Raw genomic sequence first — 57,671 nt, 5'->3', positions numbered from 1 at the left:
AGTGCATCTTCAAACTAAATGATTGGATAAAAAAACATCCGAAGTGGAAGCTTCGGATGTTTTTTTATGTATGTGTTTTGATTATAGGTCAGATAGAAAATCAGTTACATTCTTTTTAATGCGAGTTTGAATCGCATCAACGTCTGATTTTTGGAAGTTGTCGCCTGTGATTTTTTCAAATAGCTCAATGTATCGTTCCGACACCGAATTGACAAAAGCTGCATCCATCTCAGGAATTTGCTGTCCGTCTTTTCCCTGAAAGCCATTTTCAATCAGCCACTGGCGCACAAATTCTTTTGAAAGTTGCTTTTGTTTTTCACCTTTTTGCTGGCGTTCTTCGTAACCTTCAGCGTAAAAATAGCGACTCGAATCTGGCGTGTGAATTTCGTCAATCAAGTAGATTGTGCCATCTTTTTTACCAAATTCATATTTGGTGTCAACCAAAATTAATCCCTTTTCGGCGGCGATCTCAGTACCGCGTTGGAACAATTTACGGGTATAATCTTCAAGTAGTTCGTACTCCTCTTTATTCACTAATCCTTGCTCAATGATGTCTTCGCGCGAAATATCTTCGTCGTGGCCTTCGTCGGCTTTGGTGGTTGGGGTCAAAATTGGTTCAGCAAACTTTTGGTTTTCAATCATTCCTGCCGGCATTGGTACTCCACACAATGTGCGTTTGCCATCGCGGTATTCGCGCCAGGCATGCCCGGTCAGGTAGCCACGAATCACCATTTCTACTTTAAAAGGTTCGCAATGGTGCCCAACAGTCACATTCGGATCAGGAGTTGCAATCTTCCAGTTGGGAACAATGTCTGATGTCGCATCCAAAAATTTCTCGGCGATCTGATTTAGTACCTGACCTTTGAACGGAATTCCTTCAGGTAAAACCACATCGAAGGCTGAAATACGATCAGATACGATCATGACTAAATACTCGTCGTCGATATTATAAACATCTCTGACTTTTCCGTGGTATACACTTTTTTGCTTGGGAAAGTTAAAATCAGTTTTTGTTAATGCTTGCGTCATTTCCTGTTGTTTTTATCTTTTTTGAATTCTTCTTTTCTTGCTAGTTCTTTTTGATAATGCTGGTCGTAGGCATTGACAATGTCGCGTACCAATCGGTGTCTGACAATATCGCGGGTGTCAAATTGTACAAAAGAAATATCTTTAATATTTCGCAGTATCTTTTTTGCCTGAACCAGGCCTGATTGATGAACCGATGGCAAATCGATTTGTGTTTCGTCGCCGGTGATAATGAATTTTGCATTCATTCCCATTCTGGTTAAAAACATTTTGAGCTGGTTGAGGGTGGTGTTTTGAGCTTCATCCAAAATCACATAGGCATCGCTCAATGTGCGACCACGCATAAAGGCCAGTGGAGCAATTTGGATGATGCCGTCTTTCATGAATTCCTCCAGCTTTTTTGCCGGGATCATGTCTTGCAAAGCGTCGTACAGGGGTTGTAAATACGGATCAATTTTTTCCTTTAAATCACCGGGTAAAAAACCTAAACGTTCGCCGGCTTCCACGGCAGGGCGACTCAGAATAATCCGCTTTATTTCGCGATTCTTCAGTGCGCGGACGGCCAATGCAATTGCGGTGTAGGTTTTCCCCGTTCCGGCAGGGCCAATGGCAAAAACCAGGTCCGATGTTTTGCTTTCTTCTACCAACACGCGTTGGTTTGGTGTTTTTGCCCGGATGGGTTTCCCACTATTACCATGAAGTAAAACTTCTCTATCAATTCCTGTCTCAAGTTGGTTCAGATCATTATTCATGACCTGTTCAATTGTATCAACGCTCAGCACATTAAATTGGTGATAGTGATCAAGTAGTAGCTGAAACTTCTTTTCAAAAGCTTCACTTTCTTTCTCATCACCCTGAATAATTAATTGATTGCCGCGACTGACAATATTCAGTTTTGGGAAATACGTTTTGATCTGATCAATTTTGGTGTTGTTTACACCGTAAAACTCCAGAGGATCAATGCCTTCGAGATATATTTGTTTTTCGAACATAGACTAGTTTAATTCCGCTATTTGTAACAGCAAAAATAGCAAAATTGTTGGGAGTAGTTTGAAAATTATACCGCTGGGCTTTTCTTCTTTACAAAGAATAAAGATTGTGTGCGAGCTAGTTTTTAGAAATAGTCACCAATAAATCTTCAATGAGTTTGATGGCTTGCGATTGTTTACAATTGAAATTATTTAAAAAGATGGCGAATAGAATCGGCTGTTTATTATGGGTAATCAGCTCTCCTGCATAACACCTGACTCGGGTCATGCTGCCACTTTTAGCTCGCAGCGTTTTGCCGGTAAAATTCATTGGGTTGAAGTAATAAAGTGTGCCATTGGGAACATATGGAAGGGAGCTGAACCAGTTTTTACCTTCGGGACTTTGGGTTTTCATGTAATACATAGCTTGAACCATTTGTTTGGCGGTTAGGCAGTTGAAGTGTGACAAGCCACTTCCGTCGGCCATGAACAGGCCATCCATATCGATGCCTCGTTTTTCCCAAAAGTCAGTTATGACATCAATTCCTTTTTTTGTTGAACCTTGCCCGTGGATCATATACGCTAAATATTTCAGTAGGTGTTCGGCAAATAAATTTACACTTTCGTGATTGGTTACCCGAATGATGTCGATCAATGGGGGCGATGTTGTTTTTGCAATCAGGTGAGTTGATGAGTCTTTCAAATTGCTTTGCTGACTTTCAATTAAACCACCAATTGTTATCTGTGCGTCTGATAATCGGTTTCTAAAATCCCAAGCCAGCAAATAGGGTGGGTTTGGAACCGAGGCTTTTATAAAAAAGTCTTCCCGTCCTTTGGGAATGGTTCCGCGGATTGTTCGCTGGTTAATCATTGGTGCTCCAAATACATAAGCCTGATCGCGATTGATCGTTGATGATTTGACTTGGTTGATGAATTTCAAATCGGGGATAAAGGGTTTGGTGTATTTTAATGTCGTTAGTTCTCCGGCCACGGCTGGTGATGAAAAATGGATTTGATACATATTATCATATACAGAAAGTCCACTGGCACCGGCACCATAGTAATTCCCGAGATCTTCCCAAATCCAGGTGTTCGGAATCATCTGTTCTTCAAAAATAGTCGCATCGGTTATTAAGTTGCCGGTTACATGTTTAATATTTTGCTTTTTTACGGCCGAAGTCCATTCATCAAGAAAGTGTTTTTTGAAGTAATGTTCTTTAAAATATTTTGATCCCAAAGCGGGATCCGCGCCTCCGACAACAATCAAGTTTCCAAATAAAGTGTCATTCTTTACTTCACCGGTGTAGCAGAGTTTTGTTTCAAACCGATAACCAGCCCCTATCATTTCTATTGCCGTTGCCGTTGTTAATAGTTTTAATGTTGATCCGGGAACGAGGCTTAGTTGCGGATTGGTTTCGGCTAGAATTTCTCCCGTTTCAGCATTTTGAAGGTAAATGCCAATTCCGGCATGTTTCAGGTAATCGTTGTTTTTCCAGAGGGTTATTTCATCTTTCAACGACCATTCTTTTTGCTGGGCGATACTTATAACCGGATAAAGCAAGGTTAATATGACGACTAAATATTGTGTTGTTTTTTGCATAGAGCATTTCTGAAATTCGACTTAGCTTGCGAAAAAAGTCGATTATAATTATTAATTTGGACGGAAGGTATTCATTTCACCTGAAAATTATAAAAAAATCAATGTTAAAAACCATTTTCATTGTAGGCACAGGCGGATTTTTGGGCAGTGTTGGACGTTACCTGACAGAGCTTTTGGTTGAACGGTATTTGCATAGCTCATTTCCTTGGGGAACTTTGTTTGCAAATGTAGCCGGATGCTTTCTTATTGGATTGGTGTATGCTTTTTATGAACGCGGAAATTTACTCACTCCTGAATGGCGTTTGTTTATGGCAGTCGGGTTTTGTGGTGGTTTTACAACATTCTCTGCCTTTGCTTATAACAACCTTTCTATGCTTGCTGAAAATAACTTGCTTCAACTTTTAGGGAATATCAGTTTGAACGTGATTGTAGGAACGGGGGCAGTCTATTTAGGAATTGTTGCTATTCGTTTCATCTATAGTTAATTCTTTTCCTTTCAATTTCAATTTGTGGTTTAAAGCCAGGTTCTTTTTTAATGTTAGCAGGGTTTAATTATGTAGAAAGTTTCTACAATTACACGGGTAATCCCCATCTGCTAATTTTGTTCTTTGACCCACTTGACGTGTTTAAAATTGTTAGTAATCTGTTGTTTTTTAGTTGTTTATGCGTTGTTGTTGGCTCGAGTATACTTTGTGGCACACTTATCTCTATAAGGGAGGGGGTAGAGTTAATTATTACAAATTATTTAAATATTAAAATTAAAAAGTTATGAAAAAAGGAATGATAATTACAGCCGCAGTAGCAATTATGGGAATTAGTGTGCCAGCCGCAAGTGTTTTAGCTGGAAATGCAGTGAAAGCTAAAATCGTTGCTCAGCAGGACGTGAAATATGAGAAAATAGATAAGGAAGATTTGCCCGAAGCGGTAAGCAAATCAATTTCTGAAGGGTATGCTGACTACACAATTTCTGAAGCTTTTAAAGGTACCGATGGTAGTTTTAAAGTGAAACTTGAAAACGGAAGTGAAAAACTTGCTATCTTTTTCAACGAACAGGGTGAATTCCTGAAGATTAAAAAAGACGAGCAGGCAGCCCCAATGGAGTAAGGCTCATCACTTTAATAAAACATAAGAATTGCTTGGATGCTATAAAATAAGTGTCTTAACCTCTATCACGAAGATTAGATTCTGACTGATAGAGGTTTTCTATTAAACTTTTTCTCACCAGAAAACTTATACTATCAGAGATAGTTCAACGTTATTTTTAATCAACCAAAGAATATTAATACGATCGTGTTTTAACCCATATGATAAACATTCTAATTATAGACGACGATGTTACTTTTTGTTTAATGTTGCAAACTTTGCTAGAAAAGAATAAGTATCGCGTAACAACTGTTTTTTCCCCCATTGAAGCCAAACGGATTATTCAGGAAAAAGAGTTTGACATTGTCATGACTGATCTTCGGATGCCGGATATGAGTGGAATGGATCTGATTCGGTTAATCAAAAATCAGGCACCCGCTTCCCAGATTATCATGATGACAGGTTATGCTGATATCGCCACCGCTATTGAGTCAATCAAAAAAGGAGCATTTAATTATATCCCCAAGCCTTTGAATCCGGATGAAGTGTTGAACGTTATAAAAGAGGCATTACAGGCTTCAAAAAATGAAACAGCCACGTCGGTCAACGAAAGCAAAAGGGGAAAGACATCTGATTATAAAGAAGGAGTCAGCCGTCCATCACGAAAGTTAAATCAACATATTGAATTGGTGGCACCCACTCCCATGTCGGTGCTTATTACCGGGGAAAGTGGTACCGGGAAAGAATACGTTGCCCGATTGATTCACAATAAGAGCAAACGTTCTGACAAACCTTTTGTGGCGATTGATTGTGGCGCGATTCCCAAAGAGTTGGTTGCCAGCGAGTTTTTTGGGCATGTAAAAGGATCATTTACCGGCGCGATTGGCGATAAAGTAGGAAGTTTTGAAGCCGCCAGTGGAGGAACCTTATTTTTAGATGAAGTAGGAAATCTTCCGTATAACACGCAAATTCAGTTATTACGGGTATTGCAAGAGCGAAAGGTAAAACCCGTTGGAAGCAATAAGGACGTAATAGTGGATGTTCGGATTATTGCTGCAACCAACGAAAATCTGACCGGTGCGCAAGAGAGCGGAGATTTCCGCGAAGACCTTTATCATCGGTTGAACGAATTTCAGATTAATGTGCCCCCCTTGCGAGAACGAAAGCAAGATATTATGCTTTTTGCGCATTACTTTTTGGAGCAAGCAAATCACTATCTAGAAAAAGCTGTTGAGGGCTTTGACAAAAGTATGGAAGAGGTGTTCATGAATTACGGTTGGCCGGGTAACTTGCGAGAGATGAAAAATATAGTCAAACGAGCAACCTTGTTGGCTCATGGTAAGCAAATTACCCTGAAGGAAATTCCAGATGAATTGTATATCGGGCCGGAAAGTGACCAATTCGCCCTGTATCGCAAAGAAAATGAACACCAGGTTATTCGCCGGGCGCTGGAAGCGGCAAATTATAATAAAAGCCAAGCTGCACGATTGCTGAAGGTTGATCGGAAAACCTTGTACAATAAAATTAAGGCTTACCAGATTGAGCTTCCTGAAAAAGATAAAACCTAATTTCCTTTACTCAATGTCGTAGTCTTTTCGAATGGTGGCAATTAGCTGTTCTACTTTTTGAATGAGTTCTAGCGTTTTGCTGTTCCACTCTTCGGGTGCAAGTTTCTTTTCTTCCATTAGCTCCAAAATAGGGATGAGCTCATTCACCTCAAGACTTTTAAAAAGCGGTAGCATTTTATGAGCTACATTCGACAACATCCGGTGATTTTCCCGATCATGGTATAGTTTTAAATTGGCCAGATTTTGTTTTGTTGAAGCTACAAATGATTGCAAAATCATCCGGGTACTGCTGTCGTCACCCGATGTAAAGGCCGCTATCCGAGTGGTGGAATAGCTGGAGCCGGCGGTATATTTTTTATCAAATTCATATTTCATGATGGCGTACTCTTTCTGGTTTTAAAAAAATATAGCTGTTTTATTTTATAACAAGGGCTTCGGAAATTTGTTGTTTAATTGGGAAATGCTCTATGCTTATTTGGGGTGGTAACATGTTTCAATCCGAACCAGTATAACATAAATGAGTAGATACAAGAGTGAGAGGTGTTTTTGTGGTTGTGTATTTAAAGATGAATTTTAACGTTTAATAAAGCTACATCATGAAAGGAAAAGCAAGTGTTTTAAAAATTTACATTTCCGAATCAGATAAGATTGGATCATCACCATTGTACGAGGAAATTGTCAAAGAAGCCAGGAATGCTGGATTGGCCGGAGCAACTGTTCATCGAGGGATTTTATCATTTGGTGCAAGTCATTCCATTCATACCATGAAAATATTTGCGTTGTCCAGTCACCTCCCCATTGTTGTAGAGATTGTAGATGAAAAGAGTAAAATTGGTGCGTTTTCAAAGCAGGTAAGTGAATTAATTGGTGATTCGAAAAAGGGAGCATTGGTGACCATTCAGGATGTGGATGTGGTAGAATACAAGTCGGGAGAAAAATATAGTCATTTTAAAAAGGGCTAGAACGGTTTACGTGTTTCGATAATTCATTCAAAATAAATAAACTAATTGGTCAACTTTTAGCACATCTGTTTTAGGGTTTGTCGAATAAGCTTATTGGCTAAGCTGTATTTTTCAGCTCGTAAATAATAGCTTCTAATCGTGCTTATTAGGCGTTTCTTTTAATTGATTTAACGACGTTTCTCCCGTGGTTAAATTTAGGTTATCCCTTTGCTGTTGTGCTTATGATTTTCAGGGGGATTTCGTATATTTGCGATCGGTTTTTGAAAGTTTTTCAAAATCAGTGTATTAAGATAAATTACTAAGTTTAATTCAAAACCATAAATCATGTTAATTAATAACGTCGTTGGTAGAGAAATTTTAGATTCTCGCGGTAATCCTACAGTGGAAGTTGAAATCACTTTGGAATGTGGAGCTATTGGTTTGGCTGCTGTTCCTTCTGGTGCTTCAACAGGTGAAAATGAAGCTCTTGAATTGCGTGATGGCGATAAAGGCCGTTACCTTGGAAAAGGAGTTTTAAAAGCTGTAGAGAACGTAAACAACGCAATCGCCAAAGAAATTATTGGTATGGATGCTTCTAACCAAGTTGCTCTTGATAGCAAATTGTTGGAGCTTGACGGTACCAAAACAAAATCAAAATTAGGTGCTAACGCGATGTTGGGTGTTTCTTTAGCCGTTGCCAAAGCTGCTGCTAATGCACTTGACCTTCCATTATATCGTTACATCGGTGGAGCCAATGCAAAAACATTGCCTGTTCCAATGATGAACATCATTAACGGAGGATCTCACTCTGATGCTCCTATCGCTTTTCAGGAATTCATGATCCGCCCAATTGGTGCTCCTTCTTTCCGTGAAGGATTGCGTATGGGTGCTGAGATTTTCCACAGCTTGAAAAAAGTATTGTCAAAACGTAACTTGAGCACTGCTGTTGGTGACGAAGGTGGTTTTGCTCCAGCTTTGGACGGAACTGAAGATGCCTTGAACTCAATCATCGAAGCAATTAAAAACGCCGGATACAAACCAGGACGTGCCGAAGATGGTGGTGATGTTTCTATCGCATTAGACTGCGCTGCTTCTGAATTCTTCAGCGACGGCGTTTATGACTATAGCAAATTCGAAGGAAAAGACGGTGCAAAACGTAATTCAGAAGAACAAGCTGCTTACTTGGCTGAATTGGTTTCTAAATTCCCGATCGATTCAATCGAAGACGGAATGGACGAAGGTGACTGGGACGGTTGGGTTGCTTTGAACGCTGAATTAGGCGACAAATGCCAATTGGTTGGTGACGACTTGTTCGTAACTAACGTTGAATACCTGCAAAAAGGTATCGAATTGGGAGCTGCTAACTCAATCCTGATTAAAGTAAATCAAATTGGTACATTAACTGAAACATTGGATGCTATTGAAATGGCACACCGTGCAGGTTATACTTCAGTAACTTCTCACCGTTCAGGTGAAACTGAAGACTCTACGATTGCTGACATCGCTGTAGCGACTAACTCAGGACAAATCAAAACAGGTTCATTGAGCCGTTCGGATCGTATGGCAAAATACAACCAACTGCTTCGTATTGAAGAGCAATTGGGTGCTGCTGCTATCTACGGATACAAAAAAGTATACAAAAAGTAATTCTTACTACAAAATAATAAAAAGCCGCTTTCCGAAAGGAGAGCGGCTTTTTTGTTGTGGTAAAGTCATTCCGAACTTTGTATTTTTATTAAACGGGTTGATATCATTCTCTTTTAAAACCAATCTAAATTGAAACAATTTTAAACATAATTCTGATAAGTTTTGTAATTTGGCGATTGAGGCTCTATATAAAGTTAAATCATTGAAAGACCATTCAGATGCAACCCGTAATCGACCACATTCAAATTACCGTCAAGGATCTAAAAGTAGCTGAGAAGTTTTACGATAAATTTTTGCCAATAATCGGTTTTGATATCACGAATAAGGTGAGTGCATTTATCGAAGAGCACGAATTTCATGTCGTTGAGTATACGCATGAACAATTGGCTTTTGCAATTACTTCGCCGAGAGAGGCCTTTAAAAACGACCCGGTACATCGCAGGAAGCCCGGAGCGTTGCATCATTTAGCTTTTAAGGCTGAATCGCGAGCCGAAGTTGATCAGGCTTATTCGGACTTACAAAGGATTGGGGCTGTCATTGTTTCCGGACCCCAAATACACCCGGAGTATGGTGAAAACTATTACGCTGTTTACTTTAAAGATCTGGAAAATATGAAGTATGAAATTGTATGCAATTGCGTCATAAAAAAAGGGCTTCACAAATTGTAAAGCCCTTTTCTATGAATTTCTTTTATTGATCATTCGCTATTCATCGAAATCAAGAATTCTTCAATCGAATCTGTGCGCATCAGACGCGTTTTAATAAAATCCATTGCTTCCAATGAGTTCATATCAGCCAGATAGTTACGCAAGATCCATATTTTATCCATCATTCCTTTAGACATTAGCACGTCTTCGCGGCGTGTACTTGAAGAAACAATATCCACAGCTGGGAAGATGCGTTTGTTCGACAATCTGCGGTCGAGTTGCAGTTCCATGTTACCTGTTCCTTTAAATTCTTCAAAGATAACGTCATCCATTTTAGATCCGGTTTCGGTCAATGCTGTCGAAAGAATGGTTAATGAACCTCCTTCTTCAATATTTCGGGCCGCTCCAAAAAAGCGTTTCGGTTTGTGCAGGGCATTTGCATCAACACCACCCGACAATACTTTACCTGAAGCTGGCGCAACCGTGTTGTACGCACGAGCAAGACGGGTAATTGAGTCAAGTAAAATGACCACATCATGACCACATTCAACCATTCGTTTGGCTTTCTCCAAGACCATCCCGGCTACACGAACATGGCGGTCGGCTGGTTCGTCAAAAGTTGAAGCGATTACCTCTCCGTTCACGCTTCGTGACATGTCGGTAACTTCTTCCGGGCGCTCATCAATCAATAATACGATCATGAATACTTCCGGATGGTTAGCGGCAATTGCGTTGGCAATTTCTTTTAATAACATGGTTTTACCCGTTTTGGGTTGAGCCACAATTAAACCACGCTGTCCTTTTCCTATTGGAGCAAATAAATCGACAACCCGTGTTGAGATATTGTCGTGTCCATTTCCAGTGATATTGAATTTCTCAGTAGGGAAAAGCGGAGTCAAATGGTCGAATGGAACACGATCTCTAATGTAATCAGGAGTTCTTCCATTGATTTCGACTACTTTGATAAGCGGAAAATATTTTTCACCTTCTTTCGGAGGGCGAATTGTTCCGGTTACTGTATCTCCGGTTTTTAAGCCAAATAGTTTGATCTGAGATTGAGAAACATAGGTATCGTCCGGAGAGTTCAGATAATTATAGTCAGATGAGCGCAGGAAACCATAACCATCAGGCATAATCTCCAGAACGCCGGAATTGGTAATAATACCTTCAAATTCATATGATTTATCCGTCCCGGAATTTCCATGTTTACTCTTACCATGCGGTTGGTTATTGTCCCATTTGGATTGTTTGGGTTTCCGTTGCTGTGGTTGTTGTTGTGTGTCAGGAGCTTTTTTATGTTCCTTTGCACCTTGATCCTGAGATTTATCTATTTTTTTAACAACCGTAGGCTTAGACTGCTGATGTTTATCTTTCTTGACTTCTATTGTCTTATCCTTGGCAATGTCAGGTTGAGAGTCTGTGGGTGGTTTTCCTTGATCGCCTGTTTTCTTCGACTTGTCAAAGAATGAGGACGCCTTTACAACCGTTGCACGTTTGCGCTTTTTAGGCTCTGGATTTTCATTACTATCTTGATTCTGAGAGTCTTTATTGTCTTGCTTTGTAGGGGTGCCGGTATTGGCTTTACTTCTAGACCCTTTTTCTTTTTTTGATGGTTCTGATTTTTTTTCAGAAGCAATAATTGCCTGAGTATCTAGTATTTTATAAATCAGGTCTTGTTTTTTGTAGGATTCTACTTTCTTAATGTTAAGCTCTTTACCGATTTCCTTTAATTCGGGAACCAACTTTTTGCTTAATTCAATAATGTCATACATATATTTTGAAATTAATTACATCTATTCAATGTCTGGAGGAGAAAAGTAATAAAATGCCTTTGGGTAAAAATAGTCGGACAACGTTAAAATGTCGTTATATTCTGCAATTATAAGTAATATGAAACTATTACCCAAAAAAAGCGTTTAATTTCTATGAATATTTTAATAATTTGCAAATTCGATCCAAAACCAAAACCATTGCTTTTTGTTCATTCATATAGAAAAACAGCCTATTCATAACGAATTTCGTTTAACTCATGAAATAAATGTGTAGAATTGTAATAAATCATCTGAATTAACTATTTTCACTTCCGTAAATTAAGCGAGGACGATTTTCCTTGATTGGTGTTTTTATAATACTCAGCTCCCATGAGACAACTTAAAATTACAAAGCAAGTTACCAACAGAGAAACCTTATCTCTTGATAAGTATCTGCACGAGATTGGCAAAGTTGAACTGCTAACTGCCGAGAAGGAAGTTGAACTTGCTAAACGTATTCGGAAAGGTGATCGCGCCGCGTTAGAAAAATTAATAAAAGCGAATCTTCGTTTTGTCGTTTCAGTTTCGAAACAATACCAGAATCAAGGATTGAGTCTTCCTGATTTGATTAATGAAGGGAATTTGGGCTTGATTAAAGCTGCCGAACGCTTTGACGAAACCCGTGGGTTTAAATTTATTTCGTATGCGGTGTGGTGGATTCGCCAGTCGATATTGCAAGCACTTGCCGAGCAAGCCCGGATAGTCCGTCTGCCTTTAAATAAAATTGGATCGATTAATAAGATTAACCGCGCATTTTCGAAGTTGGAGCAAGAGTATCAGCGGGAACCCACGGCGGAGGAAGTGGCTAAAGTATTGGAAACAACTGCAGGAGTTGTGGAGAATGCTATGAAAGTGTCTAGTCATCATGTTTCAATGGATGCTCCAATGCGTGATGAGGATGGCAATAATCTTTACGATGTGATGCTGAATGACGAGTCTCCCAGCCCGGATAACAGCCTGCTCGATAACTCATTGAAAAAGGAAATTGAACGGACGTTGTTAACCTTAGGCGAACGAGAAGCCGAAATTTTAAAATATTATTTTGGGTTGAATGGCTATCGGCAACATACGCTGGAAGAAATAGGAGATATTTTTAGCCTTACTCGTGAGCGAGTTCGACAGATTAAAGAAAAGTCAATTAAACGGTTGAAAAACAACTATCGAAATCGCTTGCTGAAAGCTTATCTGGGACAGTAAAACTAAATTTCAACCCCAAAAATCAATTTTCATAAACGAGGAGAAAACCTACCTTTGTGTAAAAAGATATAGCATATGAGCACACAACTTGTCGCCCCTTCGATCTTAGCTGCTGACTTTTCCAAATTAGGTAGAGATATTGAAATGATTAATAGCAGTAATGCTGACTATATTCATTGCGATATTATGGATGGAGTTTTTGTTCCGAATATTTCATTTGGAATCCCTGTTGTAGAAAAGGTTGCTGAAGTGGCAAAGAAACCACTGGATGTGCACTTAATGATTACGAATCCTGATCATTTTATTGTTCCATTTCGTAAAGCCGGAGCTTCCATATTGACGGTGCATTACGAAACGTGTCCTCATTTGCATCGAACCGTTAGTTCAATTAAAAATGAAGGAATGAAAGCAAGTGTATGTTTAAATCCGCACACCCCCGTTCATTTACTCGACGATATTATTCATGATCTGGATATGGTGCTCATTATGTCAGTAAACCCGGGTTTTGGAGGACAAACATTTATTAAAAATACCTACCAAAAAATTCGTGAGTTAAAAGAGCTTATCATGGTTAAAAATCCAAAGTGTTTGATTGAGGTAGACGGTGGTGTGAACTTTGAAACAGGACGTAATCTTTATGAGGCCGGAGCGGATGTGCTTGTTTCAGGAAGTTTTATTTTTAAAACTGACGACCCAATTACTACGATCAACAAATTTAAGACACTATAACCAATTTACGTTGCCTGACCGGGAGGGCAGTCAGGGTTGCTTTTTAGCTCTTTTAAGCTGCAGCTTGTGGTGCAAATGCCACATTTGCCCTCGTCTGATGTTGAGTTCCTTTGCTTTTTTAGCGAACTCATCAGTTGGTAGATTTTCCAAACAACAAGCCCTAAAGTAATAGCCAAAATTGAGTATGTAATAATTTCCTGTACCATGCTGATTTCAATAAGGAATTGGATGCCGGAAATGTTTTCGATTAGAAGAAAAACCGGGATATGTGCAATACGAGAAACGATAGAACCCAGGCTAAGGCTGTGGTGTAGAACATCGTAAATATGGCCCAGAATAGTTTGCCTGATTCATTTCGAATAGCTGCAATTACTCCTATACAAGGGAAATACACCAAAATAAAAATTAAAAACGCCAGAGCCACCGGAACAGAAATGATGAGCTGTCCTTTTTTTGGACCTGTTGTATAACGTTCCTGCTGAAGTTTCTTGGTTAAGCTAACTTCCTGGTCATTCTCGACCTGGTATAGAACGCCCATGGTGCTGACAACAATTTCTTTGGCGGGCAATCCAGCTAGTAAGCTCACACTCATTTTCCAGTCGAAGCCTAGAGGGCGCATTGCCGGCTCAATAAATTGACCGATTCTTCCCAGGTAGGAATTCTGCAAACGTGTTGCTTCTTGCTTTAATTCAAGCTGATGAATTGTCTTTTGCTGAGCTTGCGTTTCCTGATTTGTTTGACGTTGTTCAATTTGAGTAGCAATTTGTTTTGTTGCATCGGTTTGGCGGGGGAAATAGCCCAATGCCCAGATAATAATTACTCCAATCAAGATTACACCACCAATTTTTTTCAGGTATTGCCAGGTTTTATCCCACATGTGTATCAATACATTTCGTGCTGTTGGGATCCGGTATGGGGGTAATTCTAAAACAAATGGAGTTTCCTTACTTTTAAAAATGGTTTTATTGAATAATTGGGCAATCAGGAAAGCAAGAAATATGCCTGTAAAATAGATTCCGACTAATACAAGTCCCGGGTTGTTTGGGAAGAATGCTGAGATAAACAACACATAAACCGGAAGCCGGGCACTGCACGACATAAATGGGATAATCAGCATGGTTAAAAGTCGGTCGGTTGGGCTGCGTAATGTGCGGGTAGCCATAATTGCCGGTACATTACATCCAAATCCCATCACCATCGGGATAAAAGATCGTCCGTGGAGACCAAAGAAGTGCATGATTTTGTCCATGATAAATGCAGCACGTGCCATGTAGCCGGAGTCTTCCATGATCGAAATAAAAAAGAAAAGGATCAGAATGTTGGGTAGAAAAACCAATACACTTCCAGTTCCATCAATGATTCCGTTGGTGATTAAATCGTGCAACATCCCGTCTTCCATGTGCGACGATACAAAACCACTCAGTGCACCTACCAGATTTTCAATCCAGGTCATGGGGTAACTGCCAAGCGTAAATGTGCTGTAAAATGCAACGAAGATGAGAACAATAAAAATTGGCATGCCCATTAACGGGTGCGTTAAAACTCCGTCAATCTTTTCTGATTTGGATTTTTCTTTTTTTAATTTCTGTTTGAAATTCTCTTTTAGTGCCCCTGATATAAAGCCATATTTGGCATCTGTAATTACCGTTTCGCTGTCTTCGTTAAAAAGCGTCTCAATCCGGTGCGACTCCTCTTTTGTAATTGCTTTTATCTGGTCGAAATTTGAATAACGCGACAGGTTGAAAAACGTTTCATTATCTTTTTCCAGCAATTTTAAAGCTAAAAAACGAGAGGAAATTTTGTCGGTAATGGGTTTGTTTTCCTTTATTTTAGCGCGTATCCTGCGAATCGATTTCTCAACTTCTTGCCCATAGTTGATATGGACATGCCGCACAATCGGATCGCGATCTTCATAGACTTCAATCGATTTTTTCAGTAGCTCGTCAATACCTTTGCCTTTCGAGCTAATTGTGGGAATGATAGGAATCCCCATCATTTCACCCATTTTCTCGTAATTGAAAATGCTTTTGTTTTTCAACAGCTCATCATACATGTTCAGTGCGCAAACTACTTTGATGTCCATATCAATGAGCTGGGTCGTTAAAAACAGGTTGCGTTCCAGATTTGATGAATCGAGAACGTTGATAACAAGATCCGGTGTTTCTTTCCAGATGTATTTGCGCACGTATATTTCTTCGGGCGAATAGGCTGTCAGAGAGTAAGTTCCCGGGAGGTCAATCAGGTTGAATAAATAGCCTTCTTTTTCGAATGAAGCTTTCTTAGCGCTGATGGTTACGCCACTGTAGTTGCCAACATGCTCTTTTGATCCCGAAAGAAAATTGAAAAGAGTGGTCTTTCCGCAATTTGGATTTCCTACCAAGGCAATGTTGATAATTTTGCCCTTTTCGTTAGCCGATTTCTTCAAAATCTCCTTATCAATGACTCCTTCATAATTAGCATTGATAACTTCTTTCGCTTCGTTAAACGACACCACCTCAATCAGGTTAGCCTCAGAACGACGCAAGGTAATATTGTAATCCAGAATTTTAAACTCAATGGGGCCTTTAAAGGGGGTGTTTTTTACAACTCTGACTTCTTTGCCCTTTACAAATCCCATTTCAGTGATTCTTTTTCGGAAAGAACCATGGCCCAGAACTTTTGTTATTATTACTGTTTCGTTATTTTTTATCTCTGAAAGCCTCACACAGGATCCCCTTTATGCTAATTTGATTTAAATTAAAATAGAGTTGCAAAGATATTTAAGTTTTTAAAAAAGATTGGAGAAATACAGTAAAAGCCATGCATGATTTTTGCATTAGCTTAACTTTGTAAACTGAAGGAACTAATATGAAAGATGAAAACCATTTAAAACACATACAAGACGCAATTAATGCTTTGCCCGAAGATTTCAATATCCTGGAGGAGCAAATCGACATTAATTTGCAAATGACCTATTTTGACAAAGCCAAAGAATTACGTGATGCAGAGTTTGATGAATCGTTGATTGATAAAGCCAAGACTGATTTGTATAGCGATGAGGTTAGCTTGGAGGACAAAAAGCAATTGTTAGTTCAGCTGGCAGGTTTTGACGATGTTGAAGCATTTCGCATTGTCGAAGCTTTCTATAAACAGGCCCCCAAGGAGATTAGAGATTGGGCGGTTCTTGCCTTTCAGGAAAGCCGCATGGTGATTCAAAGTTCCTTGCTTGGCGAACAGCAGGTTTTTATTTCAACCGGACTCGGGGGTAAAGGAAAAAATATTCGTTACTCCGTAGCCATGCATCGCATGGGGGAGGGGCAGGCGTTTAATGACACCCAAAAGAAGCTGGTAAAAAGTGAATTCGAGTATTTTTTACAGAAAAGTGAAGGGGAGTTGGAAGAAATAAGCTTTGAAGATCAATATGCATTGGCCGTATTTTTATTTCCTTTAAAGGAAAACTTGCATATCATTTTTAAATCTTTCATTGACGAATGCAACCAGTTTGGTAATTTCCTGAGTGAAGATGTCATTATCACCAATGTAAAAAGGTTGAAAGTTGAAGAATTAGATGAATTTTTAAAGAACAATGATCAAGATGAACAAGAATAAAGTAAATATGGCTTTGCAGGTGCTGCCTCAAGCTGAAGGTAAAAACAGTTATGAACTTGTAGATACAGCCATCCACCTTATACATGAGTCTGGATTAACCTATCAGGTATGTCCGTTTGAAACGGTGATTGAAGGTAAATTTGATGAATTAATGGACTTGGTGAAGCGCATTCACCAAGAGCTTGAAAAAAATGGAACAGAAAAATTAATGACTTATATTAAGATTCAGACTGTTTTTCAGCAAGATGTGACAATCGACGATAAAATGCACAAATATAAATGAGAAAAAAAGCAGAAATAATTTGATTCTTATTTCTAAAAAACGTTATATTTGCACCGCTTTTGCACTGGACCTGTAGCTTAATTGGATAGAGCACCTCACTACGGATGAGGAGGTTGTGAGTTCGAGTCTCGCCAGGTTCACGAAAAAAAACCCGCTAAAAAAAGCGGGTTTTTTTATTTATACCTGACAAGGGATAAAATTGGATTCTCTACCACTAAAATCTCAAATAGATCTCCATATTTTCGCTTTCTCTATCGTTTTTTCCTTTTTCAAATATCGAATATTGAATTTATTGCTAGTCCGCTATATTGCCACTAAGATAAAAAATGGATCAGTTTAAATTTCCGGTGGAGTAAAAGTTATTATCATCTTTCTTCGGATAGTCTCGATATAGTCTCGTTTATTTTGCGATTTCATGCATATTTTGGTGTCTGCCGCAAAATAAAAAAAGCACCTAAATCTATGATTTAAGCGCTTTTAGTCTTTTTGACTTTTTACTTGGTGACTCAGCTGGGATTTGAACCTGTCGCTGTTCCCAGCTGATTATCAATATTTTCGCAAACGCCTAAATCCTGAGGTCTCGATATAGTCTCGATTGATAATCAATACATTACAATACAAATATAGACAAATTTAATTGATTTTCTGAAATATAAGATAAAACTATTCATGTATAATTTCTTCATTCTGACACAACTCACCCGACAGTCACTCAATTTCGTTTTATAGCGTAGAATTTCAAAAAATGTCCCTTTGAGCATCTAACAATTTTCTCACCTTTCCTGATGTTGAAAACTTTCAAAAAAACCGCTATTAAACTGTATTTTTTTTGAATTTGTTTCGGTAATTTTATGTCTTTGACATTCAAAAACTATCCTTTAAAATTTTTAAGATCATGAACGAAGAAAAAAAACAACACAATTTGATTACCCTAAAATTCTCTATTACAGGAAAGCCTGTGATAGAAATTGAAAAAGTGAACCTGAATCAACCACTCCGTGTTGCTGTTGAAAAGGCTTTTGAAGCTAGTGGAACAACAAGGCCAATTTCCGATTATGATGTTCTATTCAACACGACAATGCTTAACATATCTTCAAAAGTTGAAGAACTTGGATTGACTGATGGAGCATTATTAATGGTTAGTCTAAAATCAGGGAAAGGTGGCGAATAGTAGCACTAAGCAATATGTTGATATTGAGGTTACAAAAAATAAGTTTAATAATGAGATTAATGAATTCACTGCATTAGAAAAGAACTACAACGAGCGCGGTGTCTTTTTGGTTGAAATTCAAGGATTCACGTTGCGATTACTTTTTACTGCGCCTCAAATCAAACCCAGTCCCGTCTTGTTCTCGGTAGAGCTCGATTACTCAAACTGGGATTTCGAGCCTCCTGCTCTGAGGGTGATAAATCCCTTTACTAAAGCAGTATTACGTAATAATGAAGTCGGTGTTCAATTCTTACAATGGAATAACGAAGCTCAGGATGCTCAATCTTTATTAGTTGGCCATGATATTCCCTTCCTTTGCATACCTGGCATAAGGGAATATCATCAACACTTTCACCATTCAGGGGATTCATGGATGTTGTATAGAACGAGAGGAGAAGGAAAACTTACAGATATAATTGAGAAGATAATAAAGCATGCAACCTTACCATTGGTCGGTTATCTTGTAAATGTAAATGGGCATTCAATCGTATTTCATAAATTTCCACTGGTAAGCGATAAAACCAAAGCGCCATAATGAAAGGATATTCAAACATCGAGTTAATTATAATCTCCAATGAATTGTTAGCTCGCGCATATAATTTTTTAAGATATGCAGGATCAAAGGGTGTCGAAGGCATTTGTTTATTCGCTGGAAATATGGATGACAATAAATTTATAGTGAAAGAAACGATAATTCCACGTCAAACTGGATATATTATGGAACAGGGGCTTATGTACGCTGTAGACAGCGACGAGCTACGTAGATTAAGTATATGGCTATATGAAAACAATATGCAGTTGATAGCTCAAATTCACAGTCATCCAACTGTTGCTTACCACTCTGAAGCCGATGATCGGTTTCCGATTGTTGATACGATTGGCGGTATTTCGATTGTAGTCCCAAATTTTGCTTCCGGAGATATCGATCTTGAAGAAGCAGCTATCTATCGTTTATCCTCAAATAAGAGCTGGAATAAGCTATCAAATAAAAATGTTAACTCACTATTTAGGATTAAATAAAAATGGCATTAGCTAGGTATTTCTCAAAAGATTTGTTGGCTTTAAACAGGCTGCTTAATACTGATTCCTCTGTTTTTGAGGAAATAATAAATAACAAGATTGTTACCCTTGCGTTCGACATAAACGCTGTCGAAACGCATGAAGGGTCTTGCGGCCTTGATCTAATTATCAGATTGTTAGCGAGATTTTATCCTAAATTAAGAATCAGTGATCTGTCTGGAACAAACCAGGCAAAACAACGAGAACTCGTTGAACTAGCAAAGAGGATCAACGGCAACATAGAAATCGTCCCAGATTCGGAAAGTGAGGATATTCTAATTATCGCTGGCGCTACACAAAAGGAAATTACAAACAAGTCACCTAAATTTTATTTTGGATCAGAAAACTGGATCGCCAAATATTCAGTTTCGAATATTCAAGAATTTGGAAGCTCTGAAAACCCATTTGGAAGTGGAATAGCAGCATGTATTTTAGCTTCCAATGTGTTTAGAACCTTATTTTCTGACTACATCGTTTATAATGAAAAAGATTTTGAATTTGAATTTTCATCATATTCATTAGAGTTCGGTTCACGTGATAACCCTCCGTTAAAAGACATAATACTAGATGATTTGACAATCGCGGGTGTTGGTGCCGTTGGCAATGGTTTAGTATGGGCGTTAGCACGGCTTGAGGCAATTCGTGGAGAAATTGCATTGATTGATAGCGAGACAATTAGCAGAACAAACCTCCAACGTTACGTCCTTTTTAGAGAAGAAGATGAAGGACAAGATAAAGTACTTGTCGCCAAAACTTTTTTCAAACAGATCAATTTGGATGTCCATACATGTAAAGGAGAATGGAAAGATTATATTGAAGAAAGAGGAAATTGGGATATCCATTGCGCTGCTGTTGGCATTGATAATGCCAATGACCGCATCGGAATTCAAAGCTCTTTACCTCAGGTTATCTTTAATGCATTTACAGAAGATGGAGTCATTGGAATATCGCGACACCTTGATTTTATAAATGAGCCGTGTCTTGCCTGTTCGTATATCCCTACTTCAAAGAAAAAAAACCGAACTGAAGAAATTGCAGAAGAATGTGGTATCCCGGATAAGGTTGACCTAGTAAAGGACTATTATAACTATAATGCAGCGGTAAACGAAGTAATTCCGAATTATACGGTAAGTCTTTTGCAGGAAATTGCAAACAGGAAAGGGATTCCGTCTGAAAAACTTGAACAATATAATGGAAAGAAACTCGACGAATTTTACTCTGATTTTATTTGCGGAGGTACGATCTTGACACTATCTAATGCAGACGATAAAATAACTGAAGTCGACGCTCCATTGGCATTCCAATCAGCATTGGCTGGCGTATTGTTAGCAGCAGAGTTGGTAAAGTATTACATGAATGATGGTCACCCAACTGAAAATCGAACGGACATTTATGTTTTAAGTCCGTTATGCGATATAAATCCATACCATCGAAAACTGGTGAAAGATGTGACTGGACGCTGTCTATGCGTAGACGATGATTTTATAGACAGATATCAAGAGAAATGGAGATTATAGTTTTGGTAGAACATCCAATTAAATTCTGAAAATGGATAAGGGTGATGATCTCCGGATTCTGTTTACCAAACCTGAACTGAATTGAACCGAACCGAATGATAAATAGACGTATCCAAAGGACATCCTAGTGTGCCTGGACTCACAGAGCACAAATCCCTTTGTGGTAATCTGACATTTACGTGGAGTGGTTTTACCTTTCAAAATTCTGAAACGAACCAAAAAGGGGCACTCGGCCCATAGCCGTCAACCTAAATCCATAACTAGCAGATTATGAGCATGTAGCTGTTTTTACCCCCGCTCCTTTTGAGAGCAGGGTTAATTTTAGTTATTTCATTCATATCAAGGAACTTTCTAAAGTTATTAAACGGGATTGAGTTATGCTGATTCACCCCGTTCTTTTTATTAAAAATAGCAATAATATTCTATATATCAATACATTGAGTGCATTATTTCTTCTGAGCTAAGCTTATTTTTTTTCTTCTCCAGCCAATGATTCCTGTATAATAGTTGATCAATCCAAACCCAAAAATGTGATAGCTCCTGTAAACCGTGTCTTAAGACATTTCTTAAACGGTAGGTGTTATCAAACAAGGTTTTAAAACATTTAAAGAGACTAAGCAACTTGCCTGTTTTCTGGTACATCAGGGGGCGTTTGCTCATGATGATATTCCAGTTGACAATCATCAGGAGTAGTTTAAAATATAGATGACACAACCACCTTGTGTATTTCATATTCCGGATATGATTCACCCCTAGTACTGATTTCCATATTTTGAAGACCAATTCAATTTGCCAGCGTATTTTATAAATCAGGGGAATAGCCGAAATAGGCAAGATATCTTCAGGAACATTAGTGATACTCAGGTTGAAACGGGACATCAATTTAAATTTTTCACTACTGGTATATCCTTTTCGTTTATGTGTTTTGTTTGATTTTAAGATACGCTGTTGGTATACCTCGTCGGGTAGGAGATCAATAATCAAGCGAACCGGTATCTTCGGTTCATTCCCGATACACACGTCTTTTTCAATTCTGGTCAGACCATACTTTTTCATGCGCCGGTACAGGGCACCAAAATCCATCTGTCGAAGTTCCCCTGCCTTCAACTCATAGACGATTGTTTTTGGGCGAAGTCTGGAAATGAAGAATGCTTTCTTTTTCTCAATATTTAGAAAGGATTTGAATGCAAAGTAACCAAGATCCCGGATGATCAGGTCATTGCTCTGAACCATTTCCAGGGCTTCAAGTGAATCTCTGACATCAGGTCTGTTTGCGGCTGTCAGGCTCAGGTCAATGATTTGTCCACTTTTTAAATCAAACTCAAACTGAACACAGGCGCCAGCTTTGGAGGCTGCACCTCCCGAACCTGGGAGATGTTCGCTGTATTGTTCCGGAAGTTCAAACCGGGTCGAATCTTTTATGACAACCCGATTGAAAAAGTTTAGCCATCCGCTATCAAGCTGGCTAGTTAACTGGCCGCTAAGTTGCTTTTCTATAAGCAACTTCAGAAAATTTACTGCCTGGTTATTGAATCGTTTATCAATACCTTGTTTACTTATCCCAATATCGTGTGAAGACTGGGCTTCAACTGCAAGTTGATTGAGACTTTTTAACTCGGAAAAACTGGATTCATACATCATTAAATCAAAAAACACAAACGGGTTTAACTTGGATTTACGTTTCTTAAACCCCGTTTTAATAGCCGCATCCATCAATTCTTCTGAACTGAACAGCTTCTTTAAAGAACTTGCTATTTCTTGGGAGTTGTCTTTGAACTCCCCCCTTTATATTTAGTAAAAAAACTAAAAACCAGATCTACCAAATTGAAAATCGACAAATCCGGTTTTCTTAGGTTGACGGCTATGGGCACTCGGCCCCTGTGTCTCAACCTAAAGAGGATTCCCTTTTCCGGCATAGACTTCTTCATCTGCCGCAGAAGAAAGAAAACTTCGGAATTCCGGTTCTCCGCAATCAGAACACAGCAGCGTGCGGGTTCGTGGCCAGTAATAGGCTACAGCTCCACGTGGCAAACGAACCTGGCACTCTTCGCAGTAACTTGGATAACGTACTGCAATTTGTCTTGGATCATCTTTGTATCTCATCATCAAAACCTCCTATAGTTTTATTCTGACAATAATCATCAGCATTGGTTAATCTTCAGATGGTTTCATAATGAAAATCGCAGGCGATGGGTCATCAAAATCCCGGGCTGTAATCAGGCCTTTGAGCGTGACTTCCCGCAACAGCCGGTTCGACCTGTCCGTTACTTTTTCGTTCTGCTCCCAATCACCGGTATCTGGCAGTTGGACCAATAGCTTAAACAGCAAGTGGGAAGAAGATTCCTTCCGGGCGAAATAGGCAAACATGAACAGCACATCCCATAACCGGCCACCCTGATCCTGATAGCCTTCCATTCCTATGGGTACTTCAACATATTTGTCCCAAACTGAGCGGGTCAGGTAAACCGGATGACGAATCCCAGCTTCCTTGGAAATCTTTTGATCAACTTGAATCAGAAAACCATCATCAACGGCTTGTTTGGTGGAGTAAACTGAAATCGGTTTTAAACTCTTGAAATCATTCATAATAGATCGCCGCTTGCCCTGCGGACTTATAATGGCATCTGGCACGCCGTTAAACTTAAATTTTTGGCGTACCACAATTGAGCTGTCCCGGATCAGGTCAACGGGGTGCATGTCAGGTTTTCCGTGCGGATAGCATGTGCGATATGAAAAGGAAAAGCTGAACGCATCCGAAGGAAACGAGCCACGAAAAGCGAGTTCCCCTTTACCGTTCCGGGAAGCGAAATAACTTTGTCGGAAATTTGAGTAAAAACAGGGAACCTGAAACAGATTGTCATGAAACACTAAGGACTAACCCAAAAAGGAGCGGTCAGCGCCTGGTGCATGGTCGAAAAATGATTGGCCAAGGCAATCATCGGGGCTTTTGAATAGTAGGACCAGTCCAGGTGTTTCGACCAAAAGCAGTATTGGGCTTCTTCGCTGTTCAATGGCGTGGGATCGTTCAATACATCAAAAAGCCGTATAAGAAGCAAAATAATATTGATCCCCAAGATAAAATATGCTCCGTATTTTGAATAAAAATTCTTGTTCATAGCTAATCATTGGTATCAATCTGGATAATTTTCATACATTTTCTCCAACAACAACAGGCCTGGGGCGCTGACAACAGACCGTAGGGAATAATAGATCAGGTCATTGACCAGTACTTCCTTACTGAGATTGCATCCATATGAAATTTCTGCATTATTTATGATACTCGTTGAAACGCGGTACAAAAAGCAACAAAATGGCTTTATTTCCAATACTGGAATAAACAGCCCTTCACCTATCCCTTTTTTCAATTGCCCACCTGCTTTTTCAAGGACCAGTTTTTCTTCCAAATAATAGAAAAGGCTGTATTTGACAGGATAGTGTTTTTTTAGAGTCCGAATAGCTGTAGGATGGTTGCATTGCTGTAGGAAAATATACTTACACAGGTTAAAGAACGATTCTATTGAGTTGCCCGACTTGAAAAGGATATGATCCAGTTGTTTCCCGATCATTGATTCCAGTTCTTGAAGTACTGCCGAAATAAGCTGTTCCTTACTGAGGAAATGTTGATAAATTGTTTTCTTTGACAGGTGCCCCTTTTCTGCAATGTCATCCATCGTCACGTATTTAAATCCAAAACGAAGAAATAGTTTTGTTGCAATACTGATGATCTTGAGCCGTGCTGCTTCCATAGTTGAGATGATTTGGTGTCAATTCATGTTAATCCTTGATACGGTTAAACTGTAATGTTTTGACCATCCAATTGGGAAGTGATTTTTTTGGGTTCCTGCCTTTAAGGTTCATGTACCAACCCAGCTTTTCAATAACCGGTAGTTTATGGGTTTCCACAAATTCAATTGGAGTCCCATCCTGATCGGAAATGTATGAAAAATGGCCTGCTGTTGTTCCCATATCAAAACTATTGGCACTATCGACCGTAAAAGGGAATCCTTTTTCCTCACACTCAGTTTTTAAGTGGTCCATACCAATCAGGTCAAAGCACAGATGGATGTATCCAAGTTCACCCCAAATCCTGTCGCGAAATATCTTATCCGGGTCTCTTTCAAGCGGCTGGACAAGTTCAATTTGAGTCGGCCCCAATAATTTGGAAAAAGGACCTGTCCTGGAAGTATTGTGTTTCAGCAATACACGCCGGTATTTTTCATTGCCGCCCGGCAAGGCTGCAAAGTCCTGAAATTGGCCAGATACAAAATAGACGATTTGGTCATATTCCAAAATATCAGCATATACTTTCATGGCTTTTTCAATGTTTGATACACCGATAACCACGCCGGCAACCCCCCCAGTCAAGGATTTTTGTTTCATATAAAAATTTGGGTCTTCAACCACCTCAAAAATATTGTTATAAGGATCCTTTAGATAGTAATGTAAATTACCCTGTGGGTCTTCTGTGAGGTTCCCTAAAATAGTTAAGCCCATTTCCCGATGCCCTTCAAAAGCCTTTTTGACATTGTGGCACTTCATTTTGCAAATAAAAATTCCACAATCTCCCAGTTTTTCCTCAAACACAGGAGGTTTTGGCGCCTTTTGCGTGTGTTGCCAGATTTCGAAGCCGCCACCCCCTTCCATGTTCATGGCCAGTGCGGCATAGCGCTCACATTCTTGTCCATTGGTATAGTGTTTCATAAGTTTGGCTGTGGCTGTATCTTCAAACACGTTGATGTCCATGCCAAATACTTTTCGGTACCATTTCCAGGCTTCTTGCGCGTTTTTTACGCCAATCCCAACTTGTTGGATGCCACAAATATTCTTTTTCATATTGATCTTCGTTTTTTATGAATGTTAATTTTTGATTTTTGTCACTAATTTGTAGAAAAGGGCAGGGAATAACCGCCTGATATAGACCATGGCCAGCTCTGTCCGGCCAACCAGTATTTCTTTCTTGTTTTTCCGGATGGCTTTGACAATCTGCTTGGCACATTGATCAGCCGGCATTCCACGTGCCTGGCCTTCATCCATCTTGTTATAAGAAGTTCCGTTAGCGGTCAGTGCATTAACCGAGATATTGGTGTTGATACGTCCCGGAGAAACGATGGTCACTTTAATGTTGTCACTGGCCAGTTCAACCCGCAGTGATTCAAAAAAGCCCTGAACAGCATGTTTAGACGCCGAGTAGGCTGTTCGGGTGGGGAACCCGAACTTCCCAATGATACTGCTAATGACGACAATGTGTCCCGATTGACTTTTGACCATATGGGGTAAAACCATTTTGGTCAGCGCTACCGTGCTAAAAAAATTTAGTTCCATGATGCTTCGGTCATTTTCCAAAGGGGTTTCCTTGGCCATAGAGCGTTGACTGCGGCCGGCATTGTTCACTAGTATATCTATTCGTCCTGTTTTTCTTAATACAGCATCAACCACTTCCGATAGTTTTTCAAGCTTTAACAGGTCGGCGGGTTGAATCCAGCACTTCAAGGTACTTTGTAAACATTTGGTTTTCACCTTTTCCAGTCTTGCTCCATTTCTGGCAGTTAATACAACAAATGCCCCTTCTCTGGCAAAAGCATAGGCTAAAGCTTCCCCTATCCCGGAGGAGGCGCCTGTTATCCAAACAATTTTTTCTTTAATGTTTCCCATCGTATGTTTTTTACATTAAAACTCAGAAACTCATTTCTGTCCTGAAAAATATTCCGCTGTTATCTGTAAAGTCACGGTCCATATAGGTATTGCCGAGCTGATGTACATATTCGACCCGTAATACCTTAAAGATATTGGTCACTCCAATACCGATCTCTGCGTAAGGGTCTTTTGATTTGTTGCTGTAATAGCCGGGAAGGTCGAATACCCCCTTGTAGGAATCTGTTAATGTTCCATAGTGGCATTTGAGTGAAACAATCTCCCGTAGTTTCAGCTTCTTGACCAAGGGGACCCGGTTAAGAAGCACCCCGCCTCCATTTACATGAAGGTGTGTGTTGCTATATAAGTTATGGGCGAAAGCAGCAAAATGCAAAAGATTAAACCGGTCTTTGGAATAGCCCAGTGACATGGAGCCTACCGGCTGGTCCAGCAGGTCGTAAGGGGCACCTCCAAACAAATACCCGGCATTCACGATATAGTTCATAAAGAGTTGCCCTATAGTCAACCGTCCTTGGATGGAACCATGGAACTGGGAATACAGGCCTAGGTCATTAAGCCCCTGTCCGGGCAACAAGGTTTGTCCGACATCCCAGCTCAGATGGACCACAGGAATACGGTTTATATAATAGATCCGGTCGAAGAAAAACTTGTCATAGTGCTGTCCAAAGGCAAGCCGGAGATCCATCAATATCCCATAATTTTTGTAATTGCCATATTCCTTTTCACCGCGTATGAACCGTACATCCGGAGTGCTGGTATTGGATAACAGGTAGGGGGAGAATTCCAGGTGGTTTCCGTTTGGGGCATTGTATTCCAGCCTGAACTCGTACCTTTTTTCTTCTTTCAGGTACGGATTCTTTTCCCGGCCGGTAAACATAGCAATGAAATTACCGCTCCCTTTATTGTTGGGGTTGTTCTTTATGAAACGAAGGTACTTGTCCTGGGATACCGGTATATAATCATTGGAATAGCTGAGGCGCAGAATGAGCTTGTCTGTTAATTGTGGCTGATATACCACGTTCATTCCGTATTTGAGATCATTGTTTTTCGTCCCGTACCCCAGAAAACCGCCGATTGAAAAACGCTCAAACATCTGTTCGCTGGTCCTCAGGGGAATAGAGAAGCGTTGGCCTTCAATGCTGTTGGTGCTATATATATCAAACACCGGCCCGATATCTATTTTGCCCACATTAAAATAGCTTGTTAAGACCATGCCCCCGATCTTGTCAATGCCTTTAACTACTTTATGTTCTTTGAGTTTATCAACGCGGGAATAAGCATTTGCCTCCAGTTTGCCGGAAGCAAATTCAGGCTGGTTTTTCCAGGCAGCAGCACTTATATCATTTAGGCGGGGTGACGTGGAATACTGGATTGATTTATTGATCAGCCAGTTTCCTTTCGACACATTGTCCATCCGCTTCGAACTGTAATTCGATAGAGAATCTTTATTCAAGGTGACCGACAGGTTGACGCCTATGTTTTGCCCATCATAAAACCACCCCCCTCCGGGCTGCTTCTCATAGGTTATCCGTCCGCTAAAACCATTCACAAAATTAAGGTTGGCATGCCTGGAAATGAAGGCATCAATCGCAACCAATGCAAAACTTCCGTCTTCTATCGTAAAGTGGCCTGTAAATAAAGGATCGTATTTGTTTTTAGGGGCAAATGAAAAATGAAAATACCAGGTGCTGTCACTCAGGGTGCTGTCATTCAGGTACAAGTTGTAGTGCGACAGAGCCGAATTGTTCAGTGGTGAAATAAACCCCCGGTCCATGATCATGATCTGGTCTTTATAAAAGTCCATATCCACCACCACATTGTTGATGATCATACTTTCAAGGGTCTGGTTGATCCTGGGGAAAATGCCGTCTTTTTTATGATAGGCTATCCGGACGCTGTCATTGTTAACGTCCCGGCCCTGTTCGGAAAGATAGACCGGTGAAAAACGCAGGTGCTGATTATCTATCTCAACGGTAACCTCATCCACGTTGCCAAATGACCGGACGATCCTGGAGGTTGTGTCGACTGCCATATAAACGGTTGTTGTTTCCAGCGCTTTATAATCACCGACCCGGTATACCTGTTCGCTGTTTTCCTTTTTGTGCTTCTGTATCTCGTTAAACAAGACCTTTGCACGGGGTATTTCCGGTTTTACTGTAACTTCCCCAAGGGTTTTGACATCCTGCTGAAGCAGGATGTCAAACTCATTGTCAGCGTACATGTCGATTGGTATTTCCTGAGGGACATAACCGACAGAGGATACACAAAGCGTATCGTTTGATGGCGACAGGATGGTAAAACGGCCGTGTATATCGGTCATAGTTCCCTGTAACGTTTCCTTTAGCCAAACGTTGGCAAAAGGGGCAGGCTCCCTGTTTTCCCCGTCTACCACAGTCCCCGATACTTTCTGTGCAAACGTAACGGAACCCGTGCCCAGCATCAATATCAATATGACAGTAAGCCTGTATAGCATGGTGATATAAAATGATTTTATGGCTATTGTTTTTTTCTCATGAGCCAGTAAAGGCCTTTGACACCGATCCTGATGTCGTCGAGCCACAGCAATACAAATATTTTTTCGATATAGGCAACCACTCCCCAACCCACAGCCAGATAGTACATCCAGGGATAAAACCCGAAGACAAACAATACGAAAAAGAATATACCCTGGATATATCCGGCAGAAACAGCTGTATACAAGTGCAATCCCGGAATTTTACCAAACCGGTAAAACGCAATGATATAGCTTAAGATAAACATGGTCAGGAATAAGTATAAAAGCCATGCATGGGGTGCTATTTCATTCCATTTGAAAAGAAACAAGCCCAGCAAGGCCATGGCATAGGTGAAAATATCGGCCAGGTTATCAAGTGCTGCCCCAAAATTTGTTTGAAGTTTAAAAAACCGGGCGATGTTGCCATCAAGCACGTCGCTAACCAAGCTTATGCACAACAGAACCACAAACCAGTCCTCGCGTCCGGTAAGCGCCATAAACAAAATGACCGGGAAAGCGAGAAGACGGTAAAGACTGAGTAGGTTGGGGACGTTTAAAACATTTTCCCCTTTGATAATTATTTTTTTCATGTTTTCATTTTTTCATGAAGAATATTGATCTTATCTTACGATATATGTTAAGGATAGAAATAAATCTGCTAGTCCACTCAATAATAGCAACAATCTGTTTTGGTTTGCTTCTTGCAAGCAAGGTCAGCAATAAAATATTTAAGCATTCTAAAAATTGTATCCTCAGTGACATCGTTGTCGCTTACCGGAAAAATCATATCCCTTTTTTTTGTATCGAATAATATATCCGAATCTGTATAATTTCCCGTAAATGACATGCCAGCTGCAATTATTCTTTCTATGGCATTCATTTCTTTGCTGTCAAGATATTTGACAGGGATGAGGTTTGTTGGCAGTAACCTGTTGATGCTATTTATGATATGGCTGTTCTTGATGGGGTTTTTAGCAGTGAAGTTTATTATTTCAGGGACCTTGTCCGTCGCTGCAATTCTTATCAGGCCGTCGATGACGGTATTTATCGGAATGAGGTTTTGTGTAGAATTTGGATCCACACATACCTTGATCGTCCTGTCAGGATACCTATAGGCTAAGCTATAAACCCTTTTGGCAAAATCAAAAATACCATAATCCGTTTTTGTTGCCCCCGATTGACTGTTCCCAACCACCTGGGATAATCTTATGATGTGCCCGTTGATGCGGTTGTCCCCGATATATTTTTTCACCACATTCTCAGCAAACCTTTTCGATTGTTCGTAATAATTTCTAAACATGGAGATATCTTCGTTGTCGTAAAATTTTTCTTCGAATAAACCGGAAAACCTGCCACAGGAGTATGCAGTGCCTATCAGGAAAAAGCGCGAATTGCTTTTCGCATATTTCAAATAAACTTTTATTGCGTTTTCTACTCCTTCTACATTTGTTTTAAATATTTCATCCTTCGATTTTAAATCGTATTTCAAACTGGCTGCAAAGTGGAAATAATCCACATCTTCATTGAAAATATCTTTCAGGTGCCCTTCCGGCATAGAGAAATCCCTATCGCACAATGAATAACTATAAACCTTCAGGTTATCAGGCTTTATATATTCGTTTCCGTTAATATCGGACAATGCTTCTTTCATCCGTTCTTCTGCAGAAAATTTGTGACGTTCTCTCACCAATGAAATAACTTCATAATTCCGTCCAAGTAATTCACTAATAAAATTAGAAGCTACATAGCCATTGCCTCCATTAATAATTATTCTTTTCATTGTGTTGTATCTTTATTGTATTCTATTTAGAAATTATATTCGATGGTTTATTTCTTCATCTTTAATTTGGGTTTAAGCTAATATCTACCATCATAGCATCAATACCAATACCAGTACCGCACACAATGGGATGCTCAGGTTATCCAATCCGCGCCAGCTAACCAGTTCTGCCAGGGTGCTTGCAACTGCCACTGCCAAAGCCAGCCAGAAAGTTTTCAGGTCAAACGCTGCGCGATGAAAATAAAGGGCGATGATGCTGATCACAAAGCTGGTGACCAAAAATGCCCCTGAACCAAGCCATGTTTTTTTCAATTGATAACCAAAAATCTTAATCCGTCCATTATAATTTGTGATGTTAGTTCCCAACAGTGCTGCCATTGGGTCACAAACAGCAAGTATTAACATGGGCAGGATGTAGATAAATTTATTTTCAAGCAAGAATGAAATAAGAAATGTGACATAAATGGAAAGCGGAAGCAGGTAACTGCCTATTGTTTTCCGTTCAATATCATGAATCGATCCAAGCTGTTTGTTGCGTTGTGTGATGAACAAGGCCGCGAAAAACATTAGGGCCAACACCAAAATATACCAGTGTGACGGAAATATGTAGGGAAATGGCACCACCGCCAAGGTAGCCGTAAAATGGGCAAACTTGCGGGTTATTTCCCCTTTTACACTGAGCCGTCTATAATTTAATTCGTTAAATGCCAGTAAAAGAATAATGCCAACTAAATAAGCAAATGAAAGTATAATGATATTACCCATGTTTATTTTTTTATAGTTTCATTGAAAATTAAAAAACATACACCCATAAAGCCGTCCATGCCCCTCCGGCAATTAGGCTATCGAAGCGGTCCAGAAAGCCGCCATGACCGGGAATTAAATTGCTGAAATCCTTTACGTTGTATTTTCTCTTGTATAATGAAGCCGCTAAATCCCCGCTAAAAGCAAAGACAACTACGCCTATTGACATAAACAATGATTGCAAAGCGTCCCCTTCGTATAGGCCACTAAGGAATAAACTACTCCCGGCTGCTACGGCCGCGCCTCCGACAAAACCGCCAACTGTTTTTTCAGGGCTTATGTTAGAAAACAGTTTTGTCTTTCCCCAAAGCTGGCCGGTAATTTGGCTGAAACTGTCGAAAATGGACAGGATCAAAAATGAAAAAAGGATCAACTCTTTTTTTAATCCGCTAAACAGGATAAAGCCGGAAGAAAGAAGTATAAAGACAAACAGGGAAAAAACGAAAAAGCTTTTTTGTTTATAGCCGCCAAGCCTGAACAGTCTAAACAATTCGAAGGATCCCATACAAATAATGCCTGCCGCCAGATGACGAAATACAACAGGATCAATGATAATGCTAAAGAATACGATGTTTATAATCAGAAAATAAACAATAAACTTCCTATAGCTTTCCCATGCTGTCTGTAGGTCTTTTTTCCGGTTAATAAAATAAAAACCAACTCCCCCTGATAAAAAATAAAGGAGGATGATGTAGTAGATTGTACGGATCATGTTCTGTCATTTAAGGTTGTCTGCTGTTAGCCAATGATCATTGAAACACCAATTATAAAGATGGCCAGGGCGTATAAATACTTGATTTTATTCTCTGATTGGTCGGTTTTTAGCTTTGATAAGATTTGAGGGCCCAACAATGAACCGATGAGCGAACCTGCCGTTAAAAAAGCGACCAATGTAAGATCGGCCTTTCCAACTAAAAAGTGGGCGCTTGCAGCAAAGATTGTGTTTGCCAGGACAATTATTAATGAAGTGCCCATTACCAGTTTGAAAGGTATATTCATCGAAAACAGCCCCGCTAAAACAGGGGCTGTTCCACTTGTGCCGAATGTGCCGGTAATGATGCCTGCAAGCAGCCCGAACAATGACCCCTTTGTTATTTTTGCCATTCCGGAATTATTTTGCTGTTTTGCACCACCTCTACCTGCACGCGTTTTCCGCCAGGTACTGAAAGCGATATTAAGCGCAATAAATACTGAATAGGCACCAAAACTAACCTTTAGCTGGCTGGTACTAATGCGGTTGATGATGCCCGCGCCAATAAATGCACCCGCAATGCCTGCAAGGGCAAAAACTGCGGCTGTACGAAAATCAATGTTGTTCTTACGGTAATGCCCCAGTGAACCAACAAAACAAACAGGCAGTGTTGCTACCAATGATGTCGTTACTGCCGTTGGTGCCGGAATGCCTATCAAAAGGGTAAGTACGGGAAGAAAGAAAAAACCTCCGCCGCCACCCAATATGGAGCCAAACAGCCCGATGATTAAGCCTGCTAAAGGCAGCAAAAAATAGATCGGTTCTACTTGTGAATGATATATCATGGTCATCTATTTGTTCAAAATACGTTCTAAATAAATTGTTGCCAACGGATGTTTAAGCGCTGCGTGCTCAAGGACGCCATCCTTGTATTCATATTCATTGGTTGTGTGGTTTTTTTCGTTTGTCATGGTATAGATATGATCAGCAATGCACTTCATATTGCTTTTTTCCCCTGTTCTTTCTTTGTACATCGACGAAACTTGGCTGGGTTCGTTAAAGTAAAGCAGGCTGCCACTATAGCATATATTGTCATGGATCAGAGTGGAGTCTCCATCCTTTACCAAGAGATATGAACCGCCCTGTTTTTTTAACAGTGCGTCGGAATTGACCTTTCCGTCTTTGATAGCTTGTACATGCGACTCGCACAAACTTCCATTGCGGTGTAACGTTTCCTGGATATAATTTATCCTGTAGGTGAAAATAATTTTTACCTTGACACTGGTGACTGCTTTTATGCTTATCTCTTCCTTGGCGGTTTTTTGGGTTACCAGAAACTCTCCGATGTTCATTCCCATAACACGGATACGATATTTGGCTGTACGTTCTGTTGGCCAGACAGAAACAGGCGCCAGAAAAAAGAAAACGGCCAGGAGTCCCCAAATAAGCTTCGTGTGCTTCATTATAAAAATTTATCCTGTTTTAACGTTTTGGACAACCATCAGGTTTTGTGTTATGCTTTTCATAACTAATTTATTTTAATGTCCTTGTACTGGGGAACTATTATTCCATCATATGGTGGACGATAGCCTACGTGTCCGTAGGCTACTGTCCACTGGTCTGGTGGGTTACTGTCCACTGGTCTGGTGGGCTGCTACCCACTGGTATGGTGGGTTACTACCCACTGGTACGGTAGGCTACTACCCACCGGGACGGGAACAAAAGGACTAAACGGTCAACCTGTCTTTCAACAGGCCTTTTTTCATCGTTTTATTTCCTTTGGGCAGCATACGCAGCTCCACGGTATATTCCCCGGGAACAAGCTCCGAAGGGACCACAAACACCACCTCTGAATTACTCATGGTAATGACTTTGTTTACCCGGGTGGCCATGCCATTGGCAGCGATGAAAAAAATACCCTGATCCTGGTCCTCCGGGTTAAACTTAAGTCGTAACCCCTGCAATATGGCCGTCCCACTTGGGGTGATGGTTTCATTAACTGCATCGGAAACAACGTCTTCGAAACTTCCCAGTACAGGGTTGCTGGTTACCGGCTCTACTTTTTCAATTTTTATGTCCTTTGCAGTCTGGTTGTAATATTTACCAAACTTGACATTAAATTTGACCTGGTGCCTCGAAGGGTCAAACAAGTCATTTTTATCCCGAAATACGCCTTGGATAACAGGCCGGGCATTGATAAATTCCGTGTTGATCCCGTAACCTTGTTTCAGAAAATACTCATGTGTTTCAATAAACTCCAGATAGTTCGCCTTTGCTTCGGCTGTTGTGATCCCTGACCCTTTGCGGGTCATGTACTCAAAAATTTCATTCTCTGTTACCGATTCATACCCGGTTATCTGGGCACGGCAGTCGTTAGGATCTTCTGTAACCAGATTGTCAATTAAATAATACTTGATTTTCATAATGAATTAATTTTATGGTTTATATATAACTAAAAAGAAAACTGTATCGAAACCAACATCAGAAAACGGTCATGTCCGGACTTGTTCCCGGTCAATCTCCACACTCCGTCAAGCCGTATGACCTTTAAAATATTTTCAATTCCCGCGGATACCTCCCCGTATGATTTTCCGTTTAACGGCTTCATTTCTTGAGGGAAAAGTAATTGGTTATGGCCGGAGAGGTCAATATCCCCTGTAAGCCATTTGCCACCAATTACCTCACGCCATTTTAATTTGCGCAACAGGGGGGTTTTGTTAAAGAAATATCCCTGAAAATGATGTTCGGCCGCAACGCCAACATATCGGTCGCTGACAAACTCCTGGTAATTCATCAGGTTGAAAGCATATTTATCCAACGAGTATGTTTCATTTCCTTCGTGTATTTTAACCAGCGGGAAGGGGAGGTCCCCCCATATCCTTCCCGTCTGTATGAACACGGTCGAATAGCCGATCGGGTGAAGCGGCAACTTGTCGTAAATATCGGCCTCCAGTTTCAGGTAATTGTAGTTGCCCGATAAAAATCCTTTTATACCAGCGCTGGTATTGATATTCATAATAGGGAGCGTGCTTCCCAAGCTGGCTTTTTCGAATGTTCCCGTAACCGTGCGCTCTTTTGGCGACAGCCGTGTATTGAATACAATTTCTGTATTCCGGATCGCGTTAACCGGGTTCATCTGCCGGTCGAAGAAAGGAACATAGGGGCCGCTTTTTATTTCGCTGGTTTCGAGCTTTAACCGGTTAGACCATGCAACAGACCATTCTTTTCTGATTTCAAACCGGAAACGGTTCACCATGTTTAGTTTGGACAAGGGGTCTTTGCTCAACACCGTCATTAAAATATTGTCTTCCATAAAAGCATTTCCGCTTCGTCCAAGCAGTTCGTAATCGTGTTGATATTGCGTGGCGATTGAAAAGAGTTTGTCTTTCTGGAAATAATATTCTGCCCCTGTGCTGAATTTGAAACTGTCATCTTTTAACCCATAGGCCAGGTACCCGTTCAGGCGCAGGTTGGGACTGAATTTTTGAGTTGTCCTTCCTCCAAAGCGAAAGCGGTTGCCTTCAATTTCGTTATAACTGTACATGTAGTAATATGGGCCGATTTCAAACAAGCCAATATCTTTATAACCAAAGAAAAACATATGGATATAGTCGAAGGCCGTTTTTATAACCGGGACGTTCTTCAACGAATCGACCATCTCATAAATCGCCATTTCCCTGTCGTTTAGGTTAAAGGGCCTGATGCTGTCCCAAAATTGTTCGCCATTTGCAAAAGCATTGGGCGAAACACTAACTTCTTTTTGGTTTTTCCTGATTTTCACTATTTTGGAGGGGAATTGAAAATCTTTGTACTTGGTTGATTTTCGTCCCATTAAACCGGCCATTTTCCCTTTTTTGTTTGTTTGGAGGTTTAAATCGGCCCAAATCGATTCGTTGTCCGGAATGTACCGGCCGTCTTTTAACCGGTATTCTTTTTCAAAAACCAAATCCTGTACGAAGTTGATGTTGGCATTTTCTGATAATCTCATTTCAATACGTTTCAGCGCATAGCTTGACGAAGAAATCCAGAATTTTCCCTTAAATACAGGCTCCTGCTTTTGTTTCGGGAAGAACGACAATTCGTAAATTTTTTCTCCGTCAACCCAGGCGCTGTCGCGCAAAAAGTAACGGTAATATGAAAGCCCCTGGTCGTGCAATGGTGAGATAAGGGCGGCATCGGCCATGTTGATAAAGTTGCTGTAGGGATTTACGTTGGTATAAAGTTTTCCTGTAAATTCTGACACCATGTTGGTTTGCATACCGGAGGTTTTGTTGGCTGTAATATATTCATAGTCGCCGCCGTCTTTGATATGATAAAAGTCAGATACTGTTTCGGTTATAAATACAGGCAAAAAGGTTTTTCCGTCTGTTTCGAGGGTATCCATGTAATCGAAAACAAATCCAACCTGGTCCCAGAATTTGTTGGTTTTATCCGGTTTCTTCAGGTTTTTTAGGTCGATTTCCAACTTGCTGTACAAGCTGCTTCGCCAATCGGGGAAAAAAGCAGGGTCGTTATCCTTTTTGTGGATGCTGATCTCCTGCATGATCCTGTGGGCAGGATTTACACCCGGGGTGACTTCGATTTCTGCAATAGGAATCACCTCTTCTGATAATTCGATGTTTAAAACAGGCGATCCGAGGGTGTCGGCCATGATAAACCGCTTGCTATAGCCCACAGCCGATACCTGCAACACCCTGGCCGTATCATTTACCTGAAGCGAATAATAGCCGTTGATATTGGAAGTTGTTCCAACCGTGGTGTTCACAAAAACAATGTTCGCATAAGGAATTGGTTCGCCTGTAGCCCGGTCGCTGATCTTTCCCGAAATCGTAGGCTCCTGCCCAGATCCTTTTGCCGGAGCAAGTAGTGTAAAAAGAAGAACATAATATCTTATAAAAAAACATTGTTTCATAGGTCATTCAAAATTCTAAAGTTGCCTCTTCTCTGTATCTTTCTTCCAAATATGTTAGCAAGTCGTTAAAACCAATATCCCAAGTTTGCCGAGAAAGCCGGTTCTTCGCTTAAATCGGAATAGCCTATTCCGATATCCACCGGGCCAATCATTGTTTTCATCGAATATTTTATGCCACCGCCATATCCCGGGTTTGCTTCGGTCCAGTCAGCAGGAGAGTTTCCCTGCTGCAGCATATTGAATAGGAGTGAAATATATTGGGATTTGGAAAGCTTTAACCGGAGGCCCAGCAGCCCGATGGCCGAATAACGGTCGGCCACAATAACCGGGGGCAGCCCGTAAAAGGGAAGGTGATAACTAAAATATTGTGAGTAGGAATCTCCTCCAATGAACGTAGCTTTTGCCATCAGATAATCGGAACTAAGCAATGCACGGCCATATAGATTAAATAAAAGGGCCGTGTTGCGCCACAGTGGAATTACATTTTTCATGTTTAAAAGAAGGGCTGGACTCACCTTTTCGTTCTTAAAATCAATATCCAGAGAAAACTCAGCGTAGAGGTTTGTTCCTTTCGTGGGGAAATAAAAATCGTCCATGTTGTCCAGTGAAAGGTACGCGTAAACATCGGTGTTAAACCGATCTACTTTTGTAGCCGAAACATCAGGCAAGCTGCTGCTCTTAGCAAAAACATCGCCGCTAAAATATTCCTCCTGAAGGCCAAGCCCGAAATTATACTGTTTTAGAAAAGACTGGTACAGGTATATTGATCCTGAAGCGTAAAACAAATCTGCATTGACAATTTTGGTGCCTCTTTCGTAGATGTCGTAATTCTGATACTTGCCCCTGATTTCTGCTCCCAGCGCGGGGAAGCCATTCTTATTTGTCTCAGCCATCACTCCAAATCCCGGATTGGCCGATAGTTCAGCACTGGCAGAATAAAATCCGATAATATTCGAGTAATTTTTTCGGGTTACGTTTAAAAGCAAGGCTGCCGCGTCGGTTGTATTGACACTGAAGCCAATATTCATGGAATACTCTTTTTCGGTCGTAATATTCAGCTCCAGGGTTTTTCCACCATCTGCATGATCATTGAGCATGAAATAAATCTTTTCAAAGCCCCCGTGCCCATAAATCCGGTCAATCGCGCTTTTTATTTCCTCGTAGGAATAGCTGCCTGGAACGGGCAAATCGAGTTTTTTCAGAAGAAATGCCTCGTTCAAATGATTGGCCCCTGTCAATTTAATGTCGTTAATCTCCCATATTTCGGGCGCGATAAATGCCCTTGATTTGTTCCTGATTTCTAACTGGTATTTTTCTTTCAGTTCATTCAGTTGGTCCCGTACCAGCCCGGCCGCTTCTTCCCCGCGCAGGACCAGGGTGTCTGCAGCTTCACCCGTAAAGCTCGAAACGGAGTAGCCAGTAATATCGGGCCGGATGGTCAAATCGCAAAGGCCGCTATTGGCAGCGCCTTTTTCCATTCCCAGGAAATTGACCATCTGACCAACGATCTCGCCCATCGACTTGATTTCTTTCCGGGTATAAAAACCACCCCTGATATCGACACCGATAATAATATCGGCCCCCATTTCTTTCGCCACGTCGGTAGGGAAATTATTTACAATTCCTCCGTCAACAAGGATCATCCCATCTCTTTGGGACGGCCCAAAAACCCCGGGGATGGCCATGCTTGAGAACATGGCCGAAGGTAAAAAGCCATTCTTCATCACCACTTCCTCCCCGGTTTCAAGGTTTGCCGCCACGCAGGCAAACGAAATGGGCAATTTTGTAAAATCGGCATCTACGGGAACATTTCCTGCCAACCCGCAAAACAGGTTCATCACATTTTGTCCTTTGATGACCCCCAGGGGAAGGCTTAATTTTTTGTTATCGCCATACGGGAGTGAAAACAGGTACCGCTGACGGAGCTCCTTATCATTTTCTGACAAGTATAGGCGGGAAACACCGTCCGACAAAATGGCTTCCCAATCTTGCTTTTCAATAATTTCGTGGATCTCATCGGCCCGATATCCGATTGAATAGAAGCCTCCAATCAAGCTGCCGATACTGGTGCCTACGATGATGTCGATGGGAATTCCTTCTTCCTCCAAAACTTTCAGCACACCGATATGGGCAAAGCCTTTGGCCCCACCGCCGCTCAAAACGACTGCAACTTTAGGATAAGGAACTTGGCAAGGGGCGGATTGGCTCCGGTTCACAATTCTTCCCGAAATGTTTGTTTTGTGCGCAAATACGGTGGCCTGACTGATAAAACTAAGGCAAATAGTCAGGGTTATTATTATTGTTAAGTGTTTCATGCCAGCAGTTGTCAACGTTTAAAAAATCTACTAAACCTTTAATATCTTCCTCAGAGTTAATTAAATACTCATCTCCAAGCTTCAGTGAATAGATGTGGTGAAAAAGCAGGGAAACCTTTTGTGCATTCGGACTGGTAAGCTCATATAGGGCCTCAGTATAAATATTGTCCCGTTGTTTGCAGATGCTTTTCATATGATGTCAGTATAATAGAATAATTCCACCTGTGAATTACTCATGGTAATGATTTTGCTTACCCGGGTGGCCGTGCTATTGGCCGCAATGAAAAAAATACCCTGATCCATCTTCATTCCTCTCCTTCTTCGGGCATATATAAATTGCCGGTAACGTTTTCCCATCGTGTTTTTAATACCTCAAAGTTGGCAACAGTTTGTATCAACCGGGCTTTTGCCTCTACCCATTTGGCTTGTGAGCTTAATAACTCAGTTGTGGTATTCAAACCAACATCAAAACTGGCACGGGTTTCGTCCAAACTTTCCCTGGCTTCTTCCATATTTTTTTCAGCCAGACTGATTGATTCGTAAGCTTCCTCAACCTGTATTTTAACCTGCATCACTTCAAGGTTTATCAAATCACTTGTATTCTCCAAATCTGTTTCCGCCCGCTGTATTTTTAATTGTGCGGCACGCATTTTCTTTCTACCCTGTCCCCACTGAAAAACAGGGATTGACACCTGCGCTGCCAATATGGGCTGAAAATTACTGTCTTCGTACAAGTCTCTTACCCAAAAACTTGTGTATTGCGCACTTACTCCAACTGTTGGAAGATAATCGGCACGCGTAATTTTTGCGTCAAGTTCGTCGAGTTCTTTTTGTTTCTCCAGGATTTTCAATTCATTCCTTTTGTTGCTGGCCTGGGTTATTCCGTTTCCAAAATTTATCAGTTCGACATCCGCACCTACATTATGACTGACTTTGATATCGGTATCCAGTGGTTGTCCTAAAATCTGGTTCAAATACATTTTAGCTACTTTCAATCCGTTGTTAGCTTTCAACAAATTTAATTCAGCCTCATTTTTCTGAACCGTCACTTTTAGCTTTTCACTGGCAGGTTGTAACCCGACTTCATACATAGCGGACATTTGATCTTCCAATTCGGTTAACATCTTAATATATTCATCTGCGATCAAAATATTTTCTTCAACCGTTGCCACCTGCCAAAATGCTTTGTCTGTTTTTTCAATTATCTCCGAATATTTCAGGTTCAGGGATAAATTGGCTATTTCAACACCTGCATCGGCTTGCTGGTTGGAATACCTGATTTTTCCGCCTGCGTAAACCGGCTGGGTCACTTCCAAACCTCCGTTTATCAATGTAAGGCTGTTTATATCGATAGTCGTTCCGGGCTTCCATACATTACTCGTTCCGGAGAAATTGCCGGCTATGGCATCTTCTTCACTGTCGGCAGTTTGCAGGAAATAACCGGGCATACTTATCGGGTCCATATTGGGCCGGTGCATTAACGACGATGAAAAGCCAAATTTTGGCAAATGGGCCGTTCTTGCAACTTCCTGGTTTACCTGTGCCTCCTTGTTTTGTAAAGCGGCTGCTTTTAATTCCTTGTTAAATTGAACAGCTTGCTGGCGACATTCTTCCAGGGTCATTACTTTTTGCCCGGTCGCATGATTGGATGTGATTGCAGAAACAAATAGGATGACTGTGCTTATTATTATTATCGATTTCATTTTCTTCTTTCTAAAATGGTATTTATCACTTTTTCTGACCGGCATAATTTGCTATTATTTATTATTTTCAGATTTTTCCAAACTACGTCCGTCAACCTGATACAATACGGTATATAAAACAGGAACAACAACCAGTGTTATGATAGAACCAACCGCCAGGCCAAACATAATTACAACTGCCGTAGAATTAAACATAGAATCTCCAAGCAGGGGCGCCATTCCGAGAATTGTTGTCAGAGAAGCCATCATTACCGGGCGCAAACGCGACAATGCAGAATCTATTGTAGCGGTCAGGCGATCTTTCCCTTCCCTGATATTTTGGTTTATTTCATCGAGCAGCACCACGGCATTTTTAATCATCATTCCAATAAGACCAAGAGCGCCAATAATGCCTGCAAATGTTAAGAATGTTCCTGTTGTTACAAGCCCCAGAACAACGCCGATAAAAGCAGAGGGAACAATAAGGAATATGATAACCGGTTGTTTCAGGTTATTAAATAAACCAATAATTATGATGGCCATTAAGCCCACAGCCAATGGTAAAAACGTAAACAATGCCTGGTTGGCTTCACCTGACTGGGCGGTAGCGCCTTCCCAATTCATTTTGTAACCATCCGGTAATTCTATCGCTTCAACCTTTTGCTGGAATTTGGCCTGAACTTCAGCCGCCGTGTGCCCTTTTACTGTGTTACATTGCGCTCTAATCGAACGTTGGTTATTCAAACGGTTTACAAGTTCATAATCCCATTTAACTTTTAATGTATCGGCTATTTGCGACAACGGGACACTTCCTTTGCTGTTCTGTCCCCAAACCGGGACACTCATTAGTTGCTCCAAGTTGTCGCCCAATTTGATGTCGGTACGCAATACAATCGGCAGCATCCTGTCTCCCTGGTAAACCGCCCCGATGGGCATTCCGTTAGTCGCTACGAGAATTGAATTGCCCATATCAGAGCGGGTCAATCCAAGCGGTTGCGCTTTTTCTACAGAATATTCCGGAACAATCTTTTTTGTCTGGTTTTTCCAGTTATCGGTAACCTCAGTTGCCGTTGGCTCGTCTAAAAAGATTTTCTTAGCCTGGGTTGCCAAATCTTTCAGCACAGCCGGGTCGGGACCTGTAAATTGGGCTTCAATATCGGCATCGGAGAAAGCAGCGCCATATTCCAACACCCTGAAAAAGGCATCGGGATAATTATTGTTCAAATACTTTTGAATTTCGGGAATTATCCCGTTAACCCTGTCCGTAGTTTCGGTTTCAACAATAAAATCGGCATAATTGGAACCGCCTGTAGGCATGTGCCGCAAAAGCAAATAACGGGCTGCCGGCCGGCCGGCTGAGGCCGTTACCGATTTGACGCCATCCATTTTTAAAATATCTTGCTGGATTTGCTGAACATCTTTTTCCACCGTTTTTATATCTGATCCCTGTGGAAGGTAATATTCAATATAAAACTGGTCGTAATCAATTTTCGACATAAAGTCGACTTTCACAAAACGGAATGACCAGAATGCAAAAACCAAAACCACAAATGATATTGCTGTAAATATTAATTTGTGACGTATTCCCCATTTCAGAAATCCCTCAAAACCCCGGTAAAACTTATTGTTATAAGCTACTGCATGTTCTCCTTTCGGACGTTCTTTGCGATAAAAATATTTTGCATTGAAGGGAGTTTGTATCATCGCAAATATCCAACTTAACGAAAGAGAAATAATCAACACGGTAAATAAGGATGACAAAAATTCGCCGGCTGCATTTGGCGACATTCTTAGCGGCAAGAAAGCCAAGACGGCAACAGCTGTGGCTCCGAGCAAAGGCAGCGCTGTTTTTTTCGCTGTGTGTATAAACGCCTTGTTTCGGTCCATCCCCGATTTTAAATCAACCAAGATGCCGTCGGCCACAACAATGGCATTATCTACCAACATTCCCATTGCAAGAATAATTGCGGCTAACGAAACGCGGTGTAAAGGCAATCCAATGGCCAGCATCACAATTAAGGTCCCCATAATCGTAAAAACCAAACCACTGGAAATCAGCAACCCCGAACGCAGCCCCATGGCAAACATCAGCACAACAATTACAATACCGACCGACATTGCCAGGTTCAACATAAAATTACTAACGGCCTTGTCAACACGATCAGGTTGGTAGTAAACCCGGTTAATCTCAATTCCCGCCGGAAGTTCTTTTTGTAGTTCAGTTATTTTTTCATCCAAGCGTTCGCCCAGTTTTACAACGTTAATTCCACTTTCGTTTGAAAGGCCAAGTGTTAAACCAGGTTTATCGTTATAATATAAGGCTTCATTTTTTGGCTCCAGATACGCCCTTTTTACAGCAGCAATGTCTCCTAAACGGAAGTTTCCCCCATCAGGAACCTGAATTAACAAGTTTTCTATTTCTTCTACACTTGTTATTTTTTGTCCAACCCCTACCCGGACAGATTCTTTGCCAACATCAACCGAACCGGGATTAATAATCGCGGTTTCATTTTGAATAGCTGCTGCGATTAACATCGGGTTCACACTTAATCCAGCCAGTTTTTCAGAAGAAAAAACAATATCAATCGTTTGGGTATGCTCTCCAAAAACCTGCGACCGCCGGACGCCGTCAACCCCTAACAATTCACGTTCAACGTATTCTGTATATTTTATCAGTTCTTCGTGACTATATTTATCTGCTGTTACGGCATACAAAATACCATAAACGTCTGCAAAGTCGTCATTTACAATTGGCTCCATGGCCCCCGAAGGCAACGAACCTTTTGCATCATTTACTTTTCGGCGAAGGTGGTCCCAAAGCTGGGGCAGCCGAGGGGTTTTTACTGTTGGTTGAATATTAACCGTAATGATTGACAAACCGGGACGCGAAACAGAAGTAATATCATCGACATTCTCCAATTTCTGAATGGCTTTTTCCAAAACATCGGTAACTTCAAGTTCCACTTCGTGCGCTGTAGCCCCGGGATAAACCGTTACTACCGTAGCCGCTTTAATTGGGATTTCAGCATCCTCCAGCTTCCCGATTTTGTTATAGGCAATAATTCCCCCAAACAATACTGCAAACAGTATCGTTGAGATCATTGCTTTTTGATTTAACAGCTTTTCGAACATTACAACAGCCCTCCAATGTTAGTTACAGAAGGCTTTGATAGCGGCTCTACTTCTTGTCCTTCAACCAGATAATGGACCCCCGCAGTAACAACCTGGTCGCCGTTAGTTATTCCCGATACGATATTTACCCGTCCGTTTGCACCGTCCAATGAAATTTTCACCTGGCGTTTTTCAACTTTACTTGTTGAAGGATTATAAAGCCACACGTATGTATTTGTTTTTTCATGAAAAATAGCTGTGGAAGCAACCGATAGCTGGTTTTCTTCCGACTGGTTATAAACCGTTACTCCCGCCGTCATTCCGGGAGCTACTTTCAAATCGTCTTTATTTTCAAACAAAAATTTAACTTCGTATAAACCGTCCTCCATCGTTTTCTCGCTTACGCTCAGCAACTGTATTGGAAGTTGTTTTATTCCGGCATTGGCAACATTCAAAAGGCTTTTTTTATTACTTCTCACGCTGTTTAACTGGCTTTCTGAAATGGGCACAACAACCTCCAAATGCGAATTGTCGATAATCGAAACGATTGGCGTACCTGCACCAACCGTTTGATAGTTTTCTACGAATTTCTCGTAGATGTATCCCGAAAAAGGAGCTTTCAATTTTGTATCACGCAACTGGTTTTGGGCATTTTCATAAGATGTTTTTGCCATCAGGTATCCCGATTTTATCTTTTCAAAAGTATTCTCCGGAATTTTCTTCTGCTCCACCAACTGTTTGTACCTATTATACTCTCCTTCTGCCTGCTCAAACTGGGCTTTGCTTGTTTCCACCTGAAGTTGGTAATCGCGATCATCAATCCCGGCAATCACTTGCCCTGCATGAACATAATCACCTTGTTTTACATTCAATTTTTCCAATGGGCCTCCTACACGGAAAGAAAGTGAGGTTAAACTTTTTTCCTTGATCTTCCCGTTAAGGGTCATTGTGCTTTGAATAATGTCACCTGTAATTGTTTCTACTTTAACCTTTTTGATTGTTTCGGCCCGGGGCAGGTCCTTTGTGGAATCTTTACAGCCTGACGATACGAAAATTACAACTGTAAGAAAGAGAAAAATGTTTTTGAATTTCATGTTTCGATATTTTGAATGGTTTGTATGCTTTTGTTTTTTTAATGGCTCAAAAATTTGATAGAACTTACTCCTTGGAATCAATAAGATGTCAGTATAATAGAATAATGCTCAGGTTGTCTTCGTCGCCGTAGAAGAAGATTTTATTTTCGCGGGCAAGCCAGCCTAAAGCCATCCTCACCGCCGATCCCCTTAGCATCAAATCTCTTTTGATGTCTGCCAGGGTGCTTTCTCCATTTTTGTCCAAGTACTGCCAGATCCGTCCGGCAGTATTACCGATGTCTGCTTTTATCATGGATTCATTGCTTATTGTTTCTGATCAAAAGTGCCCCTGCAACCATTGGCTTGGTGGATTTTACAGCAGGGGCTTGATTGTTTCCGGTTTTCAAAATTTTTCTATGCCCAATGAGCAAGCGAGTGTTTGCATCATCAATTTTTTTCAGTCAAAAATGACTGCAAACAAATCTCGTCCCTTCAGGTGTAAAATGACCTGATTATTATATACCATCCACCCCAAGGCAAGGCATGCGTCCTGCTCCTGAAGCTCTAATTGTTCTTCAATCTCGCGAAGTGAAGCTTCTCCCTTCCGGTCCAGGTATTCCCATATCTTCTTGGTATTGGCGCTTATTTGGAATTTAATCATGATAATAATGTTTTATCGTTTTAGTTATTTCAGGTCTTATTTCGTAGTCACATTGGCAGCAAGTATTTCTTTCATTGACAATGGCTTTCCCGGTTTTGGCACCTCCTTCTGACTGATGCAAAGCTACTTTCTTGATCGCATGACTGTATTCTATGGCATGCTTTAGCAGTCTGTTCAGGGAGTAGCTTTCCTGGCTTTTCCCGTTTATGGGAGCCAGGAAGAGCCCTGCTGTCAGTAAAGTCAATAATTGCCTCATTTTTCCTTTTATTCAGTTAGTTTCATAAGTTCGGAATAGACCGAACCGTAATGATAAAAAAATAATTGCCTTTGTGGTTTTTCAAAGTCTGTATAGATCGGAATAAAATAGAACTTCAACTGTAAAAAATTAGTTGACCTTCGTGTTTTCCTCCTGAAATTGATCCAGATGATTGACTAAAAACTTCATGCTTTTAAGAATATTCTTTAGGAAAACTGAATTCCGGGAGTTGGGATCTTTTTTCAGTTCAATGATTTTATTGATGATTGCAATGCTTTGATTTATTTTCCGTTCTATTTCACTGACCAAATCATCCATGTCTCCAGATTTAAACCGAAAATAGCGTTTTCTGTCCCCCGGATAAGTGATATGTTCAATTACTCCGCGTAATTCCAGGTTTTTCAGCGCATTACTGGCCGTACTTTTGCTGATCTTCATTTCTGCAACAATCTCGTCGAAAGTATATTCTTCTTTGTCCAGTACCATCAGTAATCCCAATATACGCCCCGTTACCGGTTGATACCCTTCTTTTTCGTGTTGCCTCCCGATGAGCTCAATCAGCTCTTTCTGTTTTTGTATTCTCTCTGATTCTTCCATTTTATTTCTAATTGGTGGGTGCAAATATAAGTAAGTTTTTTTAGTTCGCAACAATCCGAACAGAATTTGATGTTTTTCTCTAATTAACAATCTTGAGCCGTGCTGTTTCGATCGCTGCATCAGTGGACTGTAGTTCATTGCATCCTCGGGCTGTCGTCCACGCATTTCAATAAACTCCTGATAGTTCGCCTTTGCTTCGGCTGTTGTGATCCCGGATCCTTTGCGGGTCATATACTCAAAAATTTCACTCTCTGTTACCGCTTCATACCCGGTTCCCTGGGCACAACAGTCGTCAGCATCTTCCGTCATCGGATTGTCCATTAAATAATACTTGATTTTCATACTGCATTAATTTTATGGTTTATAATTAGAAAGAGATGTCAGTACAATAGAATGACACTCCAGTTATCTTCGTCTCCATAGAAGAAAATCTTGTTTTCGCGGGCAAGCCACCCTAAAGCCATTCTTATCTCCGATCCTTTTAGCTGTAGATCTTTTTTGATGTCAGCCAGGGTACTTTCCCCATTTTTGTCCAGGTATCGCCAGATCCGTCCGGCAGTATTACCGATATCTGCTTTTATCATGACTTCATTGTTTTGTTTAATAAACCTGTTGCGCAATGGCCTGTTTGTAATAACCCTGTCGGATTTGATAGGTGCTTTTGGCATCGACCAATCCATCCTGGGCCTCCTGAAAAATAGCCTGAGCTTCGAGTAAGTCAGACGTTGAGAGGATCCCGGCCTCGTAATTGTCGGTGATTACCTGGAGGTGTTCGCGGGCCTGTTCGGCCAGCGATTCGGCCACACTGATCTGTTGGTAGCTCTCGGTCAGTTCTTTGTAGGCCCTCTCCATTTGCAACTTCATTAATTCCGATTTCTCGTCCAGGTTGTTTCTGGCCACATCAATTTTAATTTCATGCTCCTTTAACTTATGCGAACCTCCCCACCAGTCGGAGATCGGGATGGACAAGGTTGCAAATGCAATTCCGTAGGTATTTTGCTCATCGGCAAAATCCATGTATTGACCTTGTACGCCTACGGCTAGTTGCGGTAAAAACTCGCCGCGGGCCAGGCGTTTTTGCAAGATCCCTGCATCGACGGCCTTGTTCAGCAGTTGGTATTCACTTCGGTTTGTGAGGGCTGTTGCAGGCGGCAGGTACAACATTTCGGGCACGACAGTGCTAAAGGCCGTATCCTGTAAGCAGATATTCTCCGAATAGTCCAACCCAATGTGTTGGCACAAGGCCATTTTTACCAGCGATATCCCATTTTCCAATTTCAGCTCGTCGGCTTTTGTTTCATTTATTTTGAGTTGAATCTTCAGCAAATCGCTTTTTTGAGTCAAGCCGGCGTCGAATGAAACCTGAACGTCTTTTAATAAGCTGTTAAGAAGGGCCTTATAGCTCTCCAATGTGCTTCTTTTTGCCTGCAACGAAACCAGCGACCAATAGAATTCTTCGGTTTTCACCACAACATCGCGGGTACTGAGGTTCAGCGTTTCTTCGCTCACTTCTTTGCCCAGTGTGGCAAGTTTATAACCCGAGCGGATACGGCCACCTGCATAAACCGGTTGTGTGGCAGTAAGCATTCCCACATTCATATAATCCAGTGCTTTTAATTCCAGTCCCGGAACATAGGCGTATTGCGTGGCCGAGGACAAATTTTCCAGGTTGCCGTCATACACCGGCAAATTCATTTCCGGGGTTTTGATGTCAATCAAATAATCGTTGGCTTGAAATGCAATCGCCTGGGCATTCACTTTAGGAAAGAAATTGGTGAAAGCATTCTTTTCAATTTCTTCCGACTCATTGATCTTCATCCGGGCTTCCTTTAACCGCTTATTATTCTCGATGGCATAAACCTTACACGAATCGAGCGTTAACAGTTGAGCCGATACAGGCAAGGCTCCCAGTCCCGCGATCAACATAAGCAAAATATATCGTTTCATTTTTGTTTTCATTTTGAATAGATTAAATGGAGGCAAGTTCTTCTTTGTTAGGTCCGCTGCCCGAAACTTTCCAATACAGTACCGGGAGGACCGTCAGTGTAAGCACCATGCCCACGATCAGTCCAAAGCAGATCACTGCCCCCAACGGCCCCCACAGCGGCGATCGGCTGACAATCATGGGTACAACACCCATTGCCGCCGCCATGGCCGTTAGAAAGATGGGCCGCATCCGGCGTTTCCCCGCGGCTATGGCTGCCTCCTTGTAAGTATGGCCTTCGTGAGTTACCAAGTGCATGGCGTAATCGACCAGGATGATACCGTTACGGACAACAATGCCTGCCAATCCCATAACGCCGATGAAAGAAGTCATCCCAAAAGGGTAGCCGGTAAGTTTCAAACCCAGGGCGGCACCCAAGATACTCATCAGCATGGTTGACATGATCAGCAAGGCCCGCCGGGTTGTTTTAAACTGGATAATTAGAATGAAGAAAATAATTAAGATGCTAGTCGCCAGAGAGTAGCTGAGCGGAATCATGTTTTCGATGGATGCTTCATCGTCACCCCCATATTCCAGCCAAAGGCCAGCGGGCAAGTTCAATTTATCAATTTTGGGTTCTATCGCCTTAAGGACTGTTGAAGGGATGTAACCGCGTTGAACATCAGCTTTTACGGTAATGGTACGCACGCCGTTCCGCCGGGCAATGCGTCCTTCGGTCCATTCGGGTTGCAGGGAGGCAATTGAACGGAGTGGCAGTGATTCCATCGTCAAGGGAGACGACACGTAATGATTTTCCAGGTCATCGATATTGTCACGCTGGTCTTCCGCTTTCAACAGAACTACGCTTACCGGGTAGTCGCCTTCCCAAATGGTTGTTACGGGAAGGCCATCCAGCGACGTCATTAATGATGCAGCAACCAGTGTTTTGGCGTATCCAAGCTGTGAGGCCTTATTCCGGTCAAGCTGAATGCTGATTCCCTGCCGCATTTCGCCCCAGTCGTTTTGTACTAAGGTAATGCCGGGACTGGCTTTGAGGATTTGTTCCACTTCTTCGGCCGTTTGCTTCAAATCAGCCAAGCTGTCGCCTGAAATACGTACTTCAATCGGAGCATCAAAATCTTCCAGGGCCAGTTGCTTCCATTTGATGTCCGCTTCGGGAAAGATATGGCTGTATTTTTCGGAATATTCGTGCAATATTTCAATGGTTGCTTCATTCGAAACCGTGTTGACCATTAATTGTCCAAAATTTTTGGCCGGCATGTGCGGAGCATACAAATCGTTGAAGCGGGGGGAGCCTGTACCTACAAAACCAGCAACATTGGTTACACGTTCATCTTGTAAAAGCAACTTTTCCAAACTGTCAACCACTGCTTCTGTCTTTTTTAGAGAAGATCCTTCGGGCAAATAGATCTCAACCGGAAACTGGCTACGTTCCATGGCCGGAAATAGTTTTTGGTCCACGCTCATAAAGATCAAAACTCCTAAAATGACCGACAAAGCTCCTAATGCCAGTGTTGTTTTAGCATTTCTGAAAGTCCAGTCCAGCATGGAATCATAAGTATTCTGAACCCGGTCGAGAAAACTTTTTTTATCATTTCCGCTTTCTGACTGTTGTTTGTGCAATCCGTTTTTGATGAACACGTAACACATGAACGGCACGAGAAAAATTGCCACAATCATGGAAACTCCCAAAGCAATGCCAATGGTTAGCGGAAAGGTGCCAATGAAATCGCCGCCCATTCCAGCCAGAAAAAGCATCATGGGAAAGAAAGCCACAATAATAGCGGCTGTGGCCGACAGTACCGGGATGAACAATTCGGTCGCTGCTTTCCAAGCAGCATCCCAAGGTCTTTCATGTTGGTCGAGCTTTTCAATGTGGCTGTCGATCACCACAATAGCATTATCGACCACCATCCCAAGCACCACGATCAAGCCAGCCAGCGACACAATATGTAGTTGAATGCCTACCAGTTGCATAATACCGAGTGTGATCAATACTGATACCGGAATGGTGGCACCAGCCACTGCAGCAACGCGGAAAGGCAATAAAATCATGGTGACTATAATCACAGCCAGGATAGCCATGAGAAATTCAACCATAAAATGTGAAATGGAATGATCGACCACGTCAGGCAGATCGGAAATAATGTTGATTTTTACGTCATTGGCTGTTTGATCGGTGAATTTTGCCAATGTTTCCTTCACATCGTTGCCGAATTGGACAATGTTGTTGCCTTTTTGCATTTCGAGCGAAAGCAGCAAGGCGTTGTTACCATTGTTGCGGATATAGCTGTCCGGGTCTTCATACTTCCGTTCAACATAGGCAATGTCTTTTATCCTGACTATATTTCCTGTCGGATCAGTATAAATGATCTGGTTTAGCAGATCGTCTTCCGACTCAAAACGTGGAGGCAAATGAACCGGAAGAACCAATTGTCCGTTATCCAATTCGCCCGAATAAATCAGCGATTCCTGGATTTTAAACGAGGCAAAGATTGTGGTAGGATCCACATTGTATTCATTTAGTTTTTCCTGCCTAAGGCGCACGTAAATCTTTTCATGCTGCGTTCCATACCGTTTTATTTTCGAAACGGAACTGATCTTCCGGATATCAGACTCCAAATCTTTCAACACTTCTTCCAGTTCGCGGTACGACTTCTTTTCCGACGACATGGTAATCAGCAGGGCCGAAGTGTCGCCAAAATCGTTGCTTCCAACCAGGGCAAGCACCCCGGTTGGCAGCTGCATTTTCATTTCTTCCAATCCATGCCGCAACTTCGACCAAAACTGGTCGGCATTCCGCACATCGTCGTTCAATTCCACAAAAATCGTCATCATGCCTTGGCTGGAACTGGACTGGGTCTTTTTTTTGTTGACTTCTTCGTAACCGAAAATGTAGTTCTCAACGGCTGTTGTCAGTTGTTCTTCCACCTCAAGCGAAGTAGCGCCAGGGTAAATTCCCACAACAACTCCTTTCCTGATGGTAAACTCAGGGTATTCGCGGCGGGGCATATTTTTTAGTGCAAAGATTCCGAGAACCATCATGCACAGTACAAATGCCAGGATAATCTGCCGGTATTTCATGGCAGCTTCCACCAAATTTATTTTTTTCATCGTGTTTCCATTTAAAAAGGATAGCCCAAACAACTCGAAGTGCGTAAGAGGAATCGGGGACTCAGGGATTGTTGTTTGGCGCTGTCCTTTTATATTGTTAGTTGAATTTGATCATCGAATTGTCGGATAACTTGTGCTGCCCTTCAACTACAAACCACTCACCCGGACTAAGTCCGGCCATAATACAAAGTTGGTTGTTGATGATTCCTGAAGTTTCGATTGTCTGCCGCTTTGCCCGCTTGGATTGTTTGTCAACAACAAACAGGTAGTTGCCATTTTGCGCGTCTTTCATAACCGATTGCATGGGTACCAGCAAACCCGGCGTACTCCCCTCAACCGGCATTTCGATTTCGCATACCATCCCGGGCCTGAGGGTCATGTCATGATTCAGGATTTTCAGTTTTACTTCGAAGGTCTTTGAAATCTGGTTGGCTACCACCCCAACTTTATCGATGACAGCTTTATATTCCTGGCCGTTCAAAGCCGAAAAGCGCACGGTGGCAATTTGTCCTTTTTGTATTTTATTGATTTCTGTGTCAGGCACCGAAATGCGTACCTGGATATCATCGGCCGAAATCAGTTTAAAAGCACCTACTCCAGGCATCACATTGACTCCCTCTTCAATGTTCCTGACGCTGATCACCCCGTCTTCGGGCGCCATGACCATGCAATTTTTCAAAGCTTCCTTTGCAATATTTGCTGAAGAGTTGGCTTGTTCAAGCTTGGCCTTCACTTCTTCCCATTTTATTTCTGGCAAACTGCCATTGTCGTACACGGTTTTCAGCCGGTTATAAGCATCTTGTGCCTGTCTCTGCATCGATAAAGTCGCATCGTACGAACTTTGTACCGAAGTTTTGTCCAGCTCAGCCAGCACTTGCCCTTTGCGAACCTGGCTTCCTTCATCAACATAGATGCGGGCTACTTTCCCGGGTAACTGAAAGCTTAACGGGATGGTCAGGGCAGGCTCCGATATGCCGCTATATTTAAGCATAGCCCTGTCGCTTTGTATTTTTGCCTCAATAACTTTCACAGGGATTGCAGTTTCCTGACTTTCCTTGGCGTTTTCTGCTTGCTCATTCTGTGAGCAACTCGCAACCAGCAATCCAATCGTTAAAATAAGAATCTGTTTTTTCATTGTTACATATTTGTTCGTTCGAAATACTATATTAGGTTTTTAGTCGATTTTTGACATAAAAAAATGCCTAACCCAAATCATCATTTCATATATTAAAGTCCTTCCAATTCTAGTCATTAAAACTATAGTGGTATTTTAGTCGACATTTGATAAAAAATTAACAAAATATTTTAGGGGTGACCAGGTTTACAATCCGGATCATCTTCTCTTCATTGTAAAAGCCGTCCTTCTCAATTCCATACTGAACAAGGCCATAAAACGAGGCCAGAAGCATTTCTGCCAGCCAAGGAATATCCTCTTTAGCAGTTTCCTTAAATTCACCGGAATCAAAACCGTCCTCCAGAATACAAACAATATAAGCCTGCTCGAACTCCATCATTTTTAGAAAGTGCTTTCTCGCAACTTCCTTAGAGCTACTTTCTTGCTTCAATACCCGGTAAATGTTCACTTTATTAATGGCTTCCTTATGAAATTCGAGGATGTAGGTATTAAGTTTGGCAATCATGCCTTCATGTTCTTCCACCTTGTTCTTGACATGCCTTCTCAGATTGAACATTTCCATTTGGATCACCTCGTCAAAGACTTCTTCCTTGCTTTTGAAATAATGGTAAAGGGTACTTTTGGCTTTCCCGCAAGCTGCTGCTATCTCGTCCATCGTGGTTTTCTTTAACCCGTACTGCTGGAATAATAGTTGTGCCTGAACTAAAATTTCATCCTTTATAATCTCATCTTTCTCCATTCTGAATACTATTTATCGACCAAATTAGTTTTTCGGTAGCGAAACTAGGGAAAAATATTGATAGGTTCCAAATTTTTTCTTTGAAAAAACCTATTTCAATCAAATTGTTAACACTCCAAATACATACTTGCTTGATACGAACGGTAATTTCTTGTATGGCAGAGAAAAACTCATATTGGAGAAGATGGTAGAGTTAAAAAATATTAACAGTATTCTTCATAAAACAGTATTCTCCGGTAACAAAAGACAAAATGGATGCCCCTTTTTGGTTCCACAGGTTAGCCATAATCTATTATTAGTTTTCACTTTGAATTTGCACATAAATTAAGTAGACTCCACTTCGCCCAGTCGGAGCATTGCATTTCTGCTCAAGGGACTCCGAATGTGAGAATTCAAAATGCTAATAGCCCAATCATACGTCCATATCTTTTTTTTTCGACCTCAGTGCCTCCCTGAGCGAAGTGATAATCATCTTCTCCGCATCTAAAGAAGATTTTTGAAGTGTTTGCCTCAGCCGCTCACATTTTTCCTAGATATACTAGTTCTTCTTGCTTTCCAAATGGTGGGACTTTGATTTTAACAGTCCTGATTTTTGCAACCGATAGTGATACATTTGCCATTCCTTTCATTAACGGGACTAAAAGCTCTTCTTTAAAGTTATTTAAGTAGTAATAAAGATATTTGGCAGATATTTCCGACTTCTCTTTTGGTAAAGCTGCGGCTAGAATTGAACCTAACGCAAATTTTCCAGATTGATAGTATACTCTTTTAGTGATGCATGACCATGACCACTGGAAGAAACCAAAGGAATACAGACTGCTTCGGCATCAAACTGAAAAGATTTGTGGAAACCTCTCTCTTCAGCTGTTGTCACTAATGGGTAAACACCATCAATTGCTGTTTTGATTCCTGTATTTCCTTTAATAACATCACATAATTGCCCAATAGTCTTACATTGATACTCCTCAAATTTAGTAAAGGAATTGTCGATGTTTTGAATGTCCGAATGAATATTTTCTAATTCCGTTTTAAGATTTTCCCCGGTCGCAGTTCTGTCATGAAATAGAAAACCATCGCCATTACTGCTAAAAACGCAGGGGATGTGAAGAATTCTTCCATAATTCAACGCTTGCTGCATGCCTGCCCTTACCGAGTGCTTGTTATCCTTTGCTTCAATGATTGCAATTGGAATATTGGGGTTGTAATAGAGGATATAGTTTGCATGTTTTTGGGCTTCCCGGGCTGTCAACTTTCCACGCACGTAAATTTTACCGTCTGTAAAAGTGACTTCTTCACGAATTTGGATCAGTTTGTTCCAACCGGCTTTTTCAATGGCCGGTGAAATGAATTTTGTACAGATATCCCTTTCCGACAGGCTTTTTTTATCCATCAGTGTTGAATTGGTTTTTGCCAAGCTATATGTATGGATTTTATTGTACAGTTAAATGGAGATAGCCAATATAATCATCTTTTTGAAATGGATGTTGAACATTACAACCAAAATTCCCGCTAGTGAAATTAATACCTCTTCCCTTTTTTCGACTTCAACTTCCGTTTTTTGATCCTGTCTTTTTTATTTTCCAAAAAATACAATTGCAGGGTAATTTCTTTCAGAATCACAGACTTTAAGACACTTATTGATAAATCCAGCGTTTCTTTTCGGGAAATCTTAGTTGAATGAGACTCTTTCTCAGACAAAGAAAACCTCGGCCGCTCCTCAAAATCTCCCATCCTAACTGGATGCCGGATTGGATTTCCATTCTCATCCGTCACAAAAACCAAATGTCCCCTCCCTGCTTTCCTGATTTCCACCTGAAATAACCCTAATGCCTGATCATACATTTCTTTGTTGGTGATAAATTCCATCCGGTTCAATTGTCCAAATAAACTTTCCAGATTTTGCTTCAGGTTCTTGCTGGAACCGGAAAACCGATAGTTTAATTTTTCCGCAGTATCGTCCTTTAGAAGCTGGTGTTTTTCTTCCAGTTCTTTAATGAACCGCTGTGTCTTTTCCTTTTCATAGCTGTCTTTGATCTTTTTGCCAGTATCACTATTGATCCGGGTGGAAACAATATGAAAATGAATCCTCTCCAAATCAGCATGTTTATAGACAAAGTAAGGTTGGTTTCCGTATCCCAGGTGGTTCATCAGGTTATCGATCTCAGTCCGGATCCCGGCATCACCCAGCCGGACCAAATCGCCAACCGTCGGGTTTACGGATAGATGCAGCCCAGGCTTTCGAACCCGCGTATTTTGCTCTTCAATCTCCTTAAAAATCCGGTACCGGTCGTTTTTGTCTCCCAGAAACGGGTTGACAACCGGCATATTCTGACAGTGATAAAAACTGGCTTTGTGCCGCTCAACTTTACGCTCATTGTAAAACAAAGCGTTTTTTGTGCTGCAGGCCTGGTGGATTTTAATAACCATGATCTTCCGATTTTTAGGGTGGGCAACGAATCAACGCAGGTATTTTTGAAGCAAAATCAAACAGTTTCGCATCATCTCAAAAGCCTGTTTCAAAAGCTGTCGGTCACTGTCACTGATTCGGTAACCGGCAAACGAATTCATGCACTTGGAAAGTTGGTTCAGGTTGACCCCGATCTTGTTGAGCTCATAATCCAGGCCTTTAAGTTTATTGCTGGCCTTGTCATCAAGTACTATCATTTTCCTTTTGGATTCGTCAAATATTTTGAACCTCAGAAAATCACTTGTGCACCCATACTTTCCCCTTTTGACCAAGGAATCCAACCGGATCTTTTCTTCTTTGGTCATCAGAAAACGAACAACGATCGTCCGTTTCTCTTTATCAAGTAATCTGGGTCGCATGGATCAATTTGCTGCTAACTTTTTGCTTTTTGAGAGGGGAATGCATGATGCCTTTGGGGAATGTCTCCCGACAGCGTCGGGACCAAGATGAAAGGTATTTATGGCCATAAATACACAACTTGCATTCCCCTCTTTAAACCAGCTATTCCTCATTGCTTTTTTCTTATTCACCTTGCTCAAACGGGGTAAAAAGAAAGGGAACCCGATATGCGGATTTCCCTCTCTAATTGGAAACGAGACCTGACTAAACTAACTCACTCTTTTCCTGGATCCGGCTTTCTTTTCGGTTTTTGCTTCCTGCTTTTGGTCCTCTGATTTCTCCATCTTTTCCTGTTTAAAATTGGAAAAGCTGATGTTCCTGCCGGCAGCATCTACCTGGAGCGTGGCTCCAAACTTTTTGTCGTTTTTCCCCATCATGCCGTCTACTGTCACTTTCTGGCCGGCAGCCAGCTTGTCTTTTTGCTCGCTGGTCAGGCTGACGCCTTTGATCTTGTCCGGGATCTGGATATACCTTGCTTTCAGGGCAATCAACTCGTTGGTTTTGCCGTCAATTCCCAGGTAGTAGGTGTCCTTCTGCCCGTTTTTGCTGGTCAGCTCCACGGTCTTGCCCAGGTTTTTGTCATTGAGCAGCGCCCCTTTTTCTTCCTTGGTGAACTTGTGTCCCAGGTATTCATCGGGGATATAAAGCCGCTGAATGGGGTGTACCTTGACGTCGACTTTCCCATCCTGATCTTGTTGCAAGCGGATCTTGGCGGGGATCTTATAATCCTGGTCATTAATCCGGGCGTTGATTGTGTAGAGCTTTTCTGAGCGGAAACCGTTCAAAAAATCGGTTAGTTCGCGTTTTTCCATCCGGTCCACAAAACTGCGGTTGATACCGGCTTTTTCCAGTTTGTCAAAGGGGATGTCTTCCACCTTCATGCGTGTGTTTTGTTCCATAATTACTAATTTTTAAAGGGTTATTAATCAACTTCGAAAACGTGTTTCTCCCTTCGGTTCTGTTCTACCAG

At 41.2% G+C, this 57,671-nt stretch carries 55 protein-coding genes, 1 tRNA gene and 1 pseudogene (1 of these 57 running past the window's edge); 16 read left to right on the top strand and 41 right to left on the bottom strand.

Going from position 1 to position 57,671, the window contains the following annotated elements; all coding sequences use genetic code 11:
• Positions 1 to 18, top strand: the end of a protein-coding gene (locus tag ACTB00_RS05215) for a tetratricopeptide repeat-containing sensor histidine kinase (RefSeq protein ID WP_463298878.1). 2,088 nt of this gene lie to the left of the window's left edge; 18 of the gene's 2,106 nt are visible here — the last part of the coding sequence; its start codon lies beyond the left edge, outside the window; it ends in the stop codon at positions 16 to 18.
• Between the two features lie 63 nt (positions 19 to 81).
• Here the strand turns inward: ACTB00_RS05215 and ACTB00_RS05210 are convergent, their stop codons facing one another.
• The 3 genes from ACTB00_RS05210 to dacB all read right to left on the bottom strand — a co-directional run bounded on the left by ACTB00_RS05210 (position 82) and on the right by dacB (position 3,594).
• The gene (locus ACTB00_RS05210) at positions 82 to 1,029 is read right to left on the bottom strand and encodes a phosphoribosylaminoimidazolesuccinocarboxamide synthase (protein WP_463298877.1); all 948 of its coding nucleotides are present in this window, start codon (positions 1,027 to 1,029) and stop codon (positions 82 to 84) included.
• On the bottom strand, positions 1,026 to 2,018 hold the full coding sequence (locus ACTB00_RS05205; protein ID WP_463298876.1) for a PhoH family protein: 993 nt from the start codon (positions 2,016 to 2,018) through the stop codon (positions 1,026 to 1,028). The genes ACTB00_RS05210 and ACTB00_RS05205 overlap by 4 nt, the downstream gene beginning before the upstream one ends.
• A 115-nt stretch (positions 2,019 to 2,133) precedes the next feature.
• Positions 2,134 to 3,594, bottom strand: coding sequence for a D-alanyl-D-alanine carboxypeptidase/D-alanyl-D-alanine endopeptidase (gene dacB / locus ACTB00_RS05200; RefSeq protein ID WP_463298875.1), 1,461 nt, complete (start codon positions 3,592 to 3,594; stop codon positions 2,134 to 2,136).
• 101 nt (positions 3,595 to 3,695) lie between these two features.
• On the opposite strand from dacB, the gene crcB reads away from it, so the two are divergent.
• The 3 genes from crcB (at position 3,696) to ACTB00_RS05185 (ending at position 6,245) form a co-directional block, all read left to right on the top strand.
• Positions 3,696 to 4,079, top strand: coding sequence for a fluoride efflux transporter CrcB (gene crcB, locus ACTB00_RS05195; protein WP_463298874.1), 384 nt, complete (start codon positions 3,696 to 3,698; stop codon positions 4,077 to 4,079).
• A gap of 283 nt (positions 4,080 to 4,362) precedes the next feature.
• A complete protein-coding gene (locus tag ACTB00_RS05190) occupies positions 4,363 to 4,698 on the top strand; it encodes a hypothetical protein (protein ID WP_463298873.1) in 336 nt (111 codons plus the stop codon).
• A 200-nt stretch (positions 4,699 to 4,898) separates the two neighbouring features.
• Positions 4,899 to 6,245 carry a sigma-54-dependent transcriptional regulator gene (locus ACTB00_RS05185; RefSeq protein WP_463298872.1) on the top strand — a complete coding sequence of 449 codons (1,347 nt, stop codon included), beginning with the start codon at positions 4,899 to 4,901 and terminating at the stop codon, positions 6,243 to 6,245.
• 6 nt (positions 6,246 to 6,251) lie between these two features.
• Here ACTB00_RS05185 and ACTB00_RS05180 read toward each other — a convergent pair whose 3' ends face one another.
• Complete coding sequence (locus ACTB00_RS05180) at positions 6,252 to 6,620, bottom strand: hypothetical protein (protein WP_463298871.1); 369 nt, start codon at positions 6,618 to 6,620, stop codon at positions 6,252 to 6,254.
• A gap of 221 nt (positions 6,621 to 6,841) precedes the next feature.
• On the opposite strand from ACTB00_RS05180, the gene ACTB00_RS05175 reads away from it, so the two are divergent.
• From ACTB00_RS05175 to ACTB00_RS05165, 3 genes are all read left to right on the top strand, one after another.
• Positions 6,842 to 7,207, top strand: a complete 366-nt coding sequence (locus ACTB00_RS05175; RefSeq protein ID WP_463298870.1) for a DUF190 domain-containing protein — start codon at positions 6,842 to 6,844, stop codon at positions 7,205 to 7,207.
• A 324-nt stretch (positions 7,208 to 7,531) separates the two neighbouring features.
• On the top strand, positions 7,532 to 8,833 hold the full coding sequence (eno, locus tag ACTB00_RS05170) for a phosphopyruvate hydratase (RefSeq protein WP_463298869.1): 1,302 nt from the start codon (positions 7,532 to 7,534) through the stop codon (positions 8,831 to 8,833).
• Positions 8,834 to 9,051: 218 nt separating this feature from the next.
• A complete protein-coding gene (locus ACTB00_RS05165) occupies positions 9,052 to 9,501 on the top strand; it encodes a VOC family protein (protein ID WP_463298868.1) in 450 nt (149 codons plus the stop codon).
• A gap of 29 nt (positions 9,502 to 9,530) precedes the next feature.
• On the opposite strand, the gene rho is transcribed toward ACTB00_RS05165, so the two are convergent.
• Entirely contained in the window at positions 9,531 to 11,252 is a 1,722-nt protein-coding gene (gene rho / locus ACTB00_RS05160) for a transcription termination factor Rho (protein WP_463298867.1), read from the bottom strand.
• A 369-nt stretch (positions 11,253 to 11,621) separates the two neighbouring features.
• On the opposite strand from rho, the gene ACTB00_RS05155 reads away from it, so the two are divergent.
• Complete coding sequence (locus ACTB00_RS05155; protein WP_463298866.1) at positions 11,622 to 12,488, top strand: sigma-70 family RNA polymerase sigma factor; 867 nt, start codon at positions 11,622 to 11,624, stop codon at positions 12,486 to 12,488.
• 75 nt (positions 12,489 to 12,563) lie between these two features.
• Positions 12,564 to 13,217, top strand: coding sequence for a ribulose-phosphate 3-epimerase (gene rpe, locus ACTB00_RS05150; protein ID WP_463298865.1), 654 nt, complete (start codon positions 12,564 to 12,566; stop codon positions 13,215 to 13,217).
• 247 nt (positions 13,218 to 13,464) lie between these two features.
• On the opposite strand, the gene feoB is transcribed toward rpe, so the two are convergent.
• Complete coding sequence (gene feoB, locus ACTB00_RS05145; RefSeq protein WP_463298864.1) at positions 13,465 to 15,921, bottom strand: ferrous iron transport protein B; 2,457 nt, start codon at positions 15,919 to 15,921, stop codon at positions 13,465 to 13,467.
• 143 nt (positions 15,922 to 16,064) lie between these two features.
• On the opposite strand from feoB, the gene ACTB00_RS05140 reads away from it, so the two are divergent.
• The 7 genes from ACTB00_RS05140 (at position 16,065) to ACTB00_RS05110 (ending at position 20,874) form a co-directional block, all read left to right on the top strand.
• Positions 16,065 to 16,805, top strand: coding sequence for a hypothetical protein (locus ACTB00_RS05140; RefSeq protein WP_463298863.1), 741 nt, complete (start codon positions 16,065 to 16,067; stop codon positions 16,803 to 16,805).
• Positions 16,792 to 17,088, top strand: coding sequence for a thiamine-binding protein (locus ACTB00_RS05135; protein ID WP_463298862.1), 297 nt, complete (start codon positions 16,792 to 16,794; stop codon positions 17,086 to 17,088). The genes ACTB00_RS05140 and ACTB00_RS05135 overlap by 14 nt, the downstream gene beginning before the upstream one ends.
• Before the next feature lie 66 nt (positions 17,089 to 17,154).
• Positions 17,155 to 17,228, top strand: a tRNA-Arg gene (locus tag ACTB00_RS05130).
• A gap of 755 nt (positions 17,229 to 17,983) precedes the next feature.
• On the top strand, positions 17,984 to 18,259 hold the full coding sequence (locus tag ACTB00_RS05125) for a DUF2604 domain-containing protein (RefSeq protein ID WP_463298861.1): 276 nt from the start codon (positions 17,984 to 17,986) through the stop codon (positions 18,257 to 18,259).
• Positions 18,249 to 18,833 (top strand): putative metal-binding protein, encoded by a 585-nt coding sequence (locus ACTB00_RS05120; RefSeq protein ID WP_463298860.1) that lies wholly within the window; start codon positions 18,249 to 18,251, stop codon positions 18,831 to 18,833. The genes ACTB00_RS05125 and ACTB00_RS05120 overlap by 11 nt, the downstream gene beginning before the upstream one ends.
• Positions 18,833 to 19,318: a Mov34/MPN/PAD-1 family protein gene (locus ACTB00_RS05115; protein WP_463298859.1), complete on the top strand. Its 486-nt coding sequence runs from the start codon at positions 18,833 to 18,835 to the stop codon at positions 19,316 to 19,318. The genes ACTB00_RS05120 and ACTB00_RS05115 overlap by 1 nt, the downstream gene beginning before the upstream one ends.
• 2 nt (positions 19,319 to 19,320) lie before the next feature.
• Complete coding sequence (locus tag ACTB00_RS05110) at positions 19,321 to 20,874, top strand: E2 ligase fold family C protein (RefSeq protein ID WP_463298858.1); 1,554 nt, start codon at positions 19,321 to 19,323, stop codon at positions 20,872 to 20,874.
• Between the two features lie 429 nt (positions 20,875 to 21,303).
• Here the strand turns inward: ACTB00_RS05110 and ACTB00_RS05105 are convergent, their stop codons facing one another.
• The 35 genes and pseudogenes from ACTB00_RS05105 to ACTB00_RS04935 all read right to left on the bottom strand — a co-directional run bounded on the left by ACTB00_RS05105 (position 21,304) and on the right by ACTB00_RS04935 (position 57,600).
• Complete coding sequence (locus ACTB00_RS05105) at positions 21,304 to 22,608, bottom strand: IS4 family transposase (protein ID WP_463298951.1); 1,305 nt, start codon at positions 22,606 to 22,608, stop codon at positions 21,304 to 21,306.
• Between the two features lie 156 nt (positions 22,609 to 22,764).
• Positions 22,765 to 22,980, bottom strand: a complete 216-nt coding sequence (locus tag ACTB00_RS05100) for a hypothetical protein (RefSeq protein WP_463298857.1) — start codon at positions 22,978 to 22,980, stop codon at positions 22,765 to 22,767.
• Between the two features lie 45 nt (positions 22,981 to 23,025).
• A complete protein-coding gene (locus ACTB00_RS05095) occupies positions 23,026 to 23,571 on the bottom strand; it encodes a DUF6573 family protein (RefSeq protein WP_463298856.1) in 546 nt (181 codons plus the stop codon).
• Positions 23,572 to 23,741: 170 nt separating this feature from the next.
• On the bottom strand, positions 23,742 to 23,990 hold the full coding sequence (locus tag ACTB00_RS05090; protein ID WP_463298855.1) for a hypothetical protein: 249 nt from the start codon (positions 23,988 to 23,990) through the stop codon (positions 23,742 to 23,744).
• A 15-nt stretch (positions 23,991 to 24,005) separates the two neighbouring features.
• Positions 24,006 to 24,620, bottom strand: a complete 615-nt coding sequence (locus tag ACTB00_RS05085) for a TetR/AcrR family transcriptional regulator (RefSeq protein ID WP_463298854.1) — start codon at positions 24,618 to 24,620, stop codon at positions 24,006 to 24,008.
• Positions 24,621 to 24,648: 28 nt separating this feature from the next.
• Positions 24,649 to 25,707: a VOC family protein gene (locus tag ACTB00_RS05080; RefSeq protein WP_463298853.1), complete on the bottom strand. Its 1,059-nt coding sequence runs from the start codon at positions 25,705 to 25,707 to the stop codon at positions 24,649 to 24,651.
• 24 nt (positions 25,708 to 25,731) lie between these two features.
• Positions 25,732 to 26,526 carry an SDR family oxidoreductase gene (locus tag ACTB00_RS05075; protein ID WP_463298852.1) on the bottom strand — a complete coding sequence of 265 codons (795 nt, stop codon included), beginning with the start codon at positions 26,524 to 26,526 and terminating at the stop codon, positions 25,732 to 25,734.
• Between the two features lie 22 nt (positions 26,527 to 26,548).
• Complete coding sequence (locus tag ACTB00_RS05070; RefSeq protein WP_463298851.1) at positions 26,549 to 29,086, bottom strand: DUF5686 and carboxypeptidase-like regulatory domain-containing protein; 2,538 nt, start codon at positions 29,084 to 29,086, stop codon at positions 26,549 to 26,551.
• Complete coding sequence (locus tag ACTB00_RS05065) at positions 29,023 to 29,610, bottom strand: CDP-alcohol phosphatidyltransferase family protein (protein ID WP_463298850.1); 588 nt, start codon at positions 29,608 to 29,610, stop codon at positions 29,023 to 29,025. The genes ACTB00_RS05070 and ACTB00_RS05065 overlap by 64 nt, the downstream gene beginning before the upstream one ends.
• Positions 29,611 to 29,687: 77 nt before the next feature.
• Positions 29,688 to 30,800 carry an SDR family oxidoreductase gene (locus ACTB00_RS05060; RefSeq protein WP_463298849.1) on the bottom strand — a complete coding sequence of 371 codons (1,113 nt, stop codon included), beginning with the start codon at positions 30,798 to 30,800 and terminating at the stop codon, positions 29,688 to 29,690.
• Positions 30,801 to 30,890: 90 nt separating this feature from the next.
• A complete protein-coding gene (locus ACTB00_RS05055) occupies positions 30,891 to 31,565 on the bottom strand; it encodes a diacylglycerol/polyprenol kinase family protein (RefSeq protein ID WP_463298848.1) in 675 nt (224 codons plus the stop codon).
• Positions 31,566 to 31,593: 28 nt separating this feature from the next.
• The gene (locus ACTB00_RS05050) at positions 31,594 to 32,316 is read right to left on the bottom strand and encodes a phosphatidate cytidylyltransferase (RefSeq protein ID WP_463298847.1); all 723 of its coding nucleotides are present in this window, start codon (positions 32,314 to 32,316) and stop codon (positions 31,594 to 31,596) included.
• A 26-nt stretch (positions 32,317 to 32,342) separates the two neighbouring features.
• Complete coding sequence (locus ACTB00_RS05045) at positions 32,343 to 33,140, bottom strand: sulfite exporter TauE/SafE family protein (RefSeq protein WP_463298846.1); 798 nt, start codon at positions 33,138 to 33,140, stop codon at positions 32,343 to 32,345.
• 6 nt (positions 33,141 to 33,146) lie between these two features.
• Positions 33,147 to 33,758 carry a DUF6134 family protein gene (locus ACTB00_RS05040; protein ID WP_463298845.1) on the bottom strand — a complete coding sequence of 204 codons (612 nt, stop codon included), beginning with the start codon at positions 33,756 to 33,758 and terminating at the stop codon, positions 33,147 to 33,149.
• 264 nt (positions 33,759 to 34,022) lie between these two features.
• Positions 34,023 to 34,718: a DNA-binding domain-containing protein gene (locus ACTB00_RS05035; protein WP_463298844.1), complete on the bottom strand. Its 696-nt coding sequence runs from the start codon at positions 34,716 to 34,718 to the stop codon at positions 34,023 to 34,025.
• Positions 34,719 to 34,747: 29 nt separating this feature from the next.
• Positions 34,748 to 37,207 (bottom strand): DUF5686 and carboxypeptidase-like regulatory domain-containing protein, encoded by a 2,460-nt coding sequence (locus ACTB00_RS05030; RefSeq protein ID WP_463298843.1) that lies wholly within the window; start codon positions 37,205 to 37,207, stop codon positions 34,748 to 34,750.
• A 65-nt stretch (positions 37,208 to 37,272) separates the two neighbouring features.
• Positions 37,273 to 39,522 carry a patatin-like phospholipase family protein gene (locus ACTB00_RS05025; protein WP_463298842.1) on the bottom strand — a complete coding sequence of 750 codons (2,250 nt, stop codon included), beginning with the start codon at positions 39,520 to 39,522 and terminating at the stop codon, positions 37,273 to 37,275.
• Positions 39,479 to 39,715 (bottom strand): hypothetical protein, encoded by a 237-nt coding sequence (locus ACTB00_RS05020; protein WP_053184059.1) that lies wholly within the window; start codon positions 39,713 to 39,715, stop codon positions 39,479 to 39,481. Before ACTB00_RS05020 ends, ACTB00_RS05025 begins: the two co-directional genes overlap by 44 nt.
• A 112-nt stretch (positions 39,716 to 39,827) precedes the next feature.
• Entirely contained in the window at positions 39,828 to 41,225 is a 1,398-nt protein-coding gene (locus tag ACTB00_RS05015) for a TolC family protein (RefSeq protein WP_463298841.1), read from the bottom strand.
• Positions 41,226 to 41,279: 54 nt separating this feature from the next.
• Complete coding sequence (locus ACTB00_RS05010; protein WP_053180232.1) at positions 41,280 to 44,336, bottom strand: efflux RND transporter permease subunit; 3,057 nt, start codon at positions 44,334 to 44,336, stop codon at positions 41,280 to 41,282.
• Positions 44,336 to 45,409: an efflux RND transporter periplasmic adaptor subunit gene (locus ACTB00_RS05005; RefSeq protein WP_157624436.1), complete on the bottom strand. Its 1,074-nt coding sequence runs from the start codon at positions 45,407 to 45,409 to the stop codon at positions 44,336 to 44,338. The genes ACTB00_RS05010 and ACTB00_RS05005 overlap by 1 nt, the downstream gene beginning before the upstream one ends.
• 88 nt (positions 45,410 to 45,497) lie before the next feature.
• Positions 45,498 to 45,701, bottom strand: coding sequence for a winged helix-turn-helix domain-containing protein (locus tag ACTB00_RS05000; protein WP_053180228.1), 204 nt, complete (start codon positions 45,699 to 45,701; stop codon positions 45,498 to 45,500).
• Between the two features lie 144 nt (positions 45,702 to 45,845).
• Positions 45,846 to 46,049: a winged helix-turn-helix domain-containing protein gene (locus ACTB00_RS04995; RefSeq protein ID WP_053180226.1), complete on the bottom strand. Its 204-nt coding sequence runs from the start codon at positions 46,047 to 46,049 to the stop codon at positions 45,846 to 45,848.
• Entirely contained in the window at positions 46,042 to 46,305 is a 264-nt protein-coding gene (locus tag ACTB00_RS04990) for a hypothetical protein (RefSeq protein ID WP_053180224.1), read from the bottom strand. The genes ACTB00_RS04995 and ACTB00_RS04990 overlap by 8 nt, the downstream gene beginning before the upstream one ends.
• 129 nt (positions 46,306 to 46,434) lie before the next feature.
• The gene (locus tag ACTB00_RS04985) at positions 46,435 to 47,244 is read right to left on the bottom strand and encodes a GbsR/MarR family transcriptional regulator (protein ID WP_463298840.1); all 810 of its coding nucleotides are present in this window, start codon (positions 47,242 to 47,244) and stop codon (positions 46,435 to 46,437) included.
• A 38-nt stretch (positions 47,245 to 47,282) separates the two neighbouring features.
• Positions 47,283 to 47,486 (bottom strand): winged helix-turn-helix domain-containing protein, encoded by a 204-nt coding sequence (locus ACTB00_RS04980; protein WP_463298839.1) that lies wholly within the window; start codon positions 47,484 to 47,486, stop codon positions 47,283 to 47,285.
• 16 nt (positions 47,487 to 47,502) lie between these two features.
• The gene (locus ACTB00_RS04975) at positions 47,503 to 48,849 is read right to left on the bottom strand and encodes a TolC family protein (RefSeq protein ID WP_463298838.1); all 1,347 of its coding nucleotides are present in this window, start codon (positions 48,847 to 48,849) and stop codon (positions 47,503 to 47,505) included.
• Between the two features lie 22 nt (positions 48,850 to 48,871).
• Positions 48,872 to 51,961 carry an efflux RND transporter permease subunit gene (locus ACTB00_RS04970; RefSeq protein ID WP_463298837.1) on the bottom strand — a complete coding sequence of 1,030 codons (3,090 nt, stop codon included), beginning with the start codon at positions 51,959 to 51,961 and terminating at the stop codon, positions 48,872 to 48,874.
• 97 nt (positions 51,962 to 52,058) lie between these two features.
• Positions 52,059 to 53,096, bottom strand: coding sequence for an efflux RND transporter periplasmic adaptor subunit (locus ACTB00_RS04965; protein ID WP_463298836.1), 1,038 nt, complete (start codon positions 53,094 to 53,096; stop codon positions 52,059 to 52,061).
• Between the two features lie 157 nt (positions 53,097 to 53,253).
• Complete coding sequence (locus tag ACTB00_RS04960) at positions 53,254 to 53,835, bottom strand: TetR/AcrR family transcriptional regulator (RefSeq protein WP_463298835.1); 582 nt, start codon at positions 53,833 to 53,835, stop codon at positions 53,254 to 53,256.
• 518 nt (positions 53,836 to 54,353) lie between these two features.
• Positions 54,354 to 54,611, bottom strand: a complete 258-nt coding sequence (locus tag ACTB00_RS04955) for a restriction endonuclease subunit S (RefSeq protein WP_463298950.1) — start codon at positions 54,609 to 54,611, stop codon at positions 54,354 to 54,356.
• A gap of 236 nt (positions 54,612 to 54,847) precedes the next feature.
• A pseudogene (locus tag ACTB00_RS04950) lies at positions 54,848 to 55,225 on the bottom strand (type I restriction endonuclease); the annotation flags it as partial.
• A 128-nt stretch (positions 55,226 to 55,353) separates the two neighbouring features.
• Positions 55,354 to 56,262 (bottom strand): relaxase/mobilization nuclease domain-containing protein, encoded by a 909-nt coding sequence (locus ACTB00_RS04945; RefSeq protein ID WP_463298834.1) that lies wholly within the window; start codon positions 56,260 to 56,262, stop codon positions 55,354 to 55,356.
• Between the two features lie 30 nt (positions 56,263 to 56,292).
• Positions 56,293 to 56,607 (bottom strand): plasmid mobilization relaxosome protein MobC, encoded by a 315-nt coding sequence (gene mobC / locus ACTB00_RS04940; protein WP_463298949.1) that lies wholly within the window; start codon positions 56,605 to 56,607, stop codon positions 56,293 to 56,295.
• A gap of 303 nt (positions 56,608 to 56,910) precedes the next feature.
• Positions 56,911 to 57,600 (bottom strand): DUF3945 domain-containing protein, encoded by a 690-nt coding sequence (locus tag ACTB00_RS04935; protein ID WP_463298833.1) that lies wholly within the window; start codon positions 57,598 to 57,600, stop codon positions 56,911 to 56,913.
• Between the last annotated feature and the right edge of the window lie 71 nt (positions 57,601 to 57,671).

It is taken from the genome of Sunxiuqinia sp., assembly GCF_055140945.1.
The sequence above is the reverse complement of the archived record's forward strand: the minus strand, read 5'-3'. Positions and strand labels throughout refer to the sequence as shown.

Coding starts and splice junctions, on each gene's coding strand:
- ACTB00_RS05140 (WP_463298863.1), top strand. CDS start 16,065: ATGAAAGATGAAAACCATTTAAAACACATACAAGACGCAATTAATGCT.
- ACTB00_RS05205 (WP_463298876.1), bottom strand. CDS start 2,018: ATGTTCGAAAAACAAATATATCTCGAAGGCATTGATCCTCTGGAGTTT.
- ACTB00_RS05080 (WP_463298853.1), bottom strand. CDS start 25,707: ATGAAAAAGAATATTTGTGGCATCCAACAAGTTGGGATTGGCGTAAAA.
- ACTB00_RS05155 (WP_463298866.1), top strand. CDS start 11,622: ATGAGACAACTTAAAATTACAAAGCAAGTTACCAACAGAGAAACCTTA.
- ACTB00_RS05030 (WP_463298843.1), bottom strand. CDS start 37,207: ATGAAACAATGTTTTTTTATAAGATATTATGTTCTTCTTTTTACACTA.
- ACTB00_RS05010 (WP_053180232.1), bottom strand. CDS start 44,336: ATGTTCGAAAAGCTGTTAAATCAAAAAGCAATGATCTCAACGATACTG.
- rho (WP_463298867.1), bottom strand. CDS start 11,252: ATGTATGACATTATTGAATTAAGCAAAAAGTTGGTTCCCGAATTAAAG.
- ACTB00_RS05020 (WP_053184059.1), bottom strand. CDS start 39,715: ATGAAAAGCATCTGCAAACAACGGGACAATATTTATACTGAGGCCCTA.
- ACTB00_RS05060 (WP_463298849.1), bottom strand. CDS start 30,800: ATGAAAAGAATAATTATTAATGGAGGCAATGGCTATGTAGCTTCTAAT.
- ACTB00_RS04935 (WP_463298833.1), bottom strand. CDS start 57,600: ATGGAACAAAACACACGCATGAAGGTGGAAGACATCCCCTTTGACAAA.
- crcB (WP_463298874.1), top strand. CDS start 3,696: ATGTTAAAAACCATTTTCATTGTAGGCACAGGCGGATTTTTGGGCAGT.
- ACTB00_RS05005 (WP_157624436.1), bottom strand. CDS start 45,409: ATGAAATTCAAAAACATTTTTCTCTTTCTTACAGTTGTAATTTTCGTA.
- ACTB00_RS05015 (WP_463298841.1), bottom strand. CDS start 41,225: ATGAAATCGATAATAATAATAAGCACAGTCATCCTATTTGTTTCTGCA.
- ACTB00_RS04970 (WP_463298837.1), bottom strand. CDS start 51,961: ATGAAAAAAATAAATTTGGTGGAAGCTGCCATGAAATACCGGCAGATT.
- ACTB00_RS05125 (WP_463298861.1), top strand. CDS start 17,984: ATGAACGAAGAAAAAAAACAACACAATTTGATTACCCTAAAATTCTCT.
- ACTB00_RS05210 (WP_463298877.1), bottom strand. CDS start 1,029: ATGACGCAAGCATTAACAAAAACTGATTTTAACTTTCCCAAGCAAAAA.
- ACTB00_RS05135 (WP_463298862.1), top strand. CDS start 16,792: ATGAACAAGAATAAAGTAAATATGGCTTTGCAGGTGCTGCCTCAAGCT.
- ACTB00_RS05180 (WP_463298871.1), bottom strand. CDS start 6,620: ATGAAATATGAATTTGATAAAAAATATACCGCCGGCTCCAGCTATTCC.
- ACTB00_RS05035 (WP_463298844.1), bottom strand. CDS start 34,718: ATGAAAATCAAGTATTATTTAATTGACAATCTGGTTACAGAAGATCCT.
- ACTB00_RS05095 (WP_463298856.1), bottom strand. CDS start 23,571: ATGCACCCCGTTGACCTGATCCGGGACAGCTCAATTGTGGTACGCCAA.
- dacB (WP_463298875.1), bottom strand. CDS start 3,594: ATGCAAAAAACAACACAATATTTAGTCGTCATATTAACCTTGCTTTAT.
- rpe (WP_463298865.1), top strand. CDS start 12,564: ATGAGCACACAACTTGTCGCCCCTTCGATCTTAGCTGCTGACTTTTCC.
- ACTB00_RS05025 (WP_463298842.1), bottom strand. CDS start 39,522: ATGAAACACTTAACAATAATAATAACCCTGACTATTTGCCTTAGTTTT.
- eno (WP_463298869.1), top strand. CDS start 7,532: ATGTTAATTAATAACGTCGTTGGTAGAGAAATTTTAGATTCTCGCGGT.
- ACTB00_RS05055 (WP_463298848.1), bottom strand. CDS start 31,565: ATGGGTAATATCATTATACTTTCATTTGCTTATTTAGTTGGCATTATT.
- ACTB00_RS05045 (WP_463298846.1), bottom strand. CDS start 33,140: ATGATATATCATTCACAAGTAGAACCGATCTATTTTTTGCTGCCTTTA.
- ACTB00_RS05040 (WP_463298845.1), bottom strand. CDS start 33,758: ATGAAGCACACGAAGCTTATTTGGGGACTCCTGGCCGTTTTCTTTTTT.
- ACTB00_RS04985 (WP_463298840.1), bottom strand. CDS start 47,244: ATGAAAATCAAGTATTATTTAATGGACAATCCGATGACGGAAGATGCT.
- ACTB00_RS05090 (WP_463298855.1), bottom strand. CDS start 23,990: ATGAACAAGAATTTTTATTCAAAATACGGAGCATATTTTATCTTGGGG.
- ACTB00_RS04945 (WP_463298834.1), bottom strand. CDS start 56,262: ATGGTTATTAAAATCCACCAGGCCTGCAGCACAAAAAACGCTTTGTTT.
- ACTB00_RS05115 (WP_463298859.1), top strand. CDS start 18,833: ATGAAAGGATATTCAAACATCGAGTTAATTATAATCTCCAATGAATTG.
- ACTB00_RS05185 (WP_463298872.1), top strand. CDS start 4,899: ATGATAAACATTCTAATTATAGACGACGATGTTACTTTTTGTTTAATG.
- ACTB00_RS05000 (WP_053180228.1), bottom strand. CDS start 45,701: ATGATAAAAGCAGACATCGGTAATACTGCCGGACGGATCTGGCAGTAC.
- ACTB00_RS05190 (WP_463298873.1), top strand. CDS start 4,363: ATGAAAAAAGGAATGATAATTACAGCCGCAGTAGCAATTATGGGAATT.
- ACTB00_RS05100 (WP_463298857.1), bottom strand. CDS start 22,980: ATGATGAGATACAAAGATGATCCAAGACAAATTGCAGTACGTTATCCA.
- ACTB00_RS05110 (WP_463298858.1), top strand. CDS start 19,321: ATGGCATTAGCTAGGTATTTCTCAAAAGATTTGTTGGCTTTAAACAGG.
- ACTB00_RS05050 (WP_463298847.1), bottom strand. CDS start 32,316: ATGATCCGTACAATCTACTACATCATCCTCCTTTATTTTTTATCAGGG.
- ACTB00_RS04965 (WP_463298836.1), bottom strand. CDS start 53,096: ATGAAAAAACAGATTCTTATTTTAACGATTGGATTGCTGGTTGCGAGT.
- ACTB00_RS04995 (WP_053180226.1), bottom strand. CDS start 46,049: ATGATTAAATTCCAAATAAGCGCCAATACCAAGAAGATATGGGAATAC.
- ACTB00_RS04990 (WP_053180224.1), bottom strand. CDS start 46,305: ATGAGGCAATTATTGACTTTACTGACAGCAGGGCTCTTCCTGGCTCCC.
- ACTB00_RS05085 (WP_463298854.1), bottom strand. CDS start 24,620: ATGGAAGCAGCACGGCTCAAGATCATCAGTATTGCAACAAAACTATTT.
- mobC (WP_463298949.1), bottom strand. CDS start 56,607: ATGACCAAAGAAGAAAAGATCCGGTTGGATTCCTTGGTCAAAAGGGGA.
- ACTB00_RS05065 (WP_463298850.1), bottom strand. CDS start 29,610: ATGAAAAAAATAATTATCAAAGGGGAAAATGTTTTAAACGTCCCCAAC.
- ACTB00_RS05165 (WP_463298868.1), top strand. CDS start 9,052: ATGCAACCCGTAATCGACCACATTCAAATTACCGTCAAGGATCTAAAA.
- ACTB00_RS05175 (WP_463298870.1), top strand. CDS start 6,842: ATGAAAGGAAAAGCAAGTGTTTTAAAAATTTACATTTCCGAATCAGAT.
- ACTB00_RS04960 (WP_463298835.1), bottom strand. CDS start 53,835: ATGGAGAAAGATGAGATTATAAAGGATGAAATTTTAGTTCAGGCACAA.
- ACTB00_RS05075 (WP_463298852.1), bottom strand. CDS start 26,526: ATGGGAAACATTAAAGAAAAAATTGTTTGGATAACAGGCGCCTCCTCC.
- ACTB00_RS04975 (WP_463298838.1), bottom strand. CDS start 48,849: ATGAAACGATATATTTTGCTTATGTTGATCGCGGGACTGGGAGCCTTG.
- ACTB00_RS04980 (WP_463298839.1), bottom strand. CDS start 47,486: ATGATAAAAGCAGATATCGGTAATACTGCCGGACGGATCTGGCGATAC.